The 50,211-nt window shown below is 51.9% G+C and carries 46 protein-coding genes and 1 pseudogene (1 of these 47 running past the window's edge); 29 read left to right on the top strand and 18 right to left on the bottom strand.

All coding sequences use genetic code 11. The features are described from left to right. Nucleotides 1-95: 95 nt before the first annotated feature. Both CKW31_RS26840 and CKW31_RS26835 read right to left on the bottom strand, forming a co-directional pair. Nucleotides 96-674: a DUF262 domain-containing protein gene (locus tag CKW31_RS26840; protein WP_095101756.1), complete on the bottom strand. Its 579-nt coding sequence runs from the start codon at nt 672-674 to the stop codon at nt 96-98. Between the two features lie 610 nt (nt 675-1,284). After that, on the bottom strand, nt 1,285-2,715 hold the full coding sequence (locus CKW31_RS26835; RefSeq protein ID WP_095101754.1) for an IS1182 family transposase: 1,431 nt from the start codon (nt 2,713-2,715) through the stop codon (nt 1,285-1,287). Between the two features lie 113 nt (nt 2,716-2,828). Here CKW31_RS26835 and CKW31_RS26830 point away from each other — a divergent pair, with 113 nt between their 5' ends. The 3 genes from CKW31_RS26830 to CKW31_RS26820 all read left to right on the top strand — a co-directional run bounded on the left by CKW31_RS26830 (nt 2,829) and on the right by CKW31_RS26820 (nt 5,691). Further along, entirely contained in the window at nt 2,829-3,290 is a 462-nt protein-coding gene (locus CKW31_RS26830) for an NUDIX hydrolase (protein ID WP_095101752.1), read from the top strand. Between the two features lie 395 nt (nt 3,291-3,685). Then, nucleotides 3,686-4,198, top strand: a complete 513-nt coding sequence (locus tag CKW31_RS26825; RefSeq protein WP_095101750.1) for a hypothetical protein — start codon at nt 3,686-3,688, stop codon at nt 4,196-4,198. A gap of 386 nt (nt 4,199-4,584) precedes the next feature. Further along, the gene (locus CKW31_RS26820; protein ID WP_095101748.1) at nt 4,585-5,691 is read left to right on the top strand and encodes a HEPN domain-containing protein; all 1,107 of its coding nucleotides are present in this window, start codon (nt 4,585-4,587) and stop codon (nt 5,689-5,691) included. Between the two features lie 480 nt (nt 5,692-6,171). Here CKW31_RS26820 and CKW31_RS26815 read toward each other — a convergent pair whose 3' ends face one another. The 7 genes from CKW31_RS26815 to CKW31_RS26785 all read right to left on the bottom strand — a co-directional run bounded on the left by CKW31_RS26815 (nt 6,172) and on the right by CKW31_RS26785 (nt 12,705). After that, nucleotides 6,172-7,260, bottom strand: a complete 1,089-nt coding sequence (locus tag CKW31_RS26815; RefSeq protein WP_095101747.1) for a hypothetical protein — start codon at nt 7,258-7,260, stop codon at nt 6,172-6,174. A gap of 648 nt (nt 7,261-7,908) precedes the next feature. Then, nucleotides 7,909-8,178, bottom strand: coding sequence for a hypothetical protein (locus CKW31_RS26810; protein ID WP_256582744.1), 270 nt, complete (start codon nt 8,176-8,178; stop codon nt 7,909-7,911). Next, nucleotides 8,175-8,399, bottom strand: a complete 225-nt coding sequence (locus CKW31_RS26805; RefSeq protein WP_095101743.1) for a DUF2158 domain-containing protein — start codon at nt 8,397-8,399, stop codon at nt 8,175-8,177. Before CKW31_RS26805 ends, CKW31_RS26810 begins: the two co-directional genes overlap by 4 nt. Before the next feature lie 350 nt (nt 8,400-8,749). Next, a complete protein-coding gene (locus tag CKW31_RS26800) occupies nt 8,750-9,706 on the bottom strand; it encodes a hypothetical protein (RefSeq protein WP_095101741.1) in 957 nt (318 codons plus the stop codon). Between the two features lie 55 nt (nt 9,707-9,761). After that, nucleotides 9,762-10,649 carry a restriction endonuclease gene (locus CKW31_RS26795; RefSeq protein ID WP_095101739.1) on the bottom strand — a complete coding sequence of 296 codons (888 nt, stop codon included), beginning with the start codon at nt 10,647-10,649 and terminating at the stop codon, nt 9,762-9,764. 357 nt (nt 10,650-11,006) lie between these two features. Next, complete coding sequence (locus tag CKW31_RS26790) at nt 11,007-12,287, bottom strand: Y-family DNA polymerase (RefSeq protein WP_095101737.1); 1,281 nt, start codon at nt 12,285-12,287, stop codon at nt 11,007-11,009. Continuing rightward, complete coding sequence (locus CKW31_RS26785; protein WP_027899047.1) at nt 12,274-12,705, bottom strand: LexA family transcriptional regulator; 432 nt, start codon at nt 12,703-12,705, stop codon at nt 12,274-12,276. The genes CKW31_RS26790 and CKW31_RS26785 overlap by 14 nt, the downstream gene beginning before the upstream one ends. Nucleotides 12,706-12,804: 99 nt before the next feature. Between CKW31_RS26785 and CKW31_RS26780 the strand changes: the two genes are divergently transcribed. The 6 genes from CKW31_RS26780 (at nt 12,805) to CKW31_RS26750 (ending at nt 20,420) form a co-directional block, all read left to right on the top strand. Continuing rightward, on the top strand, nt 12,805-13,506 hold the full coding sequence (locus CKW31_RS26780; protein ID WP_095101735.1) for an SOS response-associated peptidase: 702 nt from the start codon (nt 12,805-12,807) through the stop codon (nt 13,504-13,506). A 1,132-nt stretch (nt 13,507-14,638) separates the two neighbouring features. Beyond that, complete coding sequence (locus CKW31_RS26775; RefSeq protein ID WP_095101733.1) at nt 14,639-16,621, top strand: DNA topoisomerase III; 1,983 nt, start codon at nt 14,639-14,641, stop codon at nt 16,619-16,621. Between the two features lie 879 nt (nt 16,622-17,500). Then, the gene (locus CKW31_RS26770; protein WP_095101731.1) at nt 17,501-17,794 is read left to right on the top strand and encodes a hypothetical protein; all 294 of its coding nucleotides are present in this window, start codon (nt 17,501-17,503) and stop codon (nt 17,792-17,794) included. 272 nt (nt 17,795-18,066) lie between these two features. Then, the gene (locus CKW31_RS26760) at nt 18,067-18,579 is read left to right on the top strand and encodes an STY4534 family ICE replication protein (protein ID WP_095101727.1); all 513 of its coding nucleotides are present in this window, start codon (nt 18,067-18,069) and stop codon (nt 18,577-18,579) included. A gap of 118 nt (nt 18,580-18,697) precedes the next feature. Beyond that, nucleotides 18,698-19,192 carry a JAB domain-containing protein gene (locus CKW31_RS26755; RefSeq protein ID WP_095101725.1) on the top strand — a complete coding sequence of 165 codons (495 nt, stop codon included), beginning with the start codon at nt 18,698-18,700 and terminating at the stop codon, nt 19,190-19,192. A 127-nt stretch (nt 19,193-19,319) separates the two neighbouring features. Beyond that, nucleotides 19,320-20,420 (top strand): hypothetical protein, encoded by a 1,101-nt coding sequence (locus tag CKW31_RS26750; protein WP_095101723.1) that lies wholly within the window; start codon nt 19,320-19,322, stop codon nt 20,418-20,420. A gap of 81 nt (nt 20,421-20,501) precedes the next feature. On the opposite strand, the gene CKW31_RS26745 is transcribed toward CKW31_RS26750, so the two are convergent. Beyond that, nucleotides 20,502-20,948, bottom strand: a complete 447-nt coding sequence (locus CKW31_RS26745; protein ID WP_095101721.1) for a hypothetical protein — start codon at nt 20,946-20,948, stop codon at nt 20,502-20,504. 279 nt (nt 20,949-21,227) lie between these two features. Here CKW31_RS26745 and CKW31_RS26740 point away from each other — a divergent pair, with 279 nt between their 5' ends. From CKW31_RS26740 to CKW31_RS26695, 10 genes and pseudogenes are all read left to right on the top strand, one after another. After that, nucleotides 21,228-21,986 (top strand): DNA cytosine methyltransferase, encoded by a 759-nt coding sequence (locus tag CKW31_RS26740; protein ID WP_371856820.1) that lies wholly within the window; start codon nt 21,228-21,230, stop codon nt 21,984-21,986. Nucleotides 21,987-22,257: 271 nt separating this feature from the next. Continuing rightward, nucleotides 22,258-22,542 carry a hypothetical protein gene (locus CKW31_RS26735; protein ID WP_027899039.1) on the top strand — a complete coding sequence of 95 codons (285 nt, stop codon included), beginning with the start codon at nt 22,258-22,260 and terminating at the stop codon, nt 22,540-22,542. A 133-nt stretch (nt 22,543-22,675) separates the two neighbouring features. Beyond that, nucleotides 22,676-23,008 carry a hypothetical protein gene (locus tag CKW31_RS26730; protein ID WP_095101717.1) on the top strand — a complete coding sequence of 111 codons (333 nt, stop codon included), beginning with the start codon at nt 22,676-22,678 and terminating at the stop codon, nt 23,006-23,008. 141 nt (nt 23,009-23,149) lie between these two features. Then, nucleotides 23,150-23,716 carry a PilL N-terminal domain-containing protein gene (locus tag CKW31_RS26725; RefSeq protein WP_095101715.1) on the top strand — a complete coding sequence of 189 codons (567 nt, stop codon included), beginning with the start codon at nt 23,150-23,152 and terminating at the stop codon, nt 23,714-23,716. Next, nucleotides 23,713-24,378, top strand: coding sequence for a hypothetical protein (locus tag CKW31_RS26720; protein WP_095101713.1), 666 nt, complete (start codon nt 23,713-23,715; stop codon nt 24,376-24,378). Before CKW31_RS26725 ends, CKW31_RS26720 begins: the two co-directional genes overlap by 4 nt. Further along, nucleotides 24,375-25,088 (top strand): TIGR03759 family integrating conjugative element protein, encoded by a 714-nt coding sequence (locus tag CKW31_RS26715; RefSeq protein WP_095101711.1) that lies wholly within the window; start codon nt 24,375-24,377, stop codon nt 25,086-25,088. Before CKW31_RS26720 ends, CKW31_RS26715 begins: the two co-directional genes overlap by 4 nt. After that, nucleotides 25,085-25,615: a lytic transglycosylase gene (locus CKW31_RS26710; protein ID WP_095101709.1), complete on the top strand. Its 531-nt coding sequence runs from the start codon at nt 25,085-25,087 to the stop codon at nt 25,613-25,615. Before CKW31_RS26715 ends, CKW31_RS26710 begins: the two co-directional genes overlap by 4 nt. Further along, nucleotides 25,612-26,118: an integrating conjugative element protein gene (locus tag CKW31_RS26705; protein ID WP_095101707.1), complete on the top strand. Its 507-nt coding sequence runs from the start codon at nt 25,612-25,614 to the stop codon at nt 26,116-26,118. The genes CKW31_RS26710 and CKW31_RS26705 overlap by 4 nt, the downstream gene beginning before the upstream one ends. A gap of 3 nt (nt 26,119-26,121) precedes the next feature. Then, nucleotides 26,122-28,278 (top strand): type IV conjugative transfer system coupling protein TraD, encoded by a 2,157-nt coding sequence (traD, locus tag CKW31_RS26700; protein ID WP_095101705.1) that lies wholly within the window; start codon nt 26,122-26,124, stop codon nt 28,276-28,278. Nucleotides 28,279-28,321: 43 nt separating this feature from the next. Beyond that, nucleotides 28,322-29,072, top strand: a pseudogene (locus CKW31_RS26695) (TIGR03747 family integrating conjugative element membrane protein). Nucleotides 29,073-29,295: 223 nt separating this feature from the next. Here the strand turns inward: CKW31_RS26695 and CKW31_RS26690 are convergent. From CKW31_RS26690 to CKW31_RS26675, 4 genes are all read right to left on the bottom strand, one after another. Continuing rightward, nucleotides 29,296-30,339 (bottom strand): RHS repeat domain-containing protein, encoded by a 1,044-nt coding sequence (locus tag CKW31_RS26690; RefSeq protein WP_371856818.1) that lies wholly within the window; start codon nt 30,337-30,339, stop codon nt 29,296-29,298. A gap of 167 nt (nt 30,340-30,506) precedes the next feature. Then, nucleotides 30,507-30,800 (bottom strand): hypothetical protein, encoded by a 294-nt coding sequence (locus CKW31_RS26685; RefSeq protein ID WP_095101701.1) that lies wholly within the window; start codon nt 30,798-30,800, stop codon nt 30,507-30,509. A gap of 4 nt (nt 30,801-30,804) precedes the next feature. Beyond that, nucleotides 30,805-32,322: a DUF6531 domain-containing protein gene (locus CKW31_RS26680; RefSeq protein WP_141230196.1), complete on the bottom strand. Its 1,518-nt coding sequence runs from the start codon at nt 32,320-32,322 to the stop codon at nt 30,805-30,807. Nucleotides 32,323-32,393: 71 nt separating this feature from the next. After that, nucleotides 32,394-33,869, bottom strand: coding sequence for a DUF6531 domain-containing protein (locus CKW31_RS26675; protein WP_095101697.1), 1,476 nt, complete (start codon nt 33,867-33,869; stop codon nt 32,394-32,396). A 1,323-nt stretch (nt 33,870-35,192) separates the two neighbouring features. On the opposite strand from CKW31_RS26675, the gene CKW31_RS26670 reads away from it, so the two are divergent. The 10 genes from CKW31_RS26670 to CKW31_RS30175 all read left to right on the top strand — a co-directional run bounded on the left by CKW31_RS26670 (nt 35,193) and on the right by CKW31_RS30175 (nt 44,786). Then, the gene (locus CKW31_RS26670; protein ID WP_095101695.1) at nt 35,193-35,525 is read left to right on the top strand and encodes an RAQPRD family integrative conjugative element protein; all 333 of its coding nucleotides are present in this window, start codon (nt 35,193-35,195) and stop codon (nt 35,523-35,525) included. After that, on the top strand, nt 35,522-35,761 hold the full coding sequence (locus CKW31_RS26665; RefSeq protein ID WP_095101693.1) for a TIGR03758 family integrating conjugative element protein: 240 nt from the start codon (nt 35,522-35,524) through the stop codon (nt 35,759-35,761). The genes CKW31_RS26670 and CKW31_RS26665 overlap by 4 nt, the downstream gene beginning before the upstream one ends. Before the next feature lie 35 nt (nt 35,762-35,796). Then, the gene (locus tag CKW31_RS26660) at nt 35,797-36,144 is read left to right on the top strand and encodes a TIGR03745 family integrating conjugative element membrane protein (protein WP_095101691.1); all 348 of its coding nucleotides are present in this window, start codon (nt 35,797-35,799) and stop codon (nt 36,142-36,144) included. A 17-nt stretch (nt 36,145-36,161) separates the two neighbouring features. Continuing rightward, on the top strand, nt 36,162-36,563 hold the full coding sequence (locus tag CKW31_RS26655; protein WP_095101764.1) for a TIGR03750 family conjugal transfer protein: 402 nt from the start codon (nt 36,162-36,164) through the stop codon (nt 36,561-36,563). Beyond that, nucleotides 36,560-37,246 (top strand): PFL_4703 family integrating conjugative element protein, encoded by a 687-nt coding sequence (locus CKW31_RS26650; protein WP_095101689.1) that lies wholly within the window; start codon nt 36,560-36,562, stop codon nt 37,244-37,246. The genes CKW31_RS26655 and CKW31_RS26650 overlap by 4 nt, the downstream gene beginning before the upstream one ends. Further along, on the top strand, nt 37,243-38,103 hold the full coding sequence (locus CKW31_RS26645) for a TIGR03749 family integrating conjugative element protein (RefSeq protein ID WP_095101687.1): 861 nt from the start codon (nt 37,243-37,245) through the stop codon (nt 38,101-38,103). Before CKW31_RS26650 ends, CKW31_RS26645 begins: the two co-directional genes overlap by 4 nt. After that, a complete protein-coding gene (locus tag CKW31_RS26640) occupies nt 38,093-39,580 on the top strand; it encodes a TIGR03752 family integrating conjugative element protein (RefSeq protein ID WP_095101685.1) in 1,488 nt (495 codons plus the stop codon). The genes CKW31_RS26645 and CKW31_RS26640 overlap by 11 nt, the downstream gene beginning before the upstream one ends. After that, nucleotides 39,561-39,977, top strand: a complete 417-nt coding sequence (locus tag CKW31_RS26635) for a TIGR03751 family conjugal transfer lipoprotein (protein ID WP_095101683.1) — start codon at nt 39,561-39,563, stop codon at nt 39,975-39,977. Before CKW31_RS26640 ends, CKW31_RS26635 begins: the two co-directional genes overlap by 20 nt. After that, complete coding sequence (locus tag CKW31_RS26630) at nt 39,977-42,766, top strand: conjugative transfer ATPase (protein WP_095101681.1); 2,790 nt, start codon at nt 39,977-39,979, stop codon at nt 42,764-42,766. Before CKW31_RS26635 ends, CKW31_RS26630 begins: the two co-directional genes overlap by 1 nt. Before the next feature lie 496 nt (nt 42,767-43,262). Continuing rightward, nucleotides 43,263-44,786, top strand: coding sequence for an RHS repeat domain-containing protein (locus CKW31_RS30175; protein ID WP_256582742.1), 1,524 nt, complete (start codon nt 43,263-43,265; stop codon nt 44,784-44,786). Nucleotides 44,787-45,191: 405 nt separating this feature from the next. Here CKW31_RS30175 and CKW31_RS26620 read toward each other — a convergent pair whose 3' ends face one another. From CKW31_RS26620 to CKW31_RS26610, 4 genes are all read right to left on the bottom strand, one after another. Beyond that, nucleotides 45,192-46,796 (bottom strand): DUF6531 domain-containing protein, encoded by a 1,605-nt coding sequence (locus tag CKW31_RS26620; protein ID WP_095101679.1) that lies wholly within the window; start codon nt 46,794-46,796, stop codon nt 45,192-45,194. Between the two features lie 113 nt (nt 46,797-46,909). Continuing rightward, complete coding sequence (locus CKW31_RS30170; RefSeq protein WP_256582741.1) at nt 46,910-47,035, bottom strand: hypothetical protein; 126 nt, start codon at nt 47,033-47,035, stop codon at nt 46,910-46,912. Between the two features lie 138 nt (nt 47,036-47,173). Continuing rightward, entirely contained in the window at nt 47,174-47,656 is a 483-nt protein-coding gene (locus CKW31_RS26615) for a hypothetical protein (RefSeq protein WP_095101677.1), read from the bottom strand. Then, nucleotides 47,646-50,211, bottom strand: the 3' portion of a protein-coding gene (locus CKW31_RS26610) for an RHS repeat-associated core domain-containing protein (protein ID WP_256582745.1). 206 nt of this gene lie beyond the right edge of the window; only the last 2,566 of its 2,772 coding nucleotides appear in the window; its start codon lies beyond the right edge, outside the window; the stop codon is at nt 47,646-47,648. The genes CKW31_RS26615 and CKW31_RS26610 overlap by 11 nt, the downstream gene beginning before the upstream one ends.

Raw genomic sequence — 50,211 nt, 5'->3', positions numbered from 1 at the left:
CAGAAGAGGAGATGATCAATCCAAGGGCTTGAGTACATCCGTAGATGCGTTCTGACAACGTTGCTCTAAGTACATTTGGAATGAGCGATGCAGCATCACTTGCAAGATGCCTTGGCCATACGCTTACACAGTAGGTAATTGGCGAAAAGCTTCAGCGTTTGCTGATCTTCCTGACCGAAAAAACAGTCGATGGTCTCAAGGTTTTCTGTAATGCGTTGCTGTGGGGCATCAAGTTTGCTGCGCTCAGATGGCGATGGGAGAGACTGAGAGTCGAGTACATGGCGACGGAAGAACATCTGATCCTTTCGACGTAACAAAAGACGAGGCGTTTCCGTTTCGCCGGTCAGCTCGTTACGAGGAAGTACACGCTTACCAAGCACTGCCTTCGCAGCACCATCTTCAACATGATCACGCAGCCGAGCGAGAATGAGGTTGAGAGTGGTAAGACGCTGCTGACCGTCGACTACGTCGTAGCGCTTACCTCTTTCAATTTCAATTGTAATGAGGGAACCAATGAAATACTCCTCGTCCTTATTTTCATAAGCCTCCCAGACATCCTCAAGCAGTTGTTGGACGTTCTCGGCTTTCCATGAATAGGGTCTCTGGTACGAAGGGATTTGGTAGCAGATTTGATCAGTGAGAATATGCCCTACGGTGCTTTCTTCGGCTTTCATGCGGTTCCATCCAACAATTAAATAAGAGTGTGCATTTCACTGCAGGGCCTGTAGGTCGCAGGTTCGGCTTCGTGCAACTCATACCTAACGCGCTTACTGGCTCATGGACACCACTATAAGCTGGAATCGAGCAGGCGTGACAGAATCGGGTCTAAGTAACGGCAGTTGACTCTCTGGTTCTGCGAGATGGGGACAGCGCTAACAAATCGCAGGTTGGAGGGGGTGGGATGGGCCGTAATACTCCAGATGGCAACGATTTTGTTGTCAAAGGACGACTGTGGCGTTGCTCGAACCCCGAGCATGGTTAGGATGTGCGCCAGCTGTTGGTGTCAGAAGCCAGCAGCGCTTCTGCTGCCGTGTCAGCATGACAGGAGAGGCAATGATGCGCATTGTGCTAGGCATCATCCAGTCCCTACCCACCATGTGATGTTTCACTACGACAGCTTTCGGCCCAGAGTGTGTAAAAACGAGGTGGTGTACTGTCGGCGCGCAGCGCCGACGGTTGTTAGCCGCGTAGTTGCTCGCAGCAAGCTTGCGGGTCGTTACTAGGGGGGTGTGGAGGCTTCAGCGAGGCTTCTGGCGAACCATGTAGGCAACGAAGCCAACCCTTTCAGGCCGACAACGCCTTCATTAAGATGGTGGTGCCGAGGATTTTCATAACCCGCTTCATATTGTAGGCGAGTACGTTCAAGCTCATTTCTGCACTGACGCCTTCCAACCTTCGCGTCAAAAAATGTGTTGCGCCCATCCATTGTTTAAGCGTCCCAAAGGGATGCTCCACTGTGCGTTTGCGGATTCGCATCATGTCCGGCGCTTTGCTCAGCCGAAGCTGCATCTCCTCTAATATCGCCTCATGCTCCCAGCGTCGGATTCGCCGCTCCTTACTTGGTGTGCACGACAATTTCAACGCACAGCCCTGACATTTTGAACTCCAATATCGATGCAACTTCATGCCTTTCTCAACGCTGGAGAAACGCCATATCAGCGTTTCTCCGGCTGGGCATACATACTGATTTTTCGCCGCGTCATAAATAAAAGCGTCGTTGTTAAAACGCCCATCAGCTTTGGCTGCTGATGTCATGGGCTTGGGCACATACGCGGTGATATCCGCATTGTGACAAGCCAGGATTTCCTCACCTTTGAAATAGCCTCGGTCAGCCACCACCGACAAAGTATCCGATGCCATGGCCTCGCGTGCCTGCTTAGCCATTGAGCTGAGCTGATCGCGGTCGGAACCGACATTGGTCACCTCATGAGCAACGATCAAATGGTGCTGAGTATCGACGGCTGTCTGTACGTTGTAGCCGACGATGCCCGTACCGCGCGTCATCATTGAACGGGCGTCTGGATCGGTCAGTGAGACCTGTTTGTCTGGTGACTCGTTGAGCTGTATTTCAATCGCCTGAAGCTCCTTCATCTGCACTTTCAGCTTGGCGATTTTCTCCTCCAGCCGCACCACCTTGGCTTCAGAGTATGTGGGCTCTTGCCGATCCGCAGTATCGAGTGCCGTCAGGTAACGGCTGATGCTCGATTCGATTTCCTCCATGCGCCGCTTCAGTTTGGCGCTGGTGAAGTTACGGTCACGGTTGTTGACGGCTTTAAATTTGCTGCCATCGATGGCGACCAGATTCTCACCGAACAATCCCAACTGCCGACAGAGCACTACGAACTGGCGACAGACACCTCGGATAGCCTTGCTGTTGTCTTTTCGGAAGTTGGCGATGGTCTTGAAATCCGGCATCAAACGCCCAGTCAACCACATCAGCTCAACGTTGCGTTGAGCTTCTCGCTCCAAGCGTCGGCTCGACTGGATGCGGTTGAGATAGCCATAGATGTAGATCTTCAGCAGGACCTCAGGATGGTAAGCAGGCCGGCCAGTATCAGCAGGAACAGCACCTTCAAAACCCAAATTGACCAAGTCCAGTTCGTCGACGAAGACGTCGACTATGCGCACGGGGTTGGTATCGCTGACGTAGTCGTCGAGGCTCTCGGGAAGCAATGTGCTTTGGCCGCGATGTTCACCTTGGATGAAGCGCTTCATGGGCAGCCCTGCTGAAGTATCATTACCCCATCATAACGCTACGAGCTAGGTGGGCGCCCCCGCCAATCAGGACTGCACTCCACATCTCAAATTTTAGGGAAGATATACGTTAAATGCGTGAGCGAAAGGCAGCACGATTACTAGTTATAAGCCCCTCTCGAGATGTCCTGCTTTTCAAATTTCTTCACAAAGACGGTGCCTTCGCCGGGAGAAATTACTGGGCCACCCCTGGCGGTGGCCTTGAGGATGGAGAAACATTTCACGCCGCGGCAATACGTGAACTGCGTGAGGAGACCGGTATTCAAGTCAACACAGTTGTAGGGCCTGTGGCAGATCGCAGGTTTTCAATGCTCCTGCCCAGCGGCGAGACGGTATTGGCAGTTGAGCAGTATTTCGTTGTGCACGCAGAAAACCTTGTCCTTTCCAGCTCCGAATGGACCTTACACGAGACTCAGGTCATGGCAGATCATCACTGGTGGTCCGCTCCCGAGCTGAGATCTACTGGAGAAACGGTATGGCCAGAGGCATTAGTTGAGATGCTCGTGGATGCGGGTGTCTTCGAACCGGATGCGTAACCGTCACCGCGAGTCCATATGCGTTTTTACACACTATGGGCCAAAAGCGGACGCCTAGCCTCCAGACTCTTGCTATTTTCGGCATAGCGTCGCTACCCCCTCCCAAGTGAAAAACTAAATATAGGATTTGCAATGGATTTACCAAGAGGCATAACGTATACACAAGAACTCCTAGGAGTTGCTGCCGTACAATTTTTTGCGTCTCAACGGAATCTGATTTGGCGTGAAACTGGCACTGGGCGACGTAGGAATTGATGGCGTCATCGAACTCGTAAACACCGAAGGATTTGCTACGGGCCGAATGGCATCCAAATTGATAGCCGTAATAAATTAAAACTTCGATTTACACTTAAAAATTCACGGTAGCATTAAAAAATGAACAAAGCCTCTCAAGCATGAAAGAAATATTGACCGTTATAGGCCCCGCTGGTCAACGCCATACGATCTTGCTGGTTACCAGCAAAAGTCATGATGACTTCACTATCAATGTCACCTATAAATCTGGAGATCTTCTTATTCCTCAAGGAACAACTGTAGCCAATTGGACTTCCTATTACGAAGCTCCATTTGGTGAAGATGCGGGCTTCGTCGACATAGGTGCCGGCAGCAGGTATATCGAGGTAGTCGAACTTCGGGGTATAGGGCTAGGATCTTTTTTTATGGCCCTTATAGTCAACTGGGCAAAAAGCCTTCCCGAACTTCCAGTTGCGCCGATCTATTTATCGATTGACGATGCCAAGACATCTGAGGATAAAAACAGCAGGAATCAGTTCTGGAAAAAACTAGGTTTTGAATTGATTTTGGACGAAACTGATTCTTTTGGTGAATCTAAACCAATGCTAAGTAACCAGTTAATCCAACCAGAATTCAAGCTGGCAAACGGCTGGCATATAGACGAACTGAGATAGTTTACAGATTTTTGGTTACGTTCATAGATGGCTGCTAGGGGCCGTTGCAGAAAATGGGCAGATACTGTTCGCTATTGGGCCACGGTAGCAACTCCATAGCAACAACCGCTCTGCTGCGCTAACCGAGCGACTCGGGGTGGTCGAAGGACATTACGACTGATCTCAATTGCTCCTCCTGACTTTTTGGCGAGATGGAGGGGGGAGCCACCTCGAAACGGCACATCGTGATTGATTTAGCTCAGAAATCAGGACTGCTTTGAATAAGGAAATTTCATGATTTCAAAAAAAGAAACATCTATATTGAAAAGTATTTTTGATGCCTGCGTGCTGGATCGTCCGGTATTAGAGGCCCTCCCCCCTTTTCAGCGGCCGGCACGATCGAGAATGTGATAAAAAAGACCGACCCTGAAGCCTTCAACAGGGGAGTTTCGGATTTTTTAAAAACCAACACAGGCAAAGATCTTTCTAAACAGACTTTATTAACAGTCATCCGTTCATCGCATGTCTTCTGTAAAAGCTCTGACGATAGTAATATCACCGAAAAACTTTTAAAATTTATTGATCTTTTTGAAGCCTGTAAAGTTAAGGCTCACAGTACGTTAAAAACACTCCACGGGGCGGACTCAACTGGATTGTTGGAGCCAAAGATAATTGGCCCGATAACTATTTATGCGATTCCGAGACACGCCGATCAGATCGAGTCTCTTTTCGAGAGCTGCAAGCATAAATTTAGAGAAGGGACTGATAGAGTAATAGTTGAACATCGTTCAATGGTCAGGGATCAAATAAAAGCGTTAGAGCTTGCCAATACGGCGTTCAATACACTTGACTTGCTAATCGCCTTTCTACTGGGTGATAGGAATAAAACTCATGCTGCGGGTGTTATGCACTTACGTTTTGATCCATTTCAGCGTGCCATAATTACAAGCGTTAATGGGTTTTTTGGTGGGGAAGAGGAATTTCTAGGATTCAGGGAGAGTGTTGATATTAATCATTTGTTAAGCCCCGATCTTTGCCAAGGTACAGATGTAAGCTCGGGATTAATATCAAACGTAGTGGATCCGCTCGACGAAATAGGAAGAAAAATCTCAAGGGCTGTTGAGTGGGTAGGCGAAGCTTACATTGAAAAAAATAAGGCAAGCGCATTTCTTAAAGCGGCAGTTGCAATGGAAGTATTGCTGAAGGTTGATGAAAAGGGAGTAATTAGCTCTTCTATAGTATCGACAATGGCTGAACAGTGCGCATTTCTTTTAGGACGGGATGCTGATGACTGCTTTGAAATTGAAGGTAAAGTAAAAGCAATGTATGGCGTCAGATCTAGCATTGTCCATAGCGGAAGTAGCTCAGTTGATGATTCACTCCTTCAAGAATTTCTTGATTTGATTCGTCAAATTATTTTCAAAGTGGTGGAGCTTAAAATTTCACTCAATCTAAAACACATGAAAGAACTACAGGCGACGCTCAAAAAAAGGAAGTACCGTGGGAATGGTTAAATAAAAATAAAATTGGCGAGTGTTTAGAGTGGTGTTTTATGTCAGTGGGGCATTCTTTTTTCAATTAGGATCCGGATATCTGTATTATAAAAAGCGTATTTATTCTAAATTTTTTGATGGGGGGCAGTAGTAATTGATTGTAAGAAGCCGTCCGGGAATTTCTGCCCTGGGTCGGAGGCGGTCGCTCGGGTGGGGCTGCTTTTGGCCGATTGCTGCCTGTCGTGACTGGCAGCAATCGGCCAAAAGCTGCCAGTAGTAACCAAACGGTGGGGGTCTTGCCAGGCAAGCGACTAGTCACGTTCATTTCCAAATTGCGGGCACGTTTGAGAGCGTTGGAAATGAGTTCGGAGAAGTCAAAAAAAGTCGATTGAGGAAACTGGTGAGATTGCGAGGCAGCCTCTAGTACGTCCGTAGACGCCAGCGCCAACCTGTTTTCGGTATAGCTAGCATCACCATGGGCAATTCTGGATCAGAAACCGACTAGAAGAATGTGATCATTCGGAGAAGATGATCATCAGGTTTATACTCTAAAGCAACGTTCATGCGGGCAATGCGGCCTGACCCGGATCGTGGTACTTCAATTACGACGTTAAATATTTTTGCATCATGATCTTTCAAATAGCGAAGATTATATATATAGCTTGCTTCAATTTTCGAGCGTATGAGAACCGCTAGCTGATCCCTGTCAAGTTCAACAAGATCACCTTTTATAAGCTTTCCTGCTTTTATTAAATACTCATATTTCTCGTCTTCTATTTTAATATCCATGCCTGCTAACGGAGACACCACACCCGAAATTGCATTGAGTGAGAAGTGTGTATCTGTCTCGAATCCTGGCCAAGTAGGCCGCTCGATTTTATAGCTGAGAAAGTGGCTGAAATCGTGCGATTGAATGCTCCTTATTTTATATCCAAGGTCCTCAAACGGATAAAATGTGATGTTAATGTTTTCATCGTTCGACCGATCATCCTCATGAGGGAGAATGATCAGGTTCTCTCGTTTTATGCATACATTTACTAAAATAGTAGAAAGGTAGGCCTTTGCTGGGGAAGCGTAAGTGGTCGGAATGAATCCCAGATACGCTGAAAATGATTTTAACCCTTCATGGATTCTCTCCAAAGACGCGTCGGTGACATTCGTTAAATACACGCAAAAGAGAAGATTGCTGTGTTTATATTCAAACGATTTTTTAAGAATCAAGCTCTCACAGAGTATATCGTATACAAGTTCCTGTTCTTCGTTGCTCGCGACTAGGTCTCCAGCAAGAATACTATGTGTGCTTCTAGGGTCTAGAAAAGGTAAGATCGCCTGCATTACCTCGCGACCATAACTGCTAGATTCTATTGCTGTTGAATCGAAAATAAGTCCAATTTCGTTATGCTCTAAAGATGGAATTAGCGCTGTTTTTAGTTTCGTATAGTCCACACCGCTTTTTTTAAGGTCACGAACGGTGTTTTTAAACATATATTGAATTTCGGTCATCATTCTCGACTGAGACACTTTGAAAACATTGCTAGTTACTTCGAGAAAAATATTCCCTCTTGCATTTAGTGTGAAAATTGTATCCATTTTTAAGTTCCGTGAGAGCGAATTTTATGTGCGGGCATACGCTTAAGTAACTATGGCTAGAACGTTATCATTCTTTACACCCTGGTACAGCAGGATAGCCAAAATTTACTGGAAATAGCCTCCTCACAAACGTCCGCTGTTCGCCGGTAGCTGCCTGTGTCTTTCCCAAGTGTCTGAAAACGTCTCCTTTCGGCACTTGTACCCACCTTGCAGGCATGACTAAAACTTAAGCGAAGGAACGGTTCCCCCTGACAAGTATTCGTATCTCAGGGTCGGCGTCGAATGCTGTCTCTGCCAACAACTAGGCCGGAGCGCTGTTTGTGTCGATCAACGCCCTCACTGCCCGTTTACGACAGGTGGAACATGGCGAAAACTCATATACATAGAGAAGACAATCAAGCGCCTCTTGGTCAGGATGGAGATGACATCGACTGTGATATGGATAGGGATTAGAACCCCTTCTTACACGCCAACAGGGCGCTTTGGGCCGATTAATTCAGGGTTCTGGCCCTTCATTATTGGTATCTAGCGGCCCAAAGCGGTCTGAAACGTGCCCTAAATATGCCCTAAACCATCGCTACCGTGCGGGCCTTCAAGTCGTGAGCGCACTGGTCGGGGGCAACCTCATTTTCGAAGACGCGCCGTCCATTACCCCCGAGCATCTCTACCTGGCTCATCCTCCGCCACACGAAAGCGCCAGTAGCGATCAGGTTTTACCCAGACGACATTCGCCTCCGTAAGCTTTCGAAACTCCAACAGCACAGCTTTGCCAATCACCTGATTCCCATCAGTGTTCTCAGTCAACAAATGCTCTTGCTTCGCTTTGACAAGATAATCGACAACGTCGTCTTGATAAATGCAGTCATCTTGGATGATTTGTTGGAGCATCCATTGTGCTACCGCACTCAAATCCATCATGCCTTCCCTTTAGGCTGAAGCACCACCACGTCTAGGGATTCGATGGGAAAACGCCCGCTGTCTAACTTTTTTCCAGCAAACCACTGACAGTTGACCCACCCATTTGGCTCACCAGCATTTTTTTCTACCGAATGAACAGCCATAACTGGACCACCGCAATTCAACTGGATGTTGGTGCCTTTTTTAATCTCGCCCGAGACGAGATCTTCGATGTCAGCCATACAAAATTACCTTCCCTTGAGTTTTGTGAGCCTCTATACAAAGCGTTTACTGCAAAAAAAACAAGCGCTTCAAATACCGCTCCCTCTCACGCCTTGGCCTGAGTAGAGAATTGCATTCCACTTGACCACCCGTTTACTTTGCCACTGACCAGCCATTTGCATTCGACTTGACCAGTTGTGCATGGTATCTGACTAGCCCACGGGGCGGGCCTTGACCGGCAGAAATCGGCCAGAAGCGGTCGCTCATACCAGAAGGATTGCGATCCCAAACGGGCCTAGCTTTTGAGTCAGTGGCGCACCGCCGACGGGGATCGTCCCCTGCAAAGAATGGTTATAGATCGCATCGAAACTCAAGATAGGGCCTTCTTGGTGTCAAAGATGAACGCGAGTTCATGTCCCGACTGCCAGTCTTTCAGGTCGTGGTGCTTCTCCGCGATATTGACTGCAATCTTCCCAACTTCAATCGCCGCTGCGGCTGATAGACCAATAAGCGGCCCTCCAAACAGCCCAGCCACAAGACCCGCTCCAGCAGATGTCTGGAGACCCTTAGCGTCAAGCAGTAGCGACAGTGAGGACAAAGTTGTTTTCAACCCAAATTTTTTCGTCACGCGCTCATATTCTTCGAGCCGCTGAGAAAGATCGTCCTCTATGTAGGCGAATGAGCAGTCTACGTAATTCTTATGAATGAACAGCCGTAATCTCGCTAACTTCCGGTGCGAAACAGTGTCTTTTCGAAGCTCTATGATTTGACGCCATTCGGCTTGACTAGCATCGATGAGGTTCAGCTTAGATAGGGTAATGCTAGGGTCGCATTGACTTCCGCCTGACCCAATTGCTGAAGGTACAGCAACACAGAAATGATCGAACCCGATACCCTTCGCGTAGCGGCGGAACGCCTCGCGAATCGGGGTAACCCCAGGAATTGACGCGTCTGCGAAATAGGATTCTTGGAGCTTTTGGTATTGGTTGCGAACGTCATCATTGTCGGGACGACTGGGGTCGGACGACCATAGCCTCGCATACGGCTCCACCTCTTTAGCGAATTCAACCCATCTGTTGGCGGTGAATTCCATTACGCGAGTGGCGTGACTATAGGTAACTGTGTTCCCTTCGATCCCATCGATAAGATGGGAAAGAGCGGCAGATGGAACTTCTTCTGGATAGCCAACCAGAATGTCGCCGACAGTCGAATCGCCACGCATCCGTCCCATGTTCAAAGGAAGCACGCGATCAAAATACAGCGATGCTTCTTTAACATCCTCACAACACAAGATGGTGCTTGATGGGCGATAGTCGTTGTTTGTCATCTTGATCTCCAAAGTTTGGTTAAGGAGCAGCCCAGTGAGCGAAGCGAACGATTTGTTATGCGCCGCTCGGGCGATACATTCCAAGAATGAACTGCCCCATGTAACGATCATAGAAGTCGTAATGATCTGGATCATAATGATCGCTATGCTCTAGATAACCCCTAATTTTTATGTCGTAACTATCATTCCAGTCTTGAGGTAGCTCTTCAGCTAGTTGCTCTGCGGTATAGACAGGTTGCTGTGCATTCGGATGCATGTAGTCAACGTACCAGACGAACGTGCCGTGCTTATCGTCAAAATATACGCTTCGCAATCTGAAGAAATGTTTTTCTGGGAGCGGGTATGCAATCAGTTGCTCTAGCTTAGACTCGATGGTTTTCAGATAGAGTTGACAGCTTGATCCAATGCGATTTGTTATGTGGAAATAATATCCATTGAAATTCGCCGTCCAATGATTTGGTCTTTCGCTTGAGAATATTTGCCACCCACTGGCACTCTTCGGAAAGAAGCGTTGCGCTATATTCCAATGCTGAGCGGTTCTTAGTCGCCTTTCTAACTCAACTGAGTCCCAGTACGTGGCAATAACTGGTGCTTTGTCATTGCTTGTGATTTGCTCAAGTCTCGATACCACTGCGGAAGAGGGTTGGGTTGATGTTACCAAAACATAACCATCACACTCATGCTGAACACAACTTGTGATGATATCATCTAGATCACCAATTCCGACGCTATTTCCCGATCTTGCCTTATGCTTGCATTGAATCAACCATTTTTTTGATGTTTTTAGAAATATGCTATCGTTCTCTTCGATACATACAAGATCGCGACCTCCATCTGGGCCACGACCACTCCAATAGACTTTGTACCCAATGCTGAATAGTAGTTCTCGAATCAAAAGCTCAAGATCTTGGCCGTTATCTGAAAGTTCTGTGAAGTCAAGCATTGCGAGTGATGATCCTTGGAAAGCGCATAACTATGAGTAGGCGACACAATCGCGGGGTAATATTTTCCGCCCCCTTGTGCCCGATAACGTTCCTTGTCCATGGATAGCCCCTTTCAGCAGCATGCAAGGCGTGGTGGAGACGCGACATGAGGCAGGGAGAAAGAGAAACATGGCCTGTACGGAGCTTACGAAGTCGGTAGCAGCGTGTCCATGGCCTGTTTTTGACCGAGAGCAGCTTGTTACGACTGGTAGCTTTTACCTGAAAGTGATGAGCGGGGTGTCCGCTTTTGGCCGATAGCTGTCTTTCGCCAAGGACAGCTTCGGGTCGGAAGCATTCACCTGGTCAATACTGCCAGACTACTTGCATCGAACCGTCCAAAGCTCCTCAATCTTCGTCGTAAAACTCCCACTCATCATCTCCCGCCGCATCCCCCACTCCGGATCCGCCGGGACACAAGCAGCCCGAAGCGTCCCCCTACCCCATCTCCCATTGATCTCATCCAGCACAGTCATGACTTTCTCCGCCGCCTGCGGCTGAGCAGCAGCAAAAAGATCATCCGTAAATTCCCCTGGCTGCCTCAGATCCAGCAGCAACACCTCCGCCTTGCTGTACTTGAACCCGGGCCGAAACAAACGATTAACCGCCTCAGTTGCCGCCTTGGTCATCAGCCTCACATCATTCGTCGGGTAAGGCAGCTCCACCAACGCGCCATTGGCGTACTTCGCCTCCTCCGGATTGAACATTCCCGTACGGATGCTGACGCGAATCTTCTTGCACAGCGAGTTCTGCGCTCGCAGCTTTTCCGCTGCGCGCTGAACGTAGGTGGCCACCGCTTCCTTGATCGGTTCGATGGTAGTTACCCGATGCCCAAACATGCGGCTGCTGCAGATTTCTTGCTTGGGTGGATCTGCCTCGTTTAGCTCCAGGCAGGATGTGCCCGCCAACTCGCGCGCAGTCTTTTCGATGACCACGCTGAATTTCTGGCGGAGCATCGATGGATCAGCTTTCGCCAGGTCCATCGCTGTCTTGATGTTCATACCCTCGAGGTGGGCTTTCATGCGCCGTCCGATACCCCACACCTCGCCGACATCGGTGTTGCGTAGTACCCAGTCACGCTTGAATGGATCGCAGATGTCGACCACTCCACCGGTTTTATCCTGCAGACGCTTTGCCGTGTGATTGGCCAGCTTGGCCAAGGTTTTGGTGGGGGCGATACCTACGCCCACTGGAATGCCTGTGCACTTGTAGATGGTCGTGCGGATCTTTCGACCGAATGCAGTGAGATCCCCAGGCATGCCGGTGAGATCCGCAAAGGCCTCGTCGATGCTATACACCTCGACGGCGGGCACCATGGACTCGATGATGGTCATGACGCGCTCGCTCATGTCCCCATACAGCGCATAGTTACTGCTGAAAACCTCCACCCCGTTCTGACGGAGTGTGTCTTTGATCTGGAAGTACGGCGCGCCCATTTTTACGAACGGCTTGGCATCGTAGCTACGTGCGATGACGCAGCCGTCGTTATTGCTCAACACCACAATCGGCGTCTTCGCCAGGTCCGGGCGGAATACACGCTCGCAACTCGCGTAAAAGCTGTTGCAGTCGATCAGAGCAAATACAGGCTCACGATTTGCCATGAGCGCGCACGCTATATGTCACCACGCCCCAGATAACCAACTCGTCGCTTTCCATCACGTGACGTGGTGGGAACTTGCTGTTTTCGGACGTGAGCATGCAAGAGTTCTCACGCATATGGAGGCGCTTGCAGACTGGCTCAGTATTGAGCGCAGCGATTACGATGTCGCCATGCTCTGCGTAAAGACTGCGATCAACAATCACAAGATCCCCGGAGAAAATCCCCGCCCCCTGCATGCTGTCGCCCTCAATTTTCGCCACGTACACGTGGGGGGCACGGATATCGAATAACTCATCCAGCGAGATGTGCTTTTCGATGTGATCGGCGGCCGGTGACGGGAAGCCCGCAGGCACCTTAAAGGAATAAAGCGGGAGCTTGGCGCCCCCTGCCGATATCTGACCAAGGATGGTAATACTCATGATGCTGACCTTGCGACGAGTGACTGTATGTATATACAGTTAACGATCTCGACCGGGCGCGGTCAATCTCATATGTAGGAAATTTCGACGGGTGACACCATGTGCGGACGCTACTCGATCTACGAACCGATGGACCATTACCTCAGAGAACTCGCTCCACAGCAGCTTGTGATCAATGGATACGACCTTTGGGCCATAGATCGGTACAACGTCGCGCCCACAACCAAGGTCGAAATCATCCGACCGGTGGAAGGCGGACTTAGCGTCGACAAGGTTCGTTGGGGGTGGTCGCCGTTCTGGGCGAAAGGAAAACGCCCTGACCCGATCAACGCCCGGGTTGAGACGGTTACGACCGGGAAGTTTTTCAAACAGCTTTGGCCGAACGGACGAGCGATCGCGCCTGCCAATGGTTGGTTTGAGTGGGTGAAAGATCCGCTGGATCCGAAGAAGAAGCAGCCCTACTACATTCGGCTGAAAAGCCAGGCGCCGATGTTCTTTGGTGCTTTGGCTCAGGTGACGCCAGGGCTTGAGCCGCGTGACGATGACGGGTTTGTGATTATCACTGCTGCTAGCGATCAGGGGATGGTGGGCATTCATGATCGACGGCCGCTTGTGCTGACGCCGGAGATGGCTCGGGAGTGGCTGGATCCTGCGACAACTGCAGCACGAGCTGCAGAAATAGCAATGACGTTCAGCCAGCCTACGGAAGAATTTGAATGGTTTAAGGTGGGCAAAGCGGTGGGGAGCGTACGCAATCAGGCTGCCGATCTGATCCTGCCTATTGATGAGCGGCTGTCTTAGCCCTCGGCTACCACTCGTTCAGCTTGGGCCATTTCTTGCGTTCTTTTTCTCCATCCCGCTTGCCTATGAGGATTTGTTTCATCATCTGTTTCGTTCACCTATCGGGTTTTGTTTCATAATCTGTCTCGTCCACCTATCGAATTCTGTCTCATAAACTGTTCAGCCCGCCTGTCAATATTAGCTTTATTAATTATCCTCTCCACCTACAAAAAATGCGCTCAAAATAATTGCTTCACTTAGCTACTGAGCCCAGCCTTACTAACCGCGCCGCCTACCCATGAGTTTTTGATTTATTATCCCCCTAACAAATCAGCCGCCGTTTTGTTCTAACAACTGTACACCCCATCCATCAATATCTGTTTAATTAACGATTCCGTTCACCTATCAATATATGTCTTATTAACTATCCTGCTAATTTATCAATATATGCCTTACCCCCGCACTAGAGACGCTAGAGGGTATCGACATACACCCATAAACCTATCCCAAACTACGCACCCTTTGAGGGCTCATACATCCATGAACCACAACATAAAACTTCAAACTTCTTCTTGACGAACATTCACGCCTGCATTTAGTCTTCAGCTCGCCCCGCCCAATCAACTTCTACCTAAAGCCGCGCCAACTCGGCGCCGCAAGCTCACGAGTGCAATTATGAAAATCGAATTATTGCTGATTGCTTACATTGAGACGGTACGACTGATTAACCTAGTTCTAAGGACACTATCAGGCACACCACCTTGGTGACGACTACCCCGTTCTCTATGAAGACTGGTTATGACCGCGTCCACCTTCTTGATTCGTCTTGGCCCAGTGCTGTGTCTGATAAGCGGGTGTAAATCAGTACACTCCAGCCAAGACGGTTTTATCGCATCGAATTCGTAAAAAGTTGCACGCTTTTGCGGGCGCGCCTCGTTAACCTTGGAACGTCGTTCACCGGGAAATCGTAGCGGTACCGATGTGCTTCTCTGATGAAGATCAACGCTGAAAATCATCAAGGACGTTTGAACCCTTGGTTACCACCACTCATAGAAATCTAGCTGTTAACCCCTCACCTACCACACCTGTTTTCCTCAGGTCTCACCAGCTGCATCGTGCGATGGTCAGGGCTCACCATTACTGGCCAAGCCCCATGCGCCTATTCCTCTGCGAAAAACCCTCCCAAGGCAAAGACATCGCCCGAGTAGTCGGCGCGACGCAACGCGGTACCGGCTACCTGAGCGGACCCGAGGTCTGCGTAACCTGGTGCATCGGTCATATGCTGGAAACCTGTCCGCCCGAGGCCTACAACCCGATTTACAAGAGCTGGTCACTTGATCACCTCCCCATCATCCCCGAAGACTGGAAGGTCGAGGTCAAACCCAAGACTGCGACTCAGTTCAAGGTGGTGAAAAAGCTGCTCGGCCAAGCCAAGGAACTGGTAATCGCCACCGATGCTGATCGCGAAGGCGAGCTGATTGCCCGGGAGATCATGGAGTACTGCGGCTACCGCGGTCCGGTCCATCGGCTTTGGCTGTCAGCGCTCAATCCTGAATCTATCCGCAAAGCATTGTTAGCGTTGAAACCCGGGCAAGAGACGTTCTACCTGTATCACGCAGCGCTGGCTCGATCGCGAGCGGACTGGTTGATTGGTATGAACCTCACCCGCCTGTTCACTCTGATTGCGAGGCGCTGCGGGCACGATCAGGTCATGTCGGTTGGCCGCGTGCAAACGCCTGCTCTGTACCTGACAGTCATCCGCGAGCGGGCTATTAATGACTTCGTCAAGCAGCCCTACTGGGAGGTCGAGGTGACGTTGCGTGCTGAGGGCGCTGAGTTTATGGCGAAGTGGAAACCGCAGGGCAACATCGTCGACGCTGAGGGGCGATGCATCGATCGGGCTCAAGCGGATCAGGCGCTGCGACAACTCACTCATGGCCAGGCAATGGTTACGGCCGTCGATGTCGAGCGAGTCAGCGAACGACCGCCCTTGCCTTTTGATATGGCGGCGCTGCAGGAGCAATGCGATCACCAGTTCGGCATGGGCGTGGAGGAAACGCTGAACATCGCTCAGTCTCTATACGAGACTCACAAGGCGACCCACTACCCCAGGACCGAGTGCCCATACTTGCCGGAAAGCATGCTGAAGGAAGTACCCACGGTCATAGCGGCTCTGGGCAAAACGGACCCATCGTTTGTCCCGCTGCTGCAGAAGCTGGATCTGACTGTGCGTTCCCAGGCGTGGGACGACGTCAAACTAGCCGGCCCTCACCACGGCATAATTCCCACCACGGAAGCTGCCGACATCTCGAAGATGTCTGAGAACGAGCTCAAGGTTTACGACCTGATCCGCCGGCGCTACATTGCCCAGTTCATGCCACACCATGAGTACAACCGAACCGTAGCAATGCTCGATGCTACGGGTATGGTCCTGAAAGCAGTTGGCAAACAAATCGTAGTGCCCGGCTGGAAAGTGCTATTCACCCGCGACGTCGAAGCTGAGGGTGATGAGCAGGCACAGCAAAAAAGCCAACATCTGCCGAACCTGCAGTCAGGCCAGGCGTGCGGCATCCAATCGGCGGAGCTCAAATCGCTGAGTACATCGCCGCCTCGGCGCTTCACCGAAGGTACGTTGCTCAAGGCGATGAAGAACATCGCTGATGTGGTCGAGGATCCAAGGCTCAAGGCCAAGCTGAAAGCCACCACCGGCATTGGCACTCAGGCCACCCGCGCATCAATCATCAAGGGGCTTATGCAGCGTGGCTACCTGGATAAAAAAGGACGTTCGTTAAGCCCTACCTCTGCAGCTTTTGCGCTGATCGACACGGTGCCGAGCATGGTCAAGGATCCGGGTATGACGGCAATCTGGGAGCAAGCGTCTGATGAAATCGAAGCCGGCCGTATGCCGCTGGAGACATTCCTCAAGGGGCAGAGCGTATGGATTGGCAAGTTGGTCGAGCAGTGCTCACAGTTGACCTTGAGTATCGATCAGCCACCCTCACCGCCTTGCCCCACATGCAGCGCGCCGATGCGGAAACGAAACGGCAAGAACGGGCCGTTTATGTCCTGCTCAAAATACCCCGAGTGCAAAGGCATCCTTAGCCTGAGCCCCGCCAAGAAAACCCGGAAGCAGTAAAATTTCCTACCGACCGATCCCACTAAATCTGTCGGCACCTAAGCTCATTTACTACATTCCCACGGCCATCGGCATGTGCAAGAATTTGAACGCGTCACGGATCACACCCGTTGGCTACTGACGGTCATCAGTAGCGAGCAACCCAAGCACGCTGAGCCTCGGGAAGTGTGTGCAGATTCTCCCTGCGTCTCCCTGGTTATCCAGGCAAGTTGCCGTCACGATCACCCTGCCCGGGAGTCATAGACGCATAGAGTCCGAAGCCTGCCAAACCTCGGGCCGTTCTGTTCCAGCGCGGCCCCTACTCCCCGCTTCAAGGCCACTCTGAAAGGTGCCCTGACACTCTGTTCGCCGGAGTGTCAGGACACCCTTCCGAGGGCCAGTATTCATTACCGGTACCCGCCGGTGAAATAACGGGTTCCTTTTGTGCGTGGATGCGTGCCAGTTGATACCGATCCCAGCCACGACACGGATCGGGTGTTTGTATGCGGTGACAGGTCAATGCCAAGGGGCCGTCTATGCAATGCGTTCACAGGTGGTGATCTCTTCTCAGCCGAAGACTGTCTTCGGCCCGCTTCTCCCTCCAACGAGAGCATCAATAGGTGCAGTGCCTTTATCTTATTTTTTGTTGCCTTGGCACGGGCCGTTTTACATGCTTTCCCTATGTCCGCTGACGTCGTCAGCAACATGCCCAGGTAATCAGGATCCTCAAGACTACGACGCGAAAATCTCGCGTTGATCCACCCAAGGGTCGCCAGCGCATTCGTCAGCGCGATCGTTCGCCAACCATGGCGATGGAATGCTCTAAACACCAACCCATGCGGGGATCGACTCCCCTATGTGGGTGAGATGTATCTCGCACTTAACACTCAGGAGATACCCATGCACTCACTCAGCTACCGATTTGGCCATCACCTCGGCGTTTTCGTGGTGCAGGCCAGAAAAGCGTTACGCGCCAAGGACGTTCAACCTGTCGATGAGGATGATCAGCCAGACCAAGGCGTTTCACTGAAAGACCTCGCTGAGGTCCCGGCCATGGTTCGCAAAGGCATCAATCTGAATCACTGGTACGACAAAAACGTAGTTGCTTCCAAGCCTGCAAAGGCGACTCGTAAACGTAGTGGCGTCAGCAATTCAGTTGAAAGAAAACGCGGCTCGCTAGATCCACTTTTATAGCGCCACTTCACCTTGACGCCTCAAGCATCATTTTCCATGCTTCACACATGTTCCGCTGACGTGTCAGCAGCATGCCCAGGTAGCTTCGATCTTCAATGCTACGACGCATTAATGCGTTGATCACCCCAAGATCGCCAACGCATTCGGCAGCGCGATCAATCGTCGGCAGCACTGACGATCGAATGCCTGATAGCACCATCACCCACGCGGGGAATTACTTCCCGCAAGGGTTAGTCGTTCCCCGCTTTTGATTCTGAAACGGAGAAACGGCCATGACTCAATCCAACGAAAGCAAATACTTCGACCTGCACACCACTGGCATCGGCTACCTCAATCGCATTCGCGAAGTTGAGGTACGCAAAGGCAAGCCTTTCATCTGCGTCACAGTAGCAGCGCTGCATGGCAGCTCGGATGACGTGGAATATTCCTATATCGACTGCAAAGTCAGCGGTAGCGAAGCCGAACGCCTCGTTCTGCTCCACAGCCTTGACGTATCCGCTGGCAAGAAAGTGCTCGTTGCTTTCAAAATCGGCGACATCTGGGCCGACGCATTCACGTATGCCAAAGGCGAAAAACAAGGCAAACCCGGCGCGAGCCTCAAGGGTCGCTTGTTGTTTATCTCGTGGGTAAAGGTCGATGGGGAGACGGTCTACCAGGCCAAACCCCGAGACGATCAAGCGCCTCAGGACGAGCAAGCTCAACCGACAGACACCGCACCAAAAGCCCAGAAGGCGGAAACACCATCAACTGCCGTTGCGGAAACTGATGCGTACTACGCCCCCTGACACTTCGCTTATCTGAATCAGCAATAAAGCGGTCATGCCCATACATGACCGCGACACCTACCTCCCGGGGAGCAATCCCATTGGGGTGCTGTCCGCAAAAAAAATCGGAGAGCACCTCATGAAACTGGCCCTGATTGATAAAACCATCAGCGAACTCGAAGCCTCCATCACCACTGCAGAAGACGAACTGATTCAGGAAGTCCTGCTGATCCTTGATCGTCGCCTGTTCTCAACTGAAGCCGCGCTTGAATCACCATGTGCAGTAGCTTCTTACCTGAAACTCAAACTCGCTGCAGAAAAGCACGAAGCTTTCGGCGTGGTTTTTCTGAATGCCAAGCATCAGCCATTGGCTTTCGAAATTCTATTTCGGGGCAGCATTGATTGCGCCGCGATCTATCCTCGGCAAGTCGTAAAGCGAGCCTTAGCGCACAATGCCGCTGCCGTGATCATCAGCCACAACCATCCTTCGGGATGCACCAAACCAAGCTCGGCGGACATCACCCTGACTACGCGCATGAAAGACGCGCTTAGCCTGGTTGACGTTCGATTGGTTGATCATTTCATCGTGGGTAGCGGAAAACCGCTGTCGTTTGCGGAGAGAGGGTTGATTTGATGTGAGCGCCTTCGGGCGCTCTTTTTCCAGACTAAATGCAGTCACTTCTACACGCTCCCCATACCGAACTCCCTCTGCTAAGGTCTCCCCCCTGGCAAAGTCGGCCCGTTAAGATAGGGAGCAAACATTGAAAAGAAATAATGCTGCTGACGCTTCATCTTTGCCGATTGAGGCGAGACGTTGGCTCTCACGGATATTGAAGCATTGGACACCGGTTTTGGCGCTGCTCACTTTCTTGGGTGGTGTCACAGGCATTGCGAGTCTCTTTGCACTCCATCAGGCTATAGGTCGACCAGACCTTTTCATGGATGCGATCAACAACAAATCTGCCCTAATTATCTGGCTGTTTGGCGTACTAGGTATCACCTCGTTGTACTTATTAGTGATGGCTACCACTAGCATCATCTTCGCAATAGCGATGACTCTATTTAATAGAGTTCCACTTCGGCAGCATTACGTGGTGGGCGCCATAGTATTGATCGTAGGTTCTGGATACCTAGTATTTGCGGGCTTGCTAGCGAGATATGGTGATTCTTGGTTATTGCTTTTCGCCGTCATAACTTCCACTTTGACAGGCTTAGCTGCTTTTCGCTTTAACAGTGGACTAAAAGTGGCTGTGCGCAAAGCTATCTGGAGGCAGAATAACAAACCCGAGGCGCGTGCCAGCTTCGAGTTCACATTGATGCTATTTGTCGTGATGACCGTGGTCTGCGGCGCTTTCCCGTTCCAACTGCTGCAGATAGGAAATGCGATAAATGACCATAGTAAAATCTACACCGCATTTGTCATTTTCGTAGGAATGATGCTCCCCCTGACGCCTGTGTTCGTTTTCTACCGCTCAAAGCGAAGCACATTTACTCGCTACGTCTACGCCTCATTGGCAATAATCATTCAGTTTGGCCTATTGGTGGCTATAGCCCCAGGCCTTCTGGGTAGCATCACTTATGCGGCGGCTGGTCGTTTAGACATTCGCCAATACGAACCCCATAGTTGGTTGCTGCAGGATCCATTGGCACCGCAATTGATCAGAAAGGACATTTGGAACTGGACAAGTGCCAGCACTGGAGTCATTCAGGTTGAAGCCATCCAGCTTTATACCTTCGGGGATGTGCTCCTACTCTGCCCTCCGGCGCTTGCGAAAACACCTTTACAAAAATGGCCGACATTATCAGCGCAATGTGTTAAGACCAAAGTCTCTACCAGTAGAGTGGTGCCGGATAGTGCCTAATAGGCGGTGCTAGGAAAGTGACAATCCATAGCGCACACCACTCACCTGCTTGAACGCCAAACAGGCGAGTAGCTGTCGTCGTTACCTTTTAAACAATCGTATGACTGCAGATAGCTGATCAATCACACGGTAGGTCTCCTCAGAGTGAGCAAGGAAGCCGAGATTGTCTGAAAGGGATCGCCTTTCTTCTGAAATGTAACGGTGCGCGAGCAGCAGCCCATTCTTTTCAAGCGTGACTTCCAGTTCTTTCAGCCTTTTAAGGCGTTGAAGGGCTTCGGAGACGCGTTTGCTCGGTTTCCCATGAATCGAGCGAATGTTACTCAGTGCACAAGCCCAGATGACTACGCCCCAAACCATAACCTCACGGCTCGTACACTCAAATACATAAGCATTGAGGAACTCAATGAGCTGCGGGGTCTCGTCGCATGCTTTGCAGAACATGATCGGGATGGCAGCACATAGAGCTACAAAAACCCATTTAGGCGGATATGCCGCAGCCAATTTTAAAAGCCGGCTAAGTGATTTCATCTTTGCTCCTGACGTGAATGTCGTTTGAGGAGATCCTCAGTAGCCAAGATATCCTGCAACTTGAGCCACTCAAATCCAAAAAGTGGTCTCGGAATTTACTGGAAACGTCGTTGGCTACCTCTTCTAGGTTTGGAGCCGAGAGTTCCAAATTAGACTTTATTGACGTCAGCGCCGGACTCCATTTACAGCTTTGCAGAATCTCAATCACCTACGCTGTGTTGACTACGTACTTTCCCCAGGATCGTCCCCTACCTCACCCAGGAATTCTCCCTCCCCTTGATGCGCCTGCCAAAACCAGGCGCTGCAGGAGTGAAGATGAATGAGTTGGCTCTTTTCGCGGGCGCTGGTGGTGGAATATTGGGCGGGCACTTGCTCGGATGGCGGACCGTGTGCGCAGTTGAGCGTGATGCCTACGCAGCACAAGTTCTGGCGCAACGACAGAACGATGGATTGCTCCCGCCTTTCCCGATTTGGTCTGACGTGTGTAGTTTTGACGGCAGACCATGGCGCGGACTTGTTGATGTGGTTTCGGGAGGTTTTCCTTGCCAAGACATTGCCGTCTGCGGACTCGGTGCGGGCATTGAAGGCGCGCGATCGGGTTTGTGGAAACACATGGGCAGAATCATCGACGAGGTTCGACCTCGATTTGCGTGGCTGGAGAACTCACCCATGCTCATCAGCCGCGGCCTTGCCGTGGTCATCGGTGATCTTGCCCAAATGGGGTATGACACGCAGTGGTGTTGTCTTTCAGCAGCTGAATGCGGCGCGCCGCATCGTCGCAACCGGATCTGGATCCTGGCCAACGCCAGTGGCGAGTATGTCGAAGGGTTCCTCGCCGGGATCACTGATCCGCAAATCTGGACGGGACCGATCACGGGACAGACTGGACCATGCAGTCATGGCGCTACATGGTGGGCCACTGAACCCGGAATGGGTCGAGTGGCTGATGGGGTGGCCTATCGGGTGGACCGACTTAAGGCCCTTGGAAATGGGCAGATTCCGGCAGTGGTGCGAGCAGCATTCCGGATGATCGACTGAATCAGTCACGCATGTAGGATCCGTCTGATTGACGCCCCGCCACAAAACCATCAAAAATCCCACTCAGGATCGCTGTCGCAGACAGCACCCTGCCCAGGTAGCCTGAATCTTCAACGCTACGGTGCGGTTTACCGCATTGATTCAACCCAGTCCGTATCGCATTCGGTAGCGCGGACAGTCGTCGATGCCCTCGATGATCGAATGCTTACTCAAACCACCCTGACGGGGACCCTCCGTCAGGCGGTGTCTCTTCGTCAAATCTGGAGATGCCATGAAAATATCGCTTACGCTGTATGACGCACTGATTTCCGCCAACGTACCGGCTGACAAAGCCAAAGCTGTGGTGGATGCATGGGAGACAGACGTGGAAAAGCTCGCGACCAAAGCTGACCTTCAGCACGTGGAAACCCGGATTAACGCATCGATTTCAGAGATGCGGTCTGAGGTTCGCTCTGAGATAAAAGTCATGCGCTGGCAGCTTGGCGCAATTTTCGTTTGCGTCGTCGTGCCCTTGCTCAAGCTGGGCTTCGACCTGGTCTCGAAAGCAGCCGCCTGATCAAGGGCGCTAACCTTCACATAATCAGCTCCGCATCTGCCTGCTGATACCTGCTCCAACTCAACCCACACGGGGAAACACTTCCCCCTGGGTGGGTGCTGTGTTTCCCCGATTTTGATTTTCGGAGACTCACATGCCATCAGTTCTAACACCCCGCAAGCTGCGCTTGCTTCAACTGCCTATCGTCCTCAGCGAAGTTGCCTGGCTGCAGACGGTTCACATCAACGACTACCTCTTTGAAGAGTTGAGTGATCGTCTCAGTGCCGTGCTAGATGCGTCCTATCGAGCTGTGATGTCTGAATCCGACGGCGCGAACAGGATCCCGTTCAGCCTCTGGCTCATCCCCTCATCTCGTAATCGCGTCGACAAGGTAAGGATCGATTTGCTTTTAGAAATCCAGTATCTGGGTAAGCACCCCAGGCATCTGCGAGTGCTACTCAACGACGAACTAGAGTCGTCCGTCTGATCAAAACTGCCTGGATCAATCCAGGCAGCTCTTCTGCCAAGACCTGCAGCGGGAATATCCATGAGGCCCGAACCAGTTTTCTTGAGGTTCAAACCCGACCGCTTTGCCAAGGTGTCCTCATAGTTATGTGAGGATTCCCCAATGTTCCAGCTCTGCCGTCCTCAATGGACAGCTTTGATAATTTGCCTGAGCCTTGCGCTCGCAGGATGTGCGAAAAACACGCCTCAAGTGGAGCCAGTTGCGCTCAATGAGGGCTACAAGCCAAATCCCCCGATAAGCACTGCGCCTAAGCAGATCCGCTACGACCGCTACACCGTCATCTCGACCAGACCGAAACCCGATCAACTCCAGCTTCTCGATCAGATCATTGATTTACGCATCCCCGATGCGCTAACCCCTTCAGTTCATCAAGCGATGACCTACGCGCTCCGCCACTCCGGCTACCAGCTCTGCTCATCGACCGGAAACGTTGGTGTGCTGTTCGCTCATCCACTTCCCGCCTCTCAATACCGGCTTGGGCCGATCAGTGTACGTGACGCCATGCAGATGCTTGCCGGTCCCGCGTGGGAAATGCAGGTGGACGAGCTCGCACGCCGGATCTGCTTCTCTGTTCGTCCAGCCTATCAGCGCCCTGCCCCATTGATACCGTCAGCGCAGGCCATTGCGGCGCCTTCGGTCAAGCCATTAACTGTGGGTAGTCAGCGATGAAGGTCAGACTAAAAACGAGTCACGTCCATGGTGTTCTTCTGCTTGTGCTGGCTTTGGTACTTACCACTCAGTGGTGGGGGCTTCGCGAGGTGGTGAAGCAGACGGAGCTGCAGGAACAGTCGGGATCCTTGGATATCCTGGCTCAACAGCAGGAAACTCTGCGCTCGGACCTGGATGCTCTAGGAAGCAGAGACTTGGTACATGGAGCTCAATACCGAAAGGACCATGAATTTCTCCACCGAAGAATAACGTCGTTGGCCAAGCAAGGCCCTGACGAAACCGCACTGCGTACACTTCAAACCGACCTTATCGCACTCAGCGCCAATGTGGAGGTGGTGCAACGAGAGCTCGAAGAGGTGAAACGCCTCGCGACTCAACAAACAATATCGGTAGCGACAGAAGCGGCACCGGTCGCCAAGAAAGTCAGGCCGAAAAAGCCTTTAGCTTCCTTCACAATCATCGATCTTGAGTACCGGGGTGGTGAATCCTTCCTGGCGGTATCGCCCCTCCACAATGCTCAACTGCAGGATATCCAGCTGCTCCGGCCAAATGAATCGCGTGATGGATGGATGCTGAAAGCACTGACGCCGAACAGCGCCAGTTTCGCGCTACCGGATGGGCGAAGCCATGATGTGAAGCTTACGCAAGGGGTAAGCCCATGAGGTTTCTGACCTTCATGACTCTGCTGGTTGCCTTCGTCACACCCGCTCATTCCGAGAACCAGCAATCCAGCATTTCTCTTTCACAGAACACAGCTAACCAAGCGGAAGAGTCTGCTCAATCCAAAGCGACCCAATGGGGTTTGCAGGTCGATGAGTGGGATCGTTTCAAGCAACTGATGAAGGGGCCTCTCGGCGTCTATTCGCCGAATCTGGATCCCTTGTCTGCCCTCGGTATCGAAGCGAAAACCGAAGAGGAACGCACTCGTTACGCCGAGCTACAGGTGAAGATGGAGAGTGCGAGAGTCATCAAGCTTCTCGCCTATCAGAATGCTTACGACCAAGCCTACAAGCGACTTTATCCTGACATCCTGCCGGTGATTCTGGTGAATCAGAACCAGACCTCCAAACCTATGCCGTCATCGAGCAGCGGGCGACTTGCCGTATTCGTAGAGCTCAACTGTTCAGCTTGTGAAGCTCAAGTAAAACGCCTGCAGCGCGACGCCCAGCGCTTCGATATCTACCTGCTGGGCAGCAAAGGTAACGATGATGCTTTGCGGGCCTGGGCACTGAAAGCAGGTATTGAACCTGACAAAGTCCGCAGCCGACAGATCACCCTCAATCACGACGGCGGACGCTGGGTCACCATTGGGGGCAGCGGCAAGTTCCCGGCCGTGCTGCGTCAGGACAATGGGCGATGGGTTAGGCAATGAAACGCCGCGCACAATTGCTACTTGTACTCAGCCTGCTGACCCAAGCCGCCAATGCGGAACTACCGCCGCCGGCGTATCAGCTTGCGACTCATGGCACCGGTGTCCCCAGCGAAGTGCTTTATGCCCTTGCGTTGCAGGAGAGTGGAACGCGACTGCGCGGCAGGCTGGTGCCTTGGCCATGGACATTGAACGTGGCCAAAGTCAGCTACCGCTATTCCTCTCGCGAGTCCGCCTGTGCGGCGTTGATGACCGCCATCGCGCAGCTCGGCGCCAAAAGTGTGGACGCGGGTCTTGGCCAGATCAATATCGGCTGGCAACGGCAGCGTTTCGCTCAGCCGTGCGACGTACTGGATCCCTACCTGAACCTGGCGTTAACTACGCAAGTTCTGCTCGAACAAAAAGCCCGAAGCAGCACCTGGGTCGACGCTGCAGGGCGATACCACCGCCCCGCCGGCGGAGCACCCGCTGCCCGCTATCGCGAAAGCTTTGCCCGCCATCTAAAACGCGTCACCGGAGTGACTCCATGAAAAAAATCTTCCTGTTTGTGCTGGTCTTCCCGGCGCTTGCTCATGCTGAGCTAATCGTTGTCGAGGATCTCGGCGGTACGTCTGCGCTGCCTTACTACCGAGCGCTTAACCTTATTCCTGAAGACAAGCCCTTACAGTTGGCTTTCCTACCGCCGGTACCGCTTAAGCAATATGGGGAAGCCGACATGCTGCCCGTGAAGTCGACACGACTAAGTCCAGGAAAAGTCGACACACGCGTACTGAATGCGCCGGGGTTACAGCCGATGTTCCTTATCGGTGACGATGAACTCTCACGCGATTGGCTGGCAGCACGAATAGACGTTTTGCGCGAACTCAATGCCGTAGGCCTGGTAGTCAACGTCGAGAAATATGAATCGCTGCAAGAGCTCCGGCGGCTTGCCAATGGACTCGAACTCGCACCCGCCTCGGCAGATCAACTGGCCGAGATACTGAACCTTGATCACTACCCTGCGCTGATTACTTCAACCGGGCTGGAGCAGTAGCGGGTGGCTCAGGATCACGTAATTGAGGCGCTGCTGCGTCCAGCGGTCGAGCTGTACACCGTCGGCGTTTGCCTGATCGGTGCTTACCTCTCTCTATTCGCGCCTTGGGCGCTCGCGTTGTCACCCTTGTTCGGCCTTGCCGCAGCACTGTTCTTTCTTTCGTTTGGCTGGATACGTTTACGTCAGGCGCTGGTGGTCCTGCGCTACCGGCGCAACATACGTCGACTTCCGCGCTACGTCATGACCAGCAAAGAGGTGCCCGTCAGCAATCGTCGCCTGTTTATTGGCAAAGGATTCAAATGGGAGCAGCGACACACCCAGCGGCTGATGCAAACCTATCGCCCAGAGTTCAGGGCTTATGTGGAACCTCCGCATCTATTTCAGGTTGCGAGGAGACTTGAGGAACGCATGGAATATGCGCCCTTCCCCCTCAGTCTGATTCCGAAAGCAACCGCTTGGGACAGCCCGCTAAATCCGGTGAGACCACTACCGCCTGTTGGCGGTGCTCCGCGTATTCACGGCGTGGAACCGTATGAGGTCGAGGTTGCCCTGCCCCTTGGCGAGCGTGTCGGCCACAGCTTGATTCTCGGAACCACCCGGGTTGGCAAGACGCGCCTGGCGGAGCTGTTCATCACTCAGGACATACGTCGTGTAAAGCAGGTCGACGGTGTCGATGAGTTTGAGCCGGTCATTGTCTTTGATCCCAAAGGCGACGCGGATCTGCTCAAGCGTATGTACGTCGAAGCCAAGCGTGCCGGCCGCGAAGGTGAGTTCTATATCTTCCATTTGGGTTGGCCAGACATCTCCTCCAGGTACAACGCCGTGGGCCGGTTCGGGCGTATATCCGAGGTAGCCAGCCGGATTTCCGGGCAGTTATCCGGGGAAGGCAACAGCGCGGCTTTTCGCGAGTTCGCCTGGCGTTTCGTCAACATCATCGCCCGGGCCCTCGTAGAACTTGGTATTCGTCCCGACTACATGAAGATCCAGATGCACGTGATCAACATCGATGCATTGTTCATCGAGTACAGCGGTCACTACTTCGCACGGCATGACAGCAAAGCCTGGGAAGTCATTGTGCAGATTGAGGCCGGGCTAAACGACAAGAACATCCCCTTCAACATGAAAGGTCGGCAAAAACGGGTCATCGCGATTGATCAGTACTTGTCACAGACCCGCGTGGCCGACCCGGTGATGGACGGGCTGCGCTCCGCGGTCCGCTACGACAAAACTTACTTCGACAAGATCGTTGCCTCATTACTGCCACTGCTGGAAAAGCTCACCACCGGACGCATGGCGGAACTGATCTCGCCGGACTACACAGACCTCAACGACCCTCGGCCAATCTTCGACTGGATGCAGATCATTCGTAAGCGCGCGGTGGTGTACGTCGGCCTGGATGCCTTATCTGATCCAGAAGTGGCTGCTGCAGTCGGCAACTCGATGTTCTCCGACCTGGTCTCGGTTGCTGGCCATATCTACAAGTTCGGAATCGACGATGGTCTACCCGGGGCGAACGCCGAGCAGAAAATCCCGATCAACCTGCACGCTGATGAATTCAACGAGCTGATGGGCGATGAGTTCATCCCGATGATCAACAAGGGCGGCGGCGCCGGCATTCAGGTCAGCGCCTATACCCAGACCGCCAGCGACATCGAAGCCAAGATCGGCAACAAGGCTAAGGCCGGCCAGGTGATCGGCAACTTCAACAACCTGTTCATGCTGCGCGTCCGTGAAACCGCCACAGCGGAGCTGCTGACTAAGCAACTGCCCAAGGTGGACGTCTACACCACCACGCTGGTCAGCGGCGCGACTGACAGTTCTGACCCCTCGGCGAAGACCGACTTCACCAGCAACACCCAGGACAGGGTCAGCTCTACCAGCGTGGCGCTGATAGAACCCGCGCACATCGTCAGCCTGCCCAAAGGCCAAGCCTTCGCACTGATCGAGGGGGGCAATCTATGGAAAGTGCGCATGCCCCTGCCCGCGCCAGATCCGGATGAAGTCATGCCCAAGGACCTGCAGACCCTCGCGGAGAACATGCGCAAAAGCTACATCGACGGCGGTGGCGAATGGTGGACCAGCAGCGGCACTCGTGGCCTGCAGGAAGACCTACCCGCCGATCTGCTAGACAGCCCCGTCGATCCCGAGCCGACGCCCTGAACCTGTGACGCCCTCTACCTGATCACCCAACCGAGCAACGCACATGGCCACAGCGTCCCAAAGCGCACAGACACTACAGCAGCAAGTCCGTGAAAAGGGCCTGATCGCCCGAACACTGTCCCTGCCCTTCGCCTTCATCGGCATCATGCTCGGCTCGCTGCTGATCAGCATCTTCATGGAGTGGATCGGACTCTACTTCTACTGGCCCGAGCAAGGCTGGCAACACGCCCAAGACATGCTCAACAGTGAACTGCAGTGGCTGGCTGATGGATATTCTCGAAGCCTGCTGATCGATCAACCTGGGCGAACGGCAAAAGACCTGGTCAACACGGCGTACATCTGGACGTTCGAAAAGACCGGCTTCGTCGACTGGATCAACCACTCTGCAACGCAGTCGCGCCTTAATGGTAACCAAGGCGAAGGCATCACGCGCGCTGGGTGTTATGTACGTCTACGTTGAGGATTACGGATTGGCGGCGATGTACACCGTCCTCACTTTTCTGACGCGGCTGATTATCTTGGTGCTGACCACCCCGTTGTTCTTGATGGCTGCCTTTACGGGCGTGGTTGATGGCCTCGTGCGCAGGGATCTGCGGCGGTTTGGCGCTGGGCGGGAGTCAGGGTTTGTCTACCATCGGGCGAAGATGATGATCGTGCCGTTGGCGGTTGCGCCCTGGATTATTTATCTGGCGTTGCCGGTGAGTTTGAGTCCGGTTTTGGTGTTGCTGCCGTGTGCGGCGGCTCTAGGAATCGTCGTGAGTATTACGGTGGGGAGTTTTAAGAAATATTTGTAGTCACTCCGCTAAACGCCGAGCGTAGTGATAGATATGAGCCAAATAATTGCCATTAGCTACCGTAATGCGAGCAAGATCACCTACCGCATTGCAGGCATGTGAGCTCGTACTGCCGCCAACACTGCCCTAGCCCAGCCAGCCTTGAGGATAGTGAATCAATCCATTGGCACTGGTGACTCTCGGCGAACTTCCTAGCATGCTCAGATCCTTTTGATAATTAGGCTCAATGGGACGTCGTCTGGCGACTCAATTCCCGTCTTTGACTGTCGTAGCTGTATACCGTTGTTCGAGTAGGCTCAACAACTCGCAAAGGTAAAAACCGATTGGCATCCCACTCCGTGGTGATGGTGCGTGCCAGAGAGGTTCCATTGGCTTCAATCCGACTCGTTTCGAGTCCTCGATCATTGTAGGTGTAGGTCGTTATCAAACCTTTAGCATCGGTCTTGATCAGCACCTGACCACGGTCGTTGTAGGTATAACTGGAGTTGCTGGCTGAGCAGTTGGGTGAGGGTTCGCCTTCAATGGAGGTGATGCGTTTAACCCCAGATATCTGCTGGTAACGGTACAATGCTTGCTTGCCCAGTTCATTGGTTACCGTACTGGAACCGTCAACGTTGTAAGTGATCTGGGTCAAGCCGGCCCCACCGCTGTGCTGACTAGATATTGCTCTCCCTTTAGCATCGTATGCCCAAGTAGCAAATCGGATGCCGCGCTCGTCGGTGATGCCTGTAAGCCAGCTAGCATTACGACTATCTTCGTAATGATACTTACGACTTGAAACATTAGACGCCTTAGTTATAGTACGCTTAAGCAAAATTTGGGAGTCATACTCATAAGCTACGCTGCCAGACCCACCTGACACCTCCAAGAGTTGATGCAAGAGAGTCTCTTGAACCATTACAACATCACCAACTGAGTTGCTAATAGAAATACTATGCCCTCCATCACGACTATAAGTAAGATCATAATTAGATCCGTTTGACGCCTCGACCCTGAGCAGACGTCCTTGCGCCGAGAAAATCAGCGTTGCATTTGAGGGATCCCGATAACTCCAACCCTCTTTTAAAGCAACCAAGACACCGGAATCAGTTTTGGATAGGTAAATATCATCTATGAGTGAAAATACGGATTCGCGCCCATCAGCGTGTACAACTACTACTGCTCCCGTCCCAAAATAAAGATGAGAAGAGAAGCTATGCCTCCACAGACCGTCCAAGCTATTGTAAGATCGGGAGATGACGATTGGGCTAACCGAACCAACGCGCAAATCCACCTCTTCCTGATACTTGTTACCATTGGCAGTGTTAATCGGATTACCAATTACAGAGGAAGGATTTGCACATAAAAGGGGCTCATCAGGCCTGCCTTTCTGCGCCGTGACGCTGCAGCTACCTGTGCGGCGGTCCAGAGCAGAATCTGAGTCACAATTGACAGTTAAAAAATAGTAATTCCAAATTTAATATCATGAATCGTGTCGTTACCACCGCATGTATAGGCGATTTGACCGTTACCATTGCTAGAATCAAAATTGTTCTCCGGCTTGTAAATAAAGTAAGGCCAAAAAGTATACATATACTCACAAGCATCCTCTGGCCTATCAAATACACCGCCGTAACGCGTATCCCAAAAACTATATTCCCGCGCTTCAACAGGGTTGATTTTAATTAGAAAAGCAAGCGAAAAAACTAAAGGGTTTAATAATTTTTTTACTTTTAAAAAAGCAGCCATCACCCTACTCCTGATTAGACTGGACTTGCCGACTAAGTTTTCTCCCCATATTATCGTAACTGTACACGATTGTTTGCGAGGGCAATTGAATTCGCACCGGTAAAAATCTAGTCGCATCCCACTCTGTTATGATAGTACGAGCTATGTGAGTGCCGCTAGCTTCGGTGCGGCTAGTTTCTAACCCCCGGTCGTTGTAGGTGTGGGCCGTAACGAGGCCCTTGGCATCCGTCTTGGTTAGCACTTGCCCACGGTCGTTGTAGGTATAACTGGAGTTGCTGGCTGGACAGTTAGGAGAGGGTTCGCCTTCAATGGAGGTGATGCGTTTGACCCCAAATATCTGCAGATAACGGTACACCGTCTGCTTGCCCAGTTCATTCGTTACAGTGCTGGAGCCATCGGCGTTGTAGGTAATCTGCGTCAGGCCCGCCCCACCGCTGTGCTGGCTAGAGATTGCCCTGCTCTGAGCATCGTAGGCCCAAGTAGCAAAGCGGACACCGCGCTCATCAGTTATTCCCGTCAACAGCGCAGGATTTCGCGTGTCTTCATAATGGAAAAGCCGTCGATCTACCTGTGAGCCACGTGTGTGTGTCAATGACACAAGGTGCTTATTAGTATCGTACGTATAGGAAACCCGCAGGCCCGGCGCTATCAAAGTGAGCGGCTGATGCTGATCGTCTTCGGTGAAGCTCAAGGTTTGCCCTGTACTGCTGGTAACCGTGACTAAACCGCCGGCATAGGCGAGTCGTTGATGCCCACCCTGAGCATCAGTCCACGAGGTCAGCTTGCCAGTGCTATCGAAGGAAAACTGCTCATTGTTAACCGCCTCATATAACCAGCCTTGAGCAGTTTTGCTCAAGCGACCAAGCTCCGTCGGGTAGGCCGTCGCCGTATCACCTGCAACGGTAAAAAAGGATTCACGGCCATCGGCGTGAACCAGCGATAGCTTGCCGATAGCAAATCGTAAGTACGTGGAATAACTGTGACGCCAGATACCATCTAAGCTGTTATAACTGCGAGAAAACCCCAACCCGCTTGGCGCCAAGGACCGATAATCAACCTCTGATTGAAATTTATTGCCTATTGCAAAATTGATAGGGTTGCCAATACAGCTTTCAGGAGGAGGAGCACCTTTTTGCTCGTCGTTACCACACTCAGCGGTTGAGACATTATATCTTGATTTAGACTCACACTTATTAATATAGTAGTTTGCAACATGAAATTTTCCGTTAGAAGGTACCTGGTACCAACCGGCGAATGCCATGGTTGCACTAGACCCCCAAACCCCCATTTCTGAGCATCCACCATAGAGCTGACCCAAAGGCCTATAGGTGGAATCAAAAATAGCGCACTGTGCAAATGCTTGCTCACGAGTATCAAAATTATCGATATGGACCCAATGATCGCCGGTACCTAGCGCATCCCAGAGTACTTCGCCGCGCGCACTCGACATACTAAAGCCGTAACAAATCAAGATTAAAAATCGAATGACATTTAAAGAAATTTTGAAGGAACTCCTATCCACCTCTTCACTCCCCACACCGCGATTAATTGCACTGCATAACCACACGATGTAGGCCCAGACAAAGAAACTAGTTAATCTGATGTCGTCTGCCGACTCACTTCCCGTCCTTGTGTGTCGTAGCTGTATACCGTAGTTCGGGTAGGCTCAGCAACTCGTACAGGTAAAAATCGAGTCGCATCCCACTCCGTCGTGGTGGTCCTTGCCAAGGCGGTGCGACTGGCTTCGGTCCGACTGGTTTCTAAGCCTCGCTCGTTGTAGCTATAAGTAGTAATCAGGCCCTTGGCGTCAGTTTTGGTCAGCACCTGACCACGGTCGTTGTAGGTATAACTGGAGTTGCTGGCTGGACAGTTAGGAGAGGGTTCGCCTTCAATGGAGGTGATGCGTTTAACCCCAGATATCTGCTGATAACGGTAAACCGCCTGCTTGCCCAGTTCATTAGTTACGGTGCTGGAGCCATCGGCGTTGTAAGTAATTTGCGTCAGGCCCGCTCCACCGCTGTGCTGGCTAGAGATTGCCCTGCTCTGAGCATCGTAGGCCCAGGTAGCAAAGCGGACACCGCGCTCATCAGTTATTCCCGTCAACAGCGCAGGATTTCGTGTGTCTTCGTAATGGAAAAGCCTTCGATCTACCTGTGAGCCGCGTGTGCGTGTCAATGACGCAAGGTGCTTATTAGTATCGTACGCATAGGAAACCCGAAGGCCCGGCGCCATCAAAGTGAGCGGCTGATGCTGATCGTCTTCGGTGAAGCTCAAGGTTTGCCCTGTACTGCTGGTAACCGTGACTACACCACCGGTATAGGCGAGTCGTTGCTGCCCACCCTGAGCATCAGTCCACGAGGTCAGCTTGCCGGTGCTATCGAAGGAAAACTGCTCATTATTAACCGCCTCATATAACCAGCTTTGAGCTGTTTTGCTCAAGCGACCAAGCTCCGTTGGGTAAGCTGTCACCGCATCAGCGGAGACAGAGAAAAAGGATTCACGACCGTCCGCACGAACCAGCGAAAGCTTGCCGATGGCGAATCGTAAGTATGTGGAATAATTGTGCCGCCAAATCCCGTCAAGGCTGTTATAGGTACGAGCAAATACCAGCCCGCCAGTTGGTAGGGTTTGATAATCCACTTCAGTCTGAAATTTGTTACCCACAGCAATATTGATGGGATTACCAATGCAGGTTTCTGGCGGCGGCGTACCTTTTTGCTCATCACTACCACACTCCCCTGTAGAGACGTTGAAAGTTAACGGCAGCTTACACTTTCCGTAATAATAGTACCCATCATGAACTTCATTAGAAACCACAAAGCTACCGGCACTCCACAAGGAGTATTGAGGAGCATGATTACAGTACTGAGAGGGAGTACCATAGCGCGCACCATAAACATTCACGAACGCAGCACAACCCGCGTATGCACCTTCGTTTGTTGAGAAGTCGTCAGTATGGAGATATTGCCCCTCCACAATTCGCACCACCACCTCTGCAGCCACGTATCCGGAACTTGAAAACACGCTATAAAGCCCCAAAAAAAACAACTTACGATAAAAACTCTTCATCAATTTTACACCCCGCACAACAATGTGCCTCTTAACTACTTCATGGTTAAAACTAATTAAAAGCTAGCCAGGCGCTTGTCGCACGCTGCGACTACCCACACCTCAAACAATAGACCACATCAAACTAGCAAAAAACATATTGATAAAAAAGACTTTAACTTAAAAATTATTTCGACTTACCACTCCCTTATTTGAGAACCCATAACAAAGTAGTTGAACCTGCTCTTTCGCTTCAAAAATCGTCATTATTCTGCCCATACTTGGACCAAAGACTTTTGGCTTGATCGACGACTTCAGCAGAACTGTATTCGCCGAAAAAACGCCCCCAAGATCAGCAGTGTGAACCTAACGTGACCTGACAGTTGATGCGACTTAACGAGAGTGGTATTACTCAAAAAAACGGCGACCATACGGACGCGCGGATCTGAAATTCTTGTGTAGAAGACTGAACTCAACAAGCCACAAAAATAACGGAGCCCCGTGAGCGCACCTTCACCCACGTAGAAAGTCAATCTAAGCAAAGATCGGAGGTGATCAGCTATACAGCCAGTAAAAAACGCAAGAAAAGGCATGCTCAGATCCTTCTGATGTTAAAGCTTAGGAAAACGTTTCCTGCCAATTCAGTCAAGCACATCGATATCGTAGTCGTATACTACATTTTGTAGAAGCCCACAACCTCAAGCAGAGTGAACAACACCTATGAGTATCTAGTATCGTGTGCCAGCGCTCCTACGCGATACCCAGGTTAATCGGAGCATCTCAACACACTCAGTATCTACACAAATATCAGTTCAAAGCGGGTAAATGATATTGCCGGGGGCTGATCAATCCGACCAACGCCGAGAGCATAAGCGCCGTTCCTTATCTAGGCAAAACCCCCAGGCCGTGCTGGCGCTTGGCAAGCAAGTCCAAGGCGCAAGCCGGACTGTTTGCGCTCATCACTCTATGCATCGTAACCAGAACAAACCGGGCGCGTCAGGCAGCCAATGAGTATCGCCAACAGATGCAATTGCTGCGTCCTAACTCAGGAACCAAGACACTCATTCACAAAGGTAGTCCGCCTACAGTACAGCTCTGTGCTTTTACTCACAGAGCTCATGAGACGGACGGGGAATATGCGTAGGGCTCCCGCATTGCTTTGTTTCATAGAGGAGTCTTTTTGGCACACTCCCTTAAGCACCAGAATACCTCACCCGCAGCTTATATCGCCGAAACTAGCCCTCTTCAGAGTTAACACCACACACGATTTTCTGTTTTTCGGCTGCATGGACCACAAGGCATTTGGCAAGCTCGTCCTAACCGCTACAGCCAGGACAGTCCCCAATGCCAACCTCGATATCCCATCACCTAGCCCCTCTAATGCTGGCCCTGCTCTTCTGCTTCTCAAATACCCAAGCCAACTCCCCAATATCCGAACAAACCAACCTAAGCCTAATCCTCCGCCAACTAAACACCATCGACCGCATCACCCGCTCCAGCGAGTCACTCCCAGTCGAGGATGGCAGCCGCTACACCTTCGACTACCCGCGACTCAGCGCAGAAATCGAGCTAATCCGCCAAGGCATCAAAGCCTACCAATCCCCCACCCGCGCACAGCCACGTCATCCACCTGAGTTGACAGGGCACTACCTGCGCGAGGCGACCGACAAGCCATGAGCATGACGCCCGAGCAAGCCAATGCCTTTCAAGCCGGAGGTGGCTTTACCACGCAGGACACGATGACGTTGTTTGTCGGGTTCGCGCTGACGCTGATCCTTGTGTTTTCGGCGTGGGCGCTCGGCAGTGGGTATCGCGGCTGGAGCAAGGGAAAACTCAGCAACGAACAGTTCGGCACGTTGGCGCTGAAGATCACGATGCTCTACCTGCTGCTCGGCTATCTGCTTTTGCACTGATTCAGATTCACAACCATGCCCAGGGAGGCAATCACATGCGCAATCACTTAACTCAAAAACTCATACATGCCTGGTTATGGGCAACTGCTCTGATGTCATCGCTTGCTCATGCAGCGTTACCTGAGATGGAAGCGCCGAGCCGAGGCGAAGGGACGAACATCATCCAGACGATGCAGAACTACGCCTTCGACGGGGCAGGTTTGATCGGGCTGCTCATCTCGGCTACGTGCTTCTGTGGTGTGGCTTACCACGCTTACGGAACGTTTGCCGAAGTGCAAAGTGGGAAGAAGACCTGGGGCCAGTTCGGGCTCACCTGCACTGTTGGTGCTCTGCTCCTGGTGTTGGCCATCTGGCTGCTGACCAAAGCCGCCGCCATTCTCTAAGCGAGGGGAGCATGGTCATGACCACTACGCCTGAGCAGTTACCAGATGGCACGCTGCGCTTCCTGCCAAACCGGCTTAATCGGCAACCGGTGATCGTGCTGGGAATGACTGCAGATGAGCTTTGGTTGTCAGTGGGTTTATCGGCTCTTGTAGGCCTGGTGATTGGCATTGCTCTGTCGATCGTGACCAAGAGCATCGCCATGACGCCCACGACAATGGTCGCTGCAGTTGCTGCCGGAATCTTCTTTGGCGGGAAATTCCTGCGCAGGCTCAAACGTGGCAAACCTCAGACCTGGCTCTATCGCGAGATGCACTGGCAGATAAGTACCCGCTGGCCGGTCTGGAAAGCATGGGCCGGTGGTACAGATCTGCTGACACGTAGCGGTGTCTGGTCGACTCGCCGGAGCCAGCGCCGATGAGCCGCTTTAAAAACGAAGTCTCACGTCTGGAGGCTCACGTAATGACACTGCGCATCGGCGTTGGGCTGTTCTTTGTGGTCGCGGTACTGATGGGGTTGGGTTGGTGGTCTGCACCTCGGGACATGACTGTTCATGTCCCACCTGATCTGCGTTCCGGGAGTACTCGCAAGTGGTGGGAGGTTCCTCCGGAGACGGTCTACACCTTCGGCTTTTACATCTTCCAGCAGTTGAACCGTTGGCCTACCAACGGTGAAGAGGACTACCCGCGCAACCTGCGTCAGCTCGCGCCATTTTTAACGCCTGGCTGCAAGATCCAGCTCGAAGCCGAGTTCGAAGAGCGTCGTGCCGGCGGCGAGTTACGCAAGCGAACCCGCGGTGTGTACGAGATCCCCGAGCGAGGTTACAGCGAAAACCCTACGTTGCGGGTGAAGACACTCGGCAATGATGCATGGATCGTCAATCTGGACCTCACCGCAGACGAGTATTACGGCTCCGAGAAGGTCAAGCGTGCTCTGGTCAGGTATCCGCTGCACGTGATTCGAATGGACACCGATCCGGAGCGCAATCCTTTCGGTTTGTTACTCAACTGCTACAGCGGCAAACCACAACGCCTCTCTTCCTCTGCCGCCACTCAATCACCTGACACAAGCCTGGATGTACCCGGGCAAGGAGTCGTGCAATGAAGCTCGCGCTTACATCATTGCTCTTACTGACACTGACTGGAATGGCCTCATCGGCCCTGGCCGTGGAAATCCTGAAATGGCAGCGGTTGCCGCTGGCTGTTCCGCTGCACGTGGGTCAGGAGCGCATCATCTTCGTCGACCAGAACGTGCGCGTCGGCATTCCTCGATCACTGAAGGACAAGCTACGCATTCAGAGCACCGGCGGAACGTTGTATCTGCGAGCGAATGAGGTGATCGAACCAACACGCCTGCAACTGCAGAACGTCACCACCGGTGAGTTGATCCTGATCGACATCGCGGCAACTGACACGAGCGGCGTCTCAGAACTGGAGCCAGTCAGGATCGTCAGGGCTGAGTCAGAAAACGCTGAGAAACCATCTTCGGATATTGCTGCAGAGCTCCCTGCCAAACCTCGACAAACACCGATTCCAGTCGTACTGACCCGCTACGCCGCGCAAAGCCTGTATTCGCCACTTCGCACTGTTGAACCGCTGCATGGAGTCAGCCAGGTGCGCGTCAACCGTGCGTTAAGCCTTGAAGGATTACTGCCAGCTCTTCCGGTCAGCGCCACAGCCTTGGGTGCCTGGCAACTTGAGGACTTCTGGGTTACAGCGGTGCAACTGCGAAACCAGTCCAGCGCAAATCTGCAGCTCGACCCTCGAGAACTCCAAGGCGATTTCGTAGCGGCCACGTTCCAGCATCAGCACCTGGGCAAACATGGCAAAGCAGAGGACACCACGGTGCTGTACCTGGTCACTCGTGGACATGGGCTGGCGCAATCGATCCTGCCCAACCAAAGCCGGATAGATGCATCCAGCAATCTCCCAAACGCGAGGGAGACAGCGTATGAAAAGTAACGGGTTGATCAAGTGGCTGGTGCTACCGGCACTGCTCCTGCTGTTGTTATTTATGGTCAGGTCCTGCTCCAGCGACAAATCTCCGAACGCCGAATCAGCCTCGACAGTTGGCCAGCTTTCGCCAGAAGAATTGAAGCGTCTGGGCATTCACGGGGATACACCAATGGACACGGTGGCCACGCTTGTTGGCCAGACCAAAGCCATGCGTGAAGAACTGCAAACCCTGCTCTCGGAGAACAAAACGCAGAGGGATGAAAACGATCGTCTTCGCTCACGCGAATCGGATGTCGATCAACGTATCCGCAGCGCGCTGAACGGCGAGATCGAACAGCTACGCAGTGATCGCACTCAATTCGATCAGGAAAAACAGACCACGCGAAACCTGTTGAGCGACTTGAAGGAGCAATTCAATACACGCGGCCTTGTCCCCAACAACAGCGACCTACCGGTGGGTCTGGGATTGCAGCCAGGTGACGGCGACGGTTTCAAGGGCGGTGAGGACAACCTGATCTGGATCGATCCCCAGGACGGGACTGCTCTAGATGCCCAAGGTAAACCTATCGGGGCAGGCACTAGCAAACCAGCGACTGGATTCAACTTCCCGAATGCATTTGCCGACCAGATCAACATGGGCCAGCGTGAGCTCAAAGCCAAATCAGGTGCCGTCGGGCGGAACATCAAAACCGATGACGATAAGCCCCCGCCGCGTCCTGTCTACACGCTGCCCGAGAACTCCACGTTGATGGGCTCTTTAGCCATGACTGCGCTGATCGGTCGAGTGCCCGTGGATGGAACAGTCAACGACCCCTTCCCCTTCAAGATCCTGATCGGCCCGGACAACCTGACCGCCAATGGCATTGATCTGCCAGACGTTGCCGGTGCCGTCATCAGCGGCACGGCTGCTGGCGACTGGACCCTGTCCTGTGTGCGTGGGCAAGTCACCAGCATGACCTTTGTTTTCAATGACGGTCGCGTGCGCACCGTGCCACAACCGCAGCCGTTGACCACGAAGCAAAACAACGGCGGCCAGTCCAGCGGGCAGATGGACAAAATCCAAGGAGGGATTGGCTGGATCAGTGACCCGAACGGCATCCCGTGTATTTCCGGTCTACGTCGCTCCAATGCCGAGCAATACATCGGCAGCAAAAGCCTGGTCACAGCAGCGGGCGCGGGCGTTGCGAAGTTGCTGGAGGCCGACCAGGCCAACACCGGCACGGTGATCAGTAGCAACGGCACCACCGTGGGCACCATGGGCGGTGCAGGCAGCTCCGCGCTTAGCAGCATCCTCTCTGGTGGGGTCAAGGACATTGGTGACTGGGTGAACAAACTCTACGGCCAAGCCTTCGCTGCAATTTACGTACAGCCCGGCGCGCAAGTCGCGGTGCATCTCGATCGCCAACTTGAAATTGACTATGAACCCGATGGCCGCAAGGTGAAATACCCCTCCGGAGGTGCGCATGCGTCTGCACTGGACTAAAGCTTTATCAGGGCTGCTTGCTTTGGCGCTGCTCTCAGGTTGTACGACCGACAAGGACAAACTCATGCCCCATGGTCCGCAGAACATGCTCGATCTCTGGAACCAGTCATCAGGGGAAAGCGGTGGTAGCTCAGCTAGCCGACAACTCATGGATGCCAGGCTTCAACTGCGCCGGTCGTTGAGTGATGGCGACACCGCTCACACCAGCTACACGCGCACTGCGCAGAATGAGATCTACAGCCAATTCAAGCGGCTGCCCAACCCTGATCTGGTGATGTACGTCTTCCCGCATTTAGCTGGAACTGACCCTGCGCCCATTCCCGGGTACAGCACCGTATTCCCGCTGTATCAGCGTGTTCAATACGCCATGCCCGGCGAACGAACGGAGGATTATTGATGGGGTGTGATGAACAGCCTGATGCGTGGGAGCAGCACGTCGCCAAACTCAAAGCACAGGGCATTCCTGAGCCAGGCAACAAAGCAGGTAAAGCCACCGCGGCTGACGAACAGAAACTTTACGAATCAGAGCCAAGCTTTGTCGATCTTTTACCATGGGTCGAATACCTCCCAGAGTCCCAGTGCATGCTGTTGGATGACGGTGAGTCTGTGGCGGCATTCTTTGAGCTGACGCAGATTGGCACCGAAGGCCGAGAGCCTGACTGGCTTCGAGGAGTGCGTGACGCACTGGAGAATGCGCTGCAGGACAGCTTCGATGAACTGGAGGACCAACCGTGGGTTGTGCAACTCTACGCTCAGGATGAAACCGACTGGGATCTGTACCTCAAACGGCTACGCAACTACGTCCAGCCGCGAGCACAAGGCTCGGTGTTCACTGATTACTACCTGGATATGTTCGAACAACATCTGCAAGCGATCTCAAAGCCGGGAGGATTGTTCGAAGACAATACCGTCACTCGCCTGCCATGGCGCGGCCAGACCCGACGGGTTCGGCTGGTCGTCTATCGACGCAGCAAGGGACAGCCAGGCAGACGCGGGCAAACTGCTGAGCACGCCCTCAATACGATCTGCGATCGGCTTCTCGGAGGCTTGGGCAACGTCGGCGTGAAATGCTTTCGCATGGATGGAGCCCAGATCCATGACTGGCTGTTGCGATGGTTTAACCCTCATCCTCGAATGCTGGGACCCACCGCTGAGGACCGTAAGCGCTTCTACGAAACGACGGCATACCCAGCCACTATCGAACCTGATGAGCTGGAGCTGGCCAGCGGCACCGACTTCGCTCAGCGCCTGTTCTTAGAGCAGCCCGTATCGGATGTTGAAAATGGCGTGTGGTGCTTCGACCAAATGCCCCACCGGGTGGTAACGCTGGATCGCCTGCGCTCGCCGCCCATGACCGGTCACTTGACCGGCGAAACCAACAAAGGCGGTGATGCCATCAATGCCCTCTTCGACCAGATGCCCGAAGACACGGTGCTTTGCATCACCTTGTTGATCACGCCACAGGACATGCTTGAAGCCCACCTTAACTTGCTGGCCAAGAAGTCGGTCGGCGACACCGTCGACTCGGAGCAGACCCGCCATGATGTGCAGGAAGCGCGCTCGCTGATCGGCAGTTCGCACAAGCTCTACCGTTCAAGCGTCGCGTTCTACTTGCGCGGCGAGGATCTCGCCCAGCTCGACAGCCGCACCCTGCAGTTGAACAACGTCATGCTCAATGCAGGCTTGCAACCGGTGCGCGACGAGCACGAAGTCGCACCGCTGAACAGCTACCTTCGCTTGTTGCCTTGCGTGTTCAACCCGGGCATGAAAAACGCCGACTGGTACACGCAACTGATGTTCGCCCAGCACGTGGCTAACCTGGCCCCCGTGTGGGGACGCAGCCAAGGCACCGGCAACCCGGGCATCACATTCTTTAACCGTGGTGGTGGGCCCATCACAGTTGATCCGCTCAACCGCCTCGATCGGCAGATGAACGCCCATCTGTTCCTGTTTGGTCCGACTGGCGCAGGCAAGTCAGCCACGCTGAACAACATCCTCAACCAAGTGACAGCGATATACCGCCCTCGCCTGTTCATCGCCGAAGCGGGTAACAGTTTTGGATTATTCGCTGACTTCGCGAAGCGCCTGGGACTGACCGTCAACCGCATCAAGTTGGCTCCCGGCTCCGGCGTCAGCCTTGCTCCCTTCGCCGATGCCCATCGACTCATCAATACGCCGGCTCGCGTAAAAACCCTGGACGCCGACGAGCTCGACGAGCAGGAAATTGACGACGAAGACGAAGACGAACGCGACGTGCTCGGCGAACTGGAGATCACTGCACGCTTGATGATCACCGGCGGCGAAGACAAAGAAGAGGCACGCCTGACCCGCGCCGACCGCAGCCTGATTCGGCAATGCATCATCGATGCAGCCCGGGTCTGCGTCGAAGCGAAACGTACCGTATTAACCCAGGACGTCCGCGATTCGCTGCGTCGCGCCGGCCAAGACAAAGCCCTACCGGACGCCCGCCGAGCACGCCTGCTGGAAATGGCCGACGCCATGGACATGTTCTGCCAGGGCGCCGACGGCGACCTGTTCAACAGCAACGGCAGCCCATGGCCCGAAGTGGACATCACCATCGTCGACCTGGCGACCTACGCCCGCGAAGGCTACAACGCCCAGCTATCGATCGCTTACATCTCGCTGATCAACACCGTCAACAACATCGCTGAACGTGACCAGATGCTCGGCCGGCCGATCATCAACGTTACCGATGAAGGCCACATCATCACCAAAAACCCGCTGCTCTCGCCCTACGTGGTCAAGATCACAAAGATGTGGCGAAAGCTAGGCGCCTGGTTCTGGCTCGCCACCCAAAACATCGACGACCTGCCCAAAGCTGCAGAGCCAATGCTCAACATGATCGAGTGGTGGATCTGCCTCAACATGCCCCCAGACGAAGTCGCGAAGATCTCACGGTTTCGCGAGTTGAACGATGCGCAGAAAAAGCTGATGCTTTCGGCAAGGAAGGAATCGGGGAAATTTACCGAGGGGGTGATTTTGTCGAAGTCGACGGAGGTACTGTTTCGGGCTGTGCCGCCGAGTTTGTATTTGGCGATGGCCATGACTGAGCCGGAGGAGAAGGCTGAGCGGTTTAAGGTTATGGGGGAGATGGGCGTTAGTGAGCTGGATGCGGCGATGGAGATTGCGCGGCGGATTGATGGGAGGCGAGGGATTGGGGCTTAGACTTCAGTATCAAGGCATTGCTGCGTGTGACTCTAGCCAAGCCGCGCGGACGCCCTCCGTGATCAAGTCAACTGCAAACTGACTTGAATGACATTGTTTTTCCTAGAAGAACTTGATGTCCGGACCTGCGTCAAAGTACTGTCTGGCCTAAAGCGTGATGGCTTGGTTCGATCTCGTAGCCGTGTCAATAGCTGATGTTCGTGCCGGATCTTGAGCCACCTACTCGGGTAAACGGCAACCCTTCAAAATCGCTTCGAGTCGTCAGGCTCCCACACTTCGAAGGCAATGCTTGACGGCCGCCAGTCCTCAGATGCGACCAGGCCGTTGAAAAATCCATTTGACGGCGTCCAAAATCCTCTTGATGATCACATTTTGAACCCCCGTCAGCATTTTTTAAGCTAGGGACTTGAGGCAAGCCGGACCTCTTGAGCAGGGCCTGTGAACATCTATGAAGCATTATTTCTATAACTGCTAATGCATGCATATCGAGAACACCGTGTATAAGATAAATACTAATTTTCAGTTTTTTTTGGTGGTTTTTATTGCTCAGATTGCACTTATTTTTCCTGCACGCGCTGATGTATTTACAGCTTGGAAAAGTGGTCATTTTCTCTACACTTCTTTTGAACAGCCTGAGCGATTCTGCGAGGCCTTGTATGAATTGCAGTCAAACTTATCCTTATATAAGCCGGAAAATAATGGGTATGAATCTCCGACCACATATGCGTGCGGCCAAAATTCTAACTATCAGCCCCAAGTCGGCTGGGTGTTTTTGAAGACACTAGACTGTCCTAGCGGTCAAATACCCGACTTGGGGTTCAATCATTGTACAAATAAATCTCTAATTGGGCATGACGACCACTTTTCAAGTTGCTCTAGCCCATCGACTTTGGCGGGGAACCCCATTAACTTCACCTACGGCAATAAAATTCAGAATGAAACTGATTTTGAATCAAGCACTATGAAGATTTCTCGCTTCTACAATAGTTATGACGGCCTCTGGAGGCATAATTTTTCGACACGTCTTTATTTTTCAGATCGGTCAGCAGTGATGGTAATGCCGGACGGTAATGAGCACTTGTTCTCGCCAAGCGCTGTCGGGTTTACTTCGAACACTGATATCGGAGTCCTGAGAAAGGTAGGTGATTCATGGCATTACAACGGCATCGATCAAAAAGATTTGATTTTTTCCGCCTCGGGCGAACTGACCCAAGTTAATGATTTGAAGGGCATCACATATAAGTTGCTGCGTAAACGGCTGTTCGCAGGCCAAGAAATAACCATAACTAATAGTTACGGTGAATCTGTAGTGTTGGTGGAAAGCGCTAGGCATAAGTTGCAGTCAATAAAAACCCCTACACATAATATTGTTTTCCTATATGACGCGAACCAAAATTTATCTGAGCGCAAGGTTAGTTCTGGTCGTGTGAGCTCCATCAGAAGATATCACTATGAAAATGATTACTTTCCTACTTCGCTAACAGGAATTACGGACGAGCGAGGAGTTCGGTTTGCCACTTGGGCCTATGATCGAGCAGGTAGGGCAATTTCAAGTCAGCGCGCTAACAACACCGGCATAACTAAAATAGTTTATAAGGACGACGATTCCAGAATTGTAACAAATGAGCTTGGTAAAAACACAATTTATCGGTATAAAACTATTTCCGGGGTAATGCGACTTGTCGAAATTATCGGCGAGCCTTCACCAAACTGTCCAGCCAGTAATTCTAGCTACACCTACAACGAGCGCGGGCAAGTGCTTACCAAAACGGATGCAAGAGGCTACATTACCGCCTATACCTACAACGATCGGGGCTTGGAAACCAATCGTACCGAGGCAAGCGGCACTGCCCAGGCTCAGACTGTCATCACCGAATGGGGGCCCTTCCCGGCTCCTCCCTACGAAGATTATAGAACCTACACGAATCACCGTATTTACCTACGACGACCAAGGCAGGGGAACCGGCCGGCAAGTCACTCCACGATGACATGCCTTGTCCGACTGGACGCTTTTAATTAGAAGGATTTATATGGTCGCTCGTGCCTTTCGCAAAATTTTTATCGGTATTTCGTTGGCAATTTTCACGATACTTTCATCTTTAGCATTATCAGCCGGACACATCAGCGGCAAAAGAGAACGGACAGTTGCTATTCAACTTACTTCAAAAAGTGGCTGAAGGCCTAGCAACAACGTCCGTAGATCATGAACCAGCCCAAAGGTTTTGCGTCTCTGATTGCGAAAGACGAGAGCCAGCATACCGGACTGACTTGTACCTCGCCATGAAGCTGGTTGCACTGCAAATGTAGAGGGCCCACGCAGATAGCATACTAGGCTCAGAGAGCTGATGGCTAGAAATGAGGGGATCGATGAGCGGATACAGACGAACGCTGAAAAATACAGCCTGCTCCGCTCTCGTTAAACCGCCTACTTAGAAGTAATCTGCCGACTTATCTCGCGCCCTTGGCTATCGTAGCTATATGTAGTGACGCGCGTAGGCTCTTGAACGCGCAACGGCAAAAATAGGGTTGTATCCCATTCCGTTGTGAACGTGCGAGCCATAGAAGTACCGTTTCCTTCAATACGACTGACTTCCAGTCCCCGCTCGTTATAGCTATAAGTGGTGATCAAGCCCTTAGCGTCAGTTCTAGTCACAACTTGACCACGCTCGTTATAGGTGTAAGCGGAGTTACTAGCGGGACAGTTAGGAGAAGGCTCGCCTTCAATGGCTACAATGCGTTTAACTCCATCAATAACCTGATATCGGTACACAGTATTCTTCCCTAAAGAATTTGTCACCCGTGTGGATCCATCATCACCGTATCGGAGGACAGTTCTTTCAACTCCATTAGCAAGCTCATTAGAATTTGCTCGACCTTGGTCATCGTATCCCCAAGAAACATAGCGGACGCCACGCTCATCGATAATTCCGGTGAGCAAGCCAGGCTTACCTTTTAACTCATAAAGATACTGACGACTTTTTACCACACCACCTTTCATCTTTCGCAGCGCGGCCAAATGGCCTGTGGCACTGTAAGTGTAAGTAATTGAGATCCCATCAGCATCAAGAGAAAGGGGTTGAAACTTTGCATCCTGAGTAAATACGAGTTTATGACCGCGAGCATCAACCACCGAAACTTTACCATCATTGTAGCTTAGGCTTTTAGCGGACTGTCCACGTTCCTGCAGGACAATTAATTGCCCCATGTCGTTAAAAGTCATCACATCCTGATTTGAGGAAGTATAAATCCAATTGTCGCCTCGCTTTATGAGACTCCCTAGTTCAGTAGGACTCGAAACCACCACACTGCCGTTGCGTTCAAACTGGGACTGACGACCCTCAGCATGATTGAGCGTGACAGTGCCGTTGGTGAACCATAACGCGAAGCTATAGTTGCTACTCCAAAGGCCACTAAAACTATTGTAATACCGTACAAAGGACAACGATGACGTGCTAGCACCAATCACAAAATCAACTTCAGTTTGAAAGCTGTTACCATTACTCAAATTAATTGGGTCCGCGACAAACAGCAAAGGACTGCTACAGGTCAATTTTGAATCCTGCTTGCCTAAACTCTTTTGTCTTGACTCTTTATCTGGGACCTCGCATTCGCCAGATCGCGCATTCAGAGTCTGGCCTGCTGGGCAATCGCCATGACTGTAACCAAGAGGAAGATAAGCAACCCGAGCGTTATCTTCCAACCTAAAGAAATTGCAGTCCGCTTGAGCTAGTGCACCAGGCCGCCAATAGCCAGCATCAAAATAAAAATACTGAAGAGTATAGTAATACAACCCGCTCTTCATTATTTCGTAGTCCTGACATCCAGCATCGGCTGTGTAGTATTTGGGATATTCAGGAGGGGGCTTCTGTGAGGCCCAAAAATACGGGGCCTCAGCGTGAACTGGCAATGCTATCGTAGAAATAAAAAAAATAATCGATTTACTGAAATAACGGGAAATCGCTGACCAAAAAAGAACGATGCAGTTTGATCTCAACTTTTGAAACGATTTAAAAAACCTTTCGAAAATCATCCTTCATCCTTAAATTCAAATATTGCGCGTGTTGCCGAATGGAGCATCCCTCTAATGCGGCCAACGCCAAGGACGGTTTCACCGCCCTCCGTGTTAGCTTCTGTTTGTTCTAGTCAATCAGAGCGGTAAATCACGCCGACTTCAACAGCATCAAATATAATGTCTTTAAAATAACCAAGCCAACTGCTAGAAAGCTCAGAATTCAATACACTTTCCACAACTTTACATTCAGTAGCCATTGGGGAGTCCAACCATTTCCGTAGTTATCCCATTGTTTCCCGTTAGGGTCTGTATAGGTGACATGCGGGTCTTGGCCAGTCGGATGGGTCCTATAGTCGCATAGTCGCACAGAAACTCTTCCGCATTAAGATCAACACTCAACAAAGATCGAAACTACGCAACAGTTCTCTAGCATTGGACAGCCCCGAAAGCCACCTCGACATTCTATAAATCGAATAAGTAATGATATTTAACCCAACAGCTGCAGCCATAAAAATAATACCCTTCTCGAAGCTAAGATACTCCGGGCCAACTGACATAAATGAAGATACAGAAATTCCACAACCCAAGATAAAGAAAAGGATTTCAACAAGCAGGAATAGCGCCACCAGTAGGCGGTCTAAAAAACTTACTCGCAACCGACAAAAGATAGCACCGTCAACCACCTTCATTTCAAGATAATGAGATTTAGGAAAAATCGAATTTTTATAAAACCTCATCACTCCGTATCTAGCTGGCTTCAACTTGAAGGTATGTGAAAGCCTAGAAACAATATCATCTGGGCGCAGGTGATGCGAGATTTGCAGTGTTTCCTCAGCGCACAGTCTCGCAATCACCCAAAGAAATCTATTATTTCCCACGAAGCCCGCCTTTCAAAGAGTAGACACCATTTAAAGATCCGGTCCCACCGAAATTGAAGCCAGGCCCGATATGAACATTGACCCCAGAAACATTGCTAGCATCATCGAACTCCACATCTGCACCAAACCTTCCAAGGTGAGCTCCAACTTGCGCTCCCTCTCCAGCTAGATCACTGACAGAGCCATTGTGATAACCAACATCAAGCGACCCCCTACCAAAACCATATGTTTCTCCTCCGGCTTGAACAGACGTGAATACTCCAATGTCCCAGTCTCCGCCTAAAAATCCAGGATAAGACAGCGCAATTCCGCACCCTGCGCCCGATGGCGGAGCATCAGAAGGAAGGAACCAATGGAAAAACCCAGGAAAAGCAATTGACCCGCCAATGCTAACTGTATCCAAACCACGGGGATCGATGTATGAAAGTGGGTTGCTCCCAACATAAGTGTAAGAATTGAGCCCACCATTCAATCCAATGGGGTCACTCTGTGCGTAACGACCTATTTTCGGATTGTAATCCCGGTAGTAGTTATAGCTCAGTTGCGTCTGTGCATCGTAGATTTGCCCTGGAAACCTGAGCGGGACGGTGGTGGCCTTCCCATCCCCATCAACATCCTCTTCAGGTGCCCCCAGTCCGTAAGCATCACTATTCCAGCGCCATAGCAGATTTTGGGAGCTGTCTGTCGCCAACCGGGGCGAGTTGAGATGATCCGCATGCAGAAATACAAGTTTGCTGCTGCTCACTTCGCCCAGTGAGGAAAAGTTGGCCGTGAGCTGCGCTAAAGGCATGCTATCCAGCCAGAACCAGTATTGACCGCTGATTTTCTGACCTTGCTCGTCATAAAAAGTCTGCCCGATCAGTTTCCCGCTCAGGTCGTACAGATAACTTGTTGTTCCAACCTGGACCTCGCTACCCATCTCATAAGTGCGCTTGATGATCCTCTGACCCAGCGCGTTATATTTGTAGTCGGCAATTTTGTAGATGTTTGCTTGGTAAACCTCACTCAACCGACCTTGGTTGTCATAGACAAAGCGTCGTCCATCAATTTGAGTATGGTTACCCGCAACATCAATAGGCAGTGCAGTACCGTTAACGCTGGTAAGTCGATTGCTGGCATCAGCATAGGCTAGCGTCTGAACTTCATCGGCATCACTGGTACTCAGATTACTGGTAGTCCGCTGAGTCCGATTGCCTGTTGCGTCAAAGCCATACACCTTCCTGATGCTGTTAGTCTGCTCACGGGTCAGGCGGCCCAGCCCATCGTATTCGTACTGTACCGCTCCCCATAGATTGGTTGCTAACTCTGCTACGTTGCTATCAGCATCGTAGCGATAAGTCGTTTGCCAGTTCCCGACCTGTTGCTGCGTCAGTCGATAATCCTGGTCATAGGTCCGAGATAACAAGACGCCATTCCCCCAAGTCAAGGATTTAACCGGGCCGAACGGTTGATAGGAAATATTACTCGCCAACGTGACAGTCTTGCTACCAATGGCCAGCCTGACACCTGTCACCTGAGCGGCGCTATTGCGCAGATAGGTCAAGCCGATGCTTGATGGGTACTTCAATTGCACCAGATTGCTGGCGGCGTCGTAGGCATAGTTTACAGTCTCGTAGTAGTCACCGCTGTTGACGCCTACAGAGCGGTGCTGTTTGACCAGATTTCCTTTTGTATCATAGGTATACGTCAGCACCCCGGCAGTGTCCTGTATACCAGTCAGATGACCAATACCTAAATTTCCCTCGGCAGTTTGGTCGTATAGAAACTTGATATTAAGCGCTGGAGCTGCGGGATAGCTCTTGCTGGTCAGGCGATTGAGCGCGTCGTAGCTGTATTGCGTGACCACGCCGCGGGCATCAGTGCTGCGAATAAGGTTGTTGGCCTCATCATAGGCAAAGGTGCTTGTGCCACCGTCCGGGCTTTTACTGGTGATCCGGTTTCCCAGCCCATCGTAGGTGTACGTCGTAGTGACCCCTCGCGGATCTACCACTTTCGTAACTTTATCGTCAGGGTTATAGCCTAATGCAGTGGCACCGCTCAAAGGATCTACGATTTTGCTGACTCGATTGAGTGAGTCAAAAGCTCGCTGTGTCTTATAGCTACGTGCGGTGGTATCACTGGTCCGGTTATCGTTCAGATCATAACCATAACGCTGAATTTGCTCGCTAGCACCGATCAACTTGATTAGGCGACCTAATTCGTCGAACGCTCGGCGCTGAAGCCGAACCACCTCTCCGCTGGTATCTTTCGTGCGCTCAGCGGTGCGATTACCCATGGGGTCCAAAGTGTAGTTGATACTTTCCCCAAGCCGATTGCGAACTCCCACCAGACGACGGGCATCGTCATAACTGTACTTGACCCAGTTGCCATCAGCCGCAGTGATCTGGAGCAGATCACCCACTTCGTTATAAGCATATTGAGTCGTCGATGCGTCGACAGTTCGGCTGGCTAGCCAACCCTGGGGGGTGTAGCTGAGCGTAGTCACAACGCCGTTCGGGTCGGTAACTCGCTGCGGATTGCCGTAACTATCAAATTCGCCCAGCGAATAGACATGT

The sequence above is a fragment of the Pseudomonas sp. Irchel 3A5 genome, assembly GCF_900187575.1.
GTDB lineage: Bacteria > Pseudomonadota > Gammaproteobacteria > Pseudomonadales > Pseudomonadaceae > Aquipseudomonas > Aquipseudomonas folii.
The sequence above is the reverse complement of the archived record's forward strand: the minus strand, read 5'-3'. Positions and strand labels throughout refer to the sequence as shown.

Coding starts and splice junctions, on each gene's coding strand:
- CKW31_RS26840 (WP_095101756.1), bottom strand. CDS start 674: ATGAAAGCCGAAGAAAGCACCGTAGGGCATATTCTCACTGATCAAATC.
- CKW31_RS26835 (WP_095101754.1), bottom strand. CDS start 2,715: ATGAAGCGCTTCATCCAAGGTGAACATCGCGGCCAAAGCACATTGCTT.
- CKW31_RS26830 (WP_095101752.1), top strand. CDS start 2,829: ATGCGTGAGCGAAAGGCAGCACGATTACTAGTTATAAGCCCCTCTCGA.
- CKW31_RS26825 (WP_095101750.1), top strand. CDS start 3,686: ATGAAAGAAATATTGACCGTTATAGGCCCCGCTGGTCAACGCCATACG.
- CKW31_RS26815 (WP_095101747.1), bottom strand. CDS start 7,260: ATGGATACAATTTTCACACTAAATGCAAGAGGGAATATTTTTCTCGAA.
- CKW31_RS26810 (WP_256582744.1), bottom strand. CDS start 8,178: ATGATGGATTTGAGTGCGGTAGCACAATGGATGCTCCAACAAATCATC.
- CKW31_RS26805 (WP_095101743.1), bottom strand. CDS start 8,399: ATGGCTGACATCGAAGATCTCGTCTCGGGCGAGATTAAAAAAGGCACC.
- CKW31_RS26800 (WP_095101741.1), bottom strand. CDS start 9,706: ATGACAAACAACGACTATCGCCCATCAAGCACCATCTTGTGTTGTGAG.
- CKW31_RS26795 (WP_095101739.1), bottom strand. CDS start 10,649: ATGCTTGACTTCACAGAACTTTCAGATAACGGCCAAGATCTTGAGCTT.
- CKW31_RS26790 (WP_095101737.1), bottom strand. CDS start 12,287: ATGGCAAATCGTGAGCCTGTATTTGCTCTGATCGACTGCAACAGCTTT.
- CKW31_RS26785 (WP_027899047.1), bottom strand. CDS start 12,705: ATGAGTATTACCATCCTTGGTCAGATATCGGCAGGGGGCGCCAAGCTC.
- CKW31_RS26780 (WP_095101735.1), top strand. CDS start 12,805: ATGTGCGGACGCTACTCGATCTACGAACCGATGGACCATTACCTCAGA.
- CKW31_RS26775 (WP_095101733.1), top strand. CDS start 14,639: ATGCGCCTATTCCTCTGCGAAAAACCCTCCCAAGGCAAAGACATCGCC.
- CKW31_RS26770 (WP_095101731.1), top strand. CDS start 17,501: ATGCACTCACTCAGCTACCGATTTGGCCATCACCTCGGCGTTTTCGTG.
- CKW31_RS26760 (WP_095101727.1), top strand. CDS start 18,067: ATGACTCAATCCAACGAAAGCAAATACTTCGACCTGCACACCACTGGC.
- CKW31_RS26755 (WP_095101725.1), top strand. CDS start 18,698: ATGAAACTGGCCCTGATTGATAAAACCATCAGCGAACTCGAAGCCTCC.
- CKW31_RS26745 (WP_095101721.1), bottom strand. CDS start 20,948: ATGAAATCACTTAGCCGGCTTTTAAAATTGGCTGCGGCATATCCGCCT.
- CKW31_RS26740 (WP_371856820.1), top strand. CDS start 21,228: ATGCGCCTGCCAAAACCAGGCGCTGCAGGAGTGAAGATGAATGAGTTG.
- CKW31_RS26735 (WP_027899039.1), top strand. CDS start 22,258: ATGAAAATATCGCTTACGCTGTATGACGCACTGATTTCCGCCAACGTA.
- CKW31_RS26730 (WP_095101717.1), top strand. CDS start 22,676: ATGCCATCAGTTCTAACACCCCGCAAGCTGCGCTTGCTTCAACTGCCT.
- CKW31_RS26725 (WP_095101715.1), top strand. CDS start 23,150: ATGTTCCAGCTCTGCCGTCCTCAATGGACAGCTTTGATAATTTGCCTG.
- CKW31_RS26720 (WP_095101713.1), top strand. CDS start 23,713: ATGAAGGTCAGACTAAAAACGAGTCACGTCCATGGTGTTCTTCTGCTT.
- CKW31_RS26715 (WP_095101711.1), top strand. CDS start 24,375: ATGAGGTTTCTGACCTTCATGACTCTGCTGGTTGCCTTCGTCACACCC.
- CKW31_RS26710 (WP_095101709.1), top strand. CDS start 25,085: ATGAAACGCCGCGCACAATTGCTACTTGTACTCAGCCTGCTGACCCAA.
- CKW31_RS26705 (WP_095101707.1), top strand. CDS start 25,612: ATGAAAAAAATCTTCCTGTTTGTGCTGGTCTTCCCGGCGCTTGCTCAT.
- CKW31_RS26685 (WP_095101701.1), bottom strand. CDS start 30,800: ATGGCTGCTTTTTTAAAAGTAAAAAAATTATTAAACCCTTTAGTTTTT.
- CKW31_RS26675 (WP_095101697.1), bottom strand. CDS start 33,869: ATGAAGAGTTTTTATCGTAAGTTGTTTTTTTTGGGGCTTTATAGCGTG.
- CKW31_RS26670 (WP_095101695.1), top strand. CDS start 35,193: ATGCCAACCTCGATATCCCATCACCTAGCCCCTCTAATGCTGGCCCTG.
- CKW31_RS26665 (WP_095101693.1), top strand. CDS start 35,522: ATGAGCATGACGCCCGAGCAAGCCAATGCCTTTCAAGCCGGAGGTGGC.
- CKW31_RS26660 (WP_095101691.1), top strand. CDS start 35,797: ATGCGCAATCACTTAACTCAAAAACTCATACATGCCTGGTTATGGGCA.
- CKW31_RS26655 (WP_095101764.1), top strand. CDS start 36,162: ATGACCACTACGCCTGAGCAGTTACCAGATGGCACGCTGCGCTTCCTG.
- CKW31_RS26650 (WP_095101689.1), top strand. CDS start 36,560: ATGAGCCGCTTTAAAAACGAAGTCTCACGTCTGGAGGCTCACGTAATG.
- CKW31_RS26645 (WP_095101687.1), top strand. CDS start 37,243: ATGAAGCTCGCGCTTACATCATTGCTCTTACTGACACTGACTGGAATG.
- CKW31_RS26640 (WP_095101685.1), top strand. CDS start 38,093: ATGAAAAGTAACGGGTTGATCAAGTGGCTGGTGCTACCGGCACTGCTC.
- CKW31_RS26635 (WP_095101683.1), top strand. CDS start 39,561: ATGCGTCTGCACTGGACTAAAGCTTTATCAGGGCTGCTTGCTTTGGCG.
- CKW31_RS26630 (WP_095101681.1), top strand. CDS start 39,977: ATGGGGTGTGATGAACAGCCTGATGCGTGGGAGCAGCACGTCGCCAAA.
- CKW31_RS26620 (WP_095101679.1), bottom strand. CDS start 46,796: ATGATTTTCGAAAGGTTTTTTAAATCGTTTCAAAAGTTGAGATCAAAC.
- CKW31_RS30170 (WP_256582741.1), bottom strand. CDS start 47,035: ATGGCTACTGAATGTAAAGTTGTGGAAAGTGTATTGAATTCTGAGCTT.